Origin of the sequence: Pseudoclavibacter sp. JSM 162008 (assembly GCF_041366455.1) — a bacterium.
GTDB lineage: Bacteria > Actinomycetota > Actinomycetes > Actinomycetales > Microbacteriaceae > Pseudoclavibacter.
In genome coordinates this window covers 55,517-108,879 of the sequence record NZ_JBEWYX010000012.1, presented here as the reverse complement: position 1 = coordinate 108,879, position 53,363 = coordinate 55,517, and the positions used below count along the sequence as shown (strand labels likewise).

The 53,363-nt window shown below is 68.3% G+C and carries 55 protein-coding genes (1 of these 55 cut by a window edge); 21 read left to right on the top strand and 34 right to left on the bottom strand.

The window, feature by feature from the left end:
• Positions 1 to 431: 431 nt before the first annotated feature.
• Positions 432 to 1,331 carry a hypothetical protein gene (locus tag ABVF28_RS11565; protein WP_371030562.1) on the bottom strand — a complete coding sequence of 300 codons (900 nt, stop codon included), beginning with the start codon at positions 1,329 to 1,331 and terminating at the stop codon, positions 432 to 434.
• A 278-nt stretch (positions 1,332 to 1,609) separates the two neighbouring features.
• Positions 1,610 to 1,987: a hypothetical protein gene (locus ABVF28_RS11560; RefSeq protein WP_371030561.1), complete on the bottom strand. Its 378-nt coding sequence runs from the start codon at positions 1,985 to 1,987 to the stop codon at positions 1,610 to 1,612.
• A gap of 658 nt (positions 1,988 to 2,645) precedes the next feature.
• Between ABVF28_RS11560 and ABVF28_RS11555 the strand changes: the two genes are divergently transcribed.
• From ABVF28_RS11555 to ABVF28_RS11510, 10 genes are all read left to right on the top strand, one after another.
• Positions 2,646 to 2,807, top strand: a complete 162-nt coding sequence (locus tag ABVF28_RS11555) for a hypothetical protein (RefSeq protein WP_371030560.1) — start codon at positions 2,646 to 2,648, stop codon at positions 2,805 to 2,807.
• 17 nt (positions 2,808 to 2,824) lie between these two features.
• Positions 2,825 to 4,417 carry a hypothetical protein gene (locus ABVF28_RS11550; protein WP_371030559.1) on the top strand — a complete coding sequence of 531 codons (1,593 nt, stop codon included), beginning with the start codon at positions 2,825 to 2,827 and terminating at the stop codon, positions 4,415 to 4,417.
• A 67-nt stretch (positions 4,418 to 4,484) separates the two neighbouring features.
• A complete protein-coding gene (locus tag ABVF28_RS11545) occupies positions 4,485 to 4,757 on the top strand; it encodes an ATP-binding protein (protein ID WP_371030558.1) in 273 nt (90 codons plus the stop codon).
• Between the two features lie 151 nt (positions 4,758 to 4,908).
• Entirely contained in the window at positions 4,909 to 5,448 is a 540-nt protein-coding gene (locus ABVF28_RS11540; protein ID WP_371030557.1) for a winged helix-turn-helix domain-containing protein, read from the top strand.
• A 184-nt stretch (positions 5,449 to 5,632) separates the two neighbouring features.
• The gene (locus ABVF28_RS11535) at positions 5,633 to 6,682 is read left to right on the top strand and encodes an ABC transporter substrate-binding protein (protein WP_371030556.1); all 1,050 of its coding nucleotides are present in this window, start codon (positions 5,633 to 5,635) and stop codon (positions 6,680 to 6,682) included.
• A 15-nt stretch (positions 6,683 to 6,697) separates the two neighbouring features.
• Positions 6,698 to 8,464, top strand: coding sequence for an ABC transporter permease (locus ABVF28_RS11530; protein ID WP_371030555.1), 1,767 nt, complete (start codon positions 6,698 to 6,700; stop codon positions 8,462 to 8,464).
• On the top strand, positions 8,442 to 9,632 hold the full coding sequence (locus ABVF28_RS11525; protein WP_371030554.1) for an ABC transporter ATP-binding protein: 1,191 nt from the start codon (positions 8,442 to 8,444) through the stop codon (positions 9,630 to 9,632). The genes ABVF28_RS11530 and ABVF28_RS11525 overlap by 23 nt, the downstream gene beginning before the upstream one ends.
• 128 nt (positions 9,633 to 9,760) lie before the next feature.
• On the top strand, positions 9,761 to 10,783 hold the full coding sequence (locus tag ABVF28_RS11520) for a LacI family DNA-binding transcriptional regulator (RefSeq protein ID WP_371030553.1): 1,023 nt from the start codon (positions 9,761 to 9,763) through the stop codon (positions 10,781 to 10,783).
• Positions 10,784 to 10,889: 106 nt separating this feature from the next.
• Entirely contained in the window at positions 10,890 to 12,569 is a 1,680-nt protein-coding gene (locus ABVF28_RS11515) for an alpha,alpha-phosphotrehalase (RefSeq protein WP_371030552.1), read from the top strand.
• An 8-nt stretch (positions 12,570 to 12,577) separates the two neighbouring features.
• On the top strand, positions 12,578 to 14,665 hold the full coding sequence (locus ABVF28_RS11510; protein WP_371030551.1) for a glucose PTS transporter subunit IIA: 2,088 nt from the start codon (positions 12,578 to 12,580) through the stop codon (positions 14,663 to 14,665).
• A 129-nt stretch (positions 14,666 to 14,794) separates the two neighbouring features.
• On the opposite strand, the gene ABVF28_RS11505 is transcribed toward ABVF28_RS11510, so the two are convergent.
• From ABVF28_RS11505 to ABVF28_RS11490, 4 genes are read right to left on the bottom strand one after another with little or no spacing between them, the layout of a single operon-like run.
• Entirely contained in the window at positions 14,795 to 15,964 is a 1,170-nt protein-coding gene (locus ABVF28_RS11505) for an MFS transporter (RefSeq protein ID WP_371030550.1), read from the bottom strand.
• Between the two features lie 23 nt (positions 15,965 to 15,987).
• The gene (locus tag ABVF28_RS11500; RefSeq protein ID WP_371030549.1) at positions 15,988 to 16,662 is read right to left on the bottom strand and encodes a GntR family transcriptional regulator; all 675 of its coding nucleotides are present in this window, start codon (positions 16,660 to 16,662) and stop codon (positions 15,988 to 15,990) included.
• Positions 16,659 to 17,609 carry an ornithine cyclodeaminase family protein gene (locus tag ABVF28_RS11495; RefSeq protein WP_371030548.1) on the bottom strand — a complete coding sequence of 317 codons (951 nt, stop codon included), beginning with the start codon at positions 17,607 to 17,609 and terminating at the stop codon, positions 16,659 to 16,661. The genes ABVF28_RS11500 and ABVF28_RS11495 overlap by 4 nt, the downstream gene beginning before the upstream one ends.
• Positions 17,606 to 18,619 (bottom strand): proline racemase family protein, encoded by a 1,014-nt coding sequence (locus tag ABVF28_RS11490; RefSeq protein WP_371030547.1) that lies wholly within the window; start codon positions 18,617 to 18,619, stop codon positions 17,606 to 17,608. Before ABVF28_RS11490 ends, ABVF28_RS11495 begins: the two co-directional genes overlap by 4 nt.
• Before the next feature lie 124 nt (positions 18,620 to 18,743).
• Between ABVF28_RS11490 and ABVF28_RS11485 the strand changes: the two genes are divergently transcribed.
• Both ABVF28_RS11485 and ABVF28_RS11480 read left to right on the top strand, forming a co-directional pair.
• Positions 18,744 to 19,781 (top strand): DNA polymerase IV, encoded by a 1,038-nt coding sequence (locus ABVF28_RS11485; protein WP_371030546.1) that lies wholly within the window; start codon positions 18,744 to 18,746, stop codon positions 19,779 to 19,781.
• 92 nt (positions 19,782 to 19,873) lie between these two features.
• A complete protein-coding gene (locus tag ABVF28_RS11480; protein WP_371030545.1) occupies positions 19,874 to 21,070 on the top strand; it encodes a benzoate/H(+) symporter BenE family transporter in 1,197 nt (398 codons plus the stop codon).
• A gap of 72 nt (positions 21,071 to 21,142) precedes the next feature.
• Here ABVF28_RS11480 and ABVF28_RS11475 read toward each other — a convergent pair whose 3' ends face one another.
• The 10 genes from ABVF28_RS11475 to ABVF28_RS11430 all read right to left on the bottom strand — a co-directional run bounded on the left by ABVF28_RS11475 (position 21,143) and on the right by ABVF28_RS11430 (position 28,100).
• Positions 21,143 to 21,415: a GlsB/YeaQ/YmgE family stress response membrane protein gene (locus ABVF28_RS11475; protein ID WP_104312511.1), complete on the bottom strand. Its 273-nt coding sequence runs from the start codon at positions 21,413 to 21,415 to the stop codon at positions 21,143 to 21,145.
• Positions 21,412 to 22,395: a cation diffusion facilitator family transporter gene (locus ABVF28_RS11470; protein ID WP_371030544.1), complete on the bottom strand. Its 984-nt coding sequence runs from the start codon at positions 22,393 to 22,395 to the stop codon at positions 21,412 to 21,414. Before ABVF28_RS11470 ends, ABVF28_RS11475 begins: the two co-directional genes overlap by 4 nt.
• A complete protein-coding gene (locus tag ABVF28_RS11465) occupies positions 22,392 to 22,898 on the bottom strand; it encodes a transporter substrate-binding domain-containing protein (RefSeq protein WP_371030543.1) in 507 nt (168 codons plus the stop codon). The genes ABVF28_RS11470 and ABVF28_RS11465 overlap by 4 nt, the downstream gene beginning before the upstream one ends.
• Positions 22,899 to 22,907: 9 nt before the next feature.
• A complete protein-coding gene (locus tag ABVF28_RS11460) occupies positions 22,908 to 23,786 on the bottom strand; it encodes a glycosyltransferase family 2 protein (protein ID WP_371030542.1) in 879 nt (292 codons plus the stop codon).
• The gene (locus ABVF28_RS11455) at positions 23,783 to 24,826 is read right to left on the bottom strand and encodes a glycosyltransferase (protein ID WP_371030541.1); all 1,044 of its coding nucleotides are present in this window, start codon (positions 24,824 to 24,826) and stop codon (positions 23,783 to 23,785) included. Before ABVF28_RS11455 ends, ABVF28_RS11460 begins: the two co-directional genes overlap by 4 nt.
• Entirely contained in the window at positions 24,823 to 25,890 is a 1,068-nt protein-coding gene (locus ABVF28_RS11450; RefSeq protein WP_371030540.1) for a glycosyltransferase, read from the bottom strand. Before ABVF28_RS11450 ends, ABVF28_RS11455 begins: the two co-directional genes overlap by 4 nt.
• On the bottom strand, positions 25,887 to 27,026 hold the full coding sequence (locus tag ABVF28_RS11445; RefSeq protein ID WP_371030539.1) for a glycosyltransferase: 1,140 nt from the start codon (positions 27,024 to 27,026) through the stop codon (positions 25,887 to 25,889). Before ABVF28_RS11445 ends, ABVF28_RS11450 begins: the two co-directional genes overlap by 4 nt.
• A gap of 101 nt (positions 27,027 to 27,127) precedes the next feature.
• Positions 27,128 to 27,349: a hypothetical protein gene (locus ABVF28_RS11440; protein WP_104312507.1), complete on the bottom strand. Its 222-nt coding sequence runs from the start codon at positions 27,347 to 27,349 to the stop codon at positions 27,128 to 27,130.
• On the bottom strand, positions 27,346 to 27,654 hold the full coding sequence (locus ABVF28_RS11435; protein ID WP_104253917.1) for an ATP-dependent DNA ligase: 309 nt from the start codon (positions 27,652 to 27,654) through the stop codon (positions 27,346 to 27,348). Before ABVF28_RS11435 ends, ABVF28_RS11440 begins: the two co-directional genes overlap by 4 nt.
• A gap of 86 nt (positions 27,655 to 27,740) precedes the next feature.
• Positions 27,741 to 28,100 (bottom strand): hypothetical protein, encoded by a 360-nt coding sequence (locus ABVF28_RS11430; protein ID WP_371030538.1) that lies wholly within the window; start codon positions 28,098 to 28,100, stop codon positions 27,741 to 27,743.
• Positions 28,101 to 28,297: 197 nt separating this feature from the next.
• Here ABVF28_RS11430 and ABVF28_RS11425 point away from each other — a divergent pair, with 197 nt between their 5' ends.
• Positions 28,298 to 28,747 carry a DUF805 domain-containing protein gene (locus ABVF28_RS11425; protein WP_371030537.1) on the top strand — a complete coding sequence of 150 codons (450 nt, stop codon included), beginning with the start codon at positions 28,298 to 28,300 and terminating at the stop codon, positions 28,745 to 28,747.
• Positions 28,748 to 28,827: 80 nt separating this feature from the next.
• Here the strand turns inward: ABVF28_RS11425 and ABVF28_RS11420 are convergent, their stop codons facing one another.
• From ABVF28_RS11420 to ABVF28_RS11400, 5 genes are all read right to left on the bottom strand, one after another.
• Complete coding sequence (locus tag ABVF28_RS11420; protein ID WP_371030536.1) at positions 28,828 to 29,301, bottom strand: MarR family winged helix-turn-helix transcriptional regulator; 474 nt, start codon at positions 29,299 to 29,301, stop codon at positions 28,828 to 28,830.
• Positions 29,302 to 29,311: 10 nt separating this feature from the next.
• Positions 29,312 to 30,970: an MDR family MFS transporter gene (locus tag ABVF28_RS11415; RefSeq protein ID WP_104312503.1), complete on the bottom strand. Its 1,659-nt coding sequence runs from the start codon at positions 30,968 to 30,970 to the stop codon at positions 29,312 to 29,314.
• A gap of 189 nt (positions 30,971 to 31,159) precedes the next feature.
• Positions 31,160 to 31,363 carry a CsbD family protein gene (locus ABVF28_RS11410; RefSeq protein ID WP_371030535.1) on the bottom strand — a complete coding sequence of 68 codons (204 nt, stop codon included), beginning with the start codon at positions 31,361 to 31,363 and terminating at the stop codon, positions 31,160 to 31,162.
• A gap of 90 nt (positions 31,364 to 31,453) precedes the next feature.
• Positions 31,454 to 31,855 carry a GntR family transcriptional regulator gene (locus ABVF28_RS11405; RefSeq protein ID WP_371030534.1) on the bottom strand — a complete coding sequence of 134 codons (402 nt, stop codon included), beginning with the start codon at positions 31,853 to 31,855 and terminating at the stop codon, positions 31,454 to 31,456.
• On the bottom strand, positions 31,852 to 32,559 hold the full coding sequence (locus tag ABVF28_RS11400; RefSeq protein WP_371030533.1) for a hypothetical protein: 708 nt from the start codon (positions 32,557 to 32,559) through the stop codon (positions 31,852 to 31,854). The genes ABVF28_RS11405 and ABVF28_RS11400 overlap by 4 nt, the downstream gene beginning before the upstream one ends.
• Before the next feature lie 102 nt (positions 32,560 to 32,661).
• On the opposite strand from ABVF28_RS11400, the gene ABVF28_RS11395 reads away from it, so the two are divergent.
• On the top strand, positions 32,662 to 33,291 hold the full coding sequence (locus tag ABVF28_RS11395) for a DNA-directed RNA polymerase subunit beta (protein ID WP_104312499.1): 630 nt from the start codon (positions 32,662 to 32,664) through the stop codon (positions 33,289 to 33,291).
• 685 nt (positions 33,292 to 33,976) lie between these two features.
• Here ABVF28_RS11395 and pstB read toward each other — a convergent pair.
• The 9 genes from pstB to ABVF28_RS11350 form a co-directional block, all read right to left on the bottom strand.
• Positions 33,977 to 34,756, bottom strand: a complete 780-nt coding sequence (pstB, locus tag ABVF28_RS11390; protein WP_104241957.1) for a phosphate ABC transporter ATP-binding protein PstB — start codon at positions 34,754 to 34,756, stop codon at positions 33,977 to 33,979.
• Positions 34,757 to 34,803: 47 nt separating this feature from the next.
• Positions 34,804 to 35,916: a phosphate ABC transporter permease PstA gene (gene pstA / locus ABVF28_RS11385; RefSeq protein ID WP_104312498.1), complete on the bottom strand. Its 1,113-nt coding sequence runs from the start codon at positions 35,914 to 35,916 to the stop codon at positions 34,804 to 34,806.
• On the bottom strand, positions 35,916 to 36,905 hold the full coding sequence (pstC, locus tag ABVF28_RS11380; protein WP_371030532.1) for a phosphate ABC transporter permease subunit PstC: 990 nt from the start codon (positions 36,903 to 36,905) through the stop codon (positions 35,916 to 35,918). Before pstC ends, pstA begins: the two co-directional genes overlap by 1 nt.
• Positions 36,906 to 37,029: 124 nt before the next feature.
• Positions 37,030 to 38,127: a phosphate ABC transporter substrate-binding protein PstS gene (locus ABVF28_RS11375; RefSeq protein ID WP_371030531.1), complete on the bottom strand. Its 1,098-nt coding sequence runs from the start codon at positions 38,125 to 38,127 to the stop codon at positions 37,030 to 37,032.
• Between the two features lie 148 nt (positions 38,128 to 38,275).
• Entirely contained in the window at positions 38,276 to 39,358 is a 1,083-nt protein-coding gene (locus ABVF28_RS11370; RefSeq protein WP_371030530.1) for a phosphate ABC transporter substrate-binding protein PstS, read from the bottom strand.
• A 147-nt stretch (positions 39,359 to 39,505) separates the two neighbouring features.
• On the bottom strand, positions 39,506 to 40,465 hold the full coding sequence (locus ABVF28_RS11365; protein ID WP_371030529.1) for an NUDIX domain-containing protein: 960 nt from the start codon (positions 40,463 to 40,465) through the stop codon (positions 39,506 to 39,508).
• A 4-nt stretch (positions 40,466 to 40,469) separates the two neighbouring features.
• A complete protein-coding gene (locus tag ABVF28_RS11360) occupies positions 40,470 to 42,599 on the bottom strand; it encodes an RNA degradosome polyphosphate kinase (protein WP_104312493.1) in 2,130 nt (709 codons plus the stop codon).
• A 108-nt stretch (positions 42,600 to 42,707) separates the two neighbouring features.
• Complete coding sequence (gene mshD / locus ABVF28_RS11355) at positions 42,708 to 43,586, bottom strand: mycothiol synthase (protein WP_371030528.1); 879 nt, start codon at positions 43,584 to 43,586, stop codon at positions 42,708 to 42,710.
• A gap of 8 nt (positions 43,587 to 43,594) precedes the next feature.
• The gene (locus ABVF28_RS11350; RefSeq protein ID WP_244295889.1) at positions 43,595 to 44,311 is read right to left on the bottom strand and encodes a winged helix family transcriptional regulator; all 717 of its coding nucleotides are present in this window, start codon (positions 44,309 to 44,311) and stop codon (positions 43,595 to 43,597) included.
• A gap of 81 nt (positions 44,312 to 44,392) precedes the next feature.
• Here ABVF28_RS11350 and ABVF28_RS11345 point away from each other — a divergent pair, with 81 nt between their 5' ends.
• From ABVF28_RS11345 to ABVF28_RS11330, 4 genes are all read left to right on the top strand, one after another.
• Positions 44,393 to 44,683 carry a hypothetical protein gene (locus tag ABVF28_RS11345; RefSeq protein WP_249311991.1) on the top strand — a complete coding sequence of 97 codons (291 nt, stop codon included), beginning with the start codon at positions 44,393 to 44,395 and terminating at the stop codon, positions 44,681 to 44,683.
• A 296-nt stretch (positions 44,684 to 44,979) separates the two neighbouring features.
• The gene (locus ABVF28_RS11340) at positions 44,980 to 45,594 is read left to right on the top strand and encodes an FABP family protein (RefSeq protein ID WP_371030527.1); all 615 of its coding nucleotides are present in this window, start codon (positions 44,980 to 44,982) and stop codon (positions 45,592 to 45,594) included.
• Complete coding sequence (locus tag ABVF28_RS11335; RefSeq protein WP_371030526.1) at positions 45,587 to 46,792, top strand: folate-binding protein YgfZ; 1,206 nt, start codon at positions 45,587 to 45,589, stop codon at positions 46,790 to 46,792. The genes ABVF28_RS11340 and ABVF28_RS11335 overlap by 8 nt, the downstream gene beginning before the upstream one ends.
• 2 nt (positions 46,793 to 46,794) lie before the next feature.
• The gene (locus ABVF28_RS11330; RefSeq protein ID WP_179556318.1) at positions 46,795 to 47,865 is read left to right on the top strand and encodes an FUSC family protein; all 1,071 of its coding nucleotides are present in this window, start codon (positions 46,795 to 46,797) and stop codon (positions 47,863 to 47,865) included.
• A 138-nt stretch (positions 47,866 to 48,003) separates the two neighbouring features.
• On the opposite strand, the gene ABVF28_RS11325 is transcribed toward ABVF28_RS11330, so the two are convergent.
• Positions 48,004 to 48,822 carry a class I SAM-dependent methyltransferase gene (locus ABVF28_RS11325; RefSeq protein ID WP_371030525.1) on the bottom strand — a complete coding sequence of 273 codons (819 nt, stop codon included), beginning with the start codon at positions 48,820 to 48,822 and terminating at the stop codon, positions 48,004 to 48,006.
• A 91-nt stretch (positions 48,823 to 48,913) separates the two neighbouring features.
• On the opposite strand from ABVF28_RS11325, the gene ABVF28_RS11320 reads away from it, so the two are divergent.
• A complete protein-coding gene (locus ABVF28_RS11320) occupies positions 48,914 to 49,663 on the top strand; it encodes a phosphoglyceromutase (RefSeq protein WP_104312486.1) in 750 nt (249 codons plus the stop codon).
• A gap of 103 nt (positions 49,664 to 49,766) precedes the next feature.
• Here the strand turns inward: ABVF28_RS11320 and ABVF28_RS11315 are convergent, their stop codons facing one another.
• The 3 genes from ABVF28_RS11315 to phoU all read right to left on the bottom strand — a co-directional run bounded on the left by ABVF28_RS11315 (position 49,767) and on the right by phoU (position 51,695).
• Positions 49,767 to 50,399 (bottom strand): cation transporter, encoded by a 633-nt coding sequence (locus tag ABVF28_RS11315; protein ID WP_371030564.1) that lies wholly within the window; start codon positions 50,397 to 50,399, stop codon positions 49,767 to 49,769.
• A 92-nt stretch (positions 50,400 to 50,491) separates the two neighbouring features.
• On the bottom strand, positions 50,492 to 50,848 hold the full coding sequence (locus tag ABVF28_RS11310) for a helix-turn-helix transcriptional regulator (RefSeq protein ID WP_151422573.1): 357 nt from the start codon (positions 50,846 to 50,848) through the stop codon (positions 50,492 to 50,494).
• A gap of 145 nt (positions 50,849 to 50,993) precedes the next feature.
• On the bottom strand, positions 50,994 to 51,695 hold the full coding sequence (gene phoU, locus ABVF28_RS11305; protein WP_371030524.1) for a phosphate signaling complex protein PhoU: 702 nt from the start codon (positions 51,693 to 51,695) through the stop codon (positions 50,994 to 50,996).
• A 171-nt stretch (positions 51,696 to 51,866) separates the two neighbouring features.
• Here phoU and ABVF28_RS11300 point away from each other — a divergent pair, with 171 nt between their 5' ends.
• Positions 51,867 to 53,039, top strand: a complete 1,173-nt coding sequence (locus ABVF28_RS11300) for a cell wall metabolism sensor histidine kinase WalK (RefSeq protein ID WP_104253832.1) — start codon at positions 51,867 to 51,869, stop codon at positions 53,037 to 53,039.
• 106 nt (positions 53,040 to 53,145) lie between these two features.
• A protein-coding gene (locus ABVF28_RS11295; RefSeq protein WP_371030563.1) for a response regulator crosses the window boundary here: on the top strand, positions 53,146 to 53,363 show its beginning. 466 nt of this gene lie beyond the right edge of the window; only the first 218 of its 684 coding nucleotides appear in the window; the start codon lies at positions 53,146 to 53,148; the stop codon falls past the right edge of the window.

The following is a 53,363-nucleotide window of genomic DNA, read 5'->3' as shown; positions in this document are numbered from 1 at the left end:
TAACGGGCGCCTCGAGCACCTCCGCGGTATCGCGCTCGGCTTCCGGAACCTGACCCACTACATCGCAAGATCACTCCTCGAGACCGGAGGATTCAGGCCCTCTCTACACTCTCAAACGCGATGAGCCCTAAGGGCTCATCGCAATCGAGAGTGTAGGAGCGGGCGGCGCGTAGGTAGAGGTTGAGGCCTCCCGAAAATGAAGGTTCCTAACAGGAAGCGTCTACAAGAAGCGACACACGACACTAGCTGCGCTCATGCTGCGATGTGCTCGAATCGAGAACACCGGCGCCAAAGCTACGTACACCAGAGGACGTCTACTGGGTGCCGTTGGCTGTGTGACGGCGGGGCGGCTCATCTTGGCTCCTCTAGGAGAAGATGCCGCCGTCTACCCAGGCACTTCCCGCGTCCTCCTGGTGCGCGGGTTGAGTTCGTCAGCGGTCTGGGTCGACAACGCTGCCATCCGGTTTGAGCACTTCAAGTACCTCGACGTGGCGAACGTCGAGACCAACCGGTGGGTGGATGGCGTCGTAGGTTACGCGGATGGTCCAGCTCATTGCACTCATTCGTCCCACTACGAGGCAGGCGCTGGGCCGGGGGTGAGTCCTACGAGGAAGCGAAGGCGAACGTTGCAGCCCTTGTGCCAGAGGGTTGGGAACTGATCGACGTTCGCGCTGACAAGTCTTAGCCGGCGCTTTCCTCACGGCCAGCGGCAGATCGCCGATGGCCGTTCCCCGAGCTGGTTCTACGCAATCGATGTGGAACCAGCGCCCGTGAAGACCGGGAGGATGGTCGCCAACTACGTACGTTGGATGGCGTGCTGGCAAGCCGACGTCATGAGGGCCCACAGCGGCTCCCGCACGCATGTAGAACCCGTCGCTGCCGTTTCGGTCGTCGACGAACCCGTCGAGGTAGCGCCCACCGCTGCAAACGACCAGGCCAGCCGCACCTTCCGAGAGTGACCCTCCGCGCCCGCGGCTGCGCGCGGCATCACGGACCCAGAGTGCCGAGAGCACGTAGTGCGTGCGGGCGATGAGCTGCGCCTGGTCCAATGGGAGATCCAGCAGCCCGAGCGGCGCGTACGACTCAACTGTCGCAGCGCCGGGAACTCCACCCAGCTCCAGGTCCCAAGCGACCAGCGTCTGTGAGGGAACCGGAGCCATGTCTTCCGCACCGTCGAAGATCTTCGACACGATCGCGCCTCCCAACTGACCGTCCGCGTCGACATGCTGTGAGTCGAAACCGACGATCAGCGCACTCGATACCACGCGCACCGCGCGAATCACTTCTGCGTCGTCCTCGACGCGGATCTCCACTAGTCCCGACACACTCATGACTGGCTCGCTTTCATCCCGATAAACGTACCCATGCCTGATTCTCGCTGAGCTTGACCTTGGCTTTCCCCCACCACCTCGAAAACTCGAGCGCACGGTGACTACCATTCCGGGAACATCACCACCTCGAACGCTCAGGCAACCTCCCCTTGGAGGCGTGGGATCGATCGGAGCGCAGCGCAGAGCGATCGCGCGGCAACCCCAGCCGCAGGCTGGCTCTCGGGGACCGAGCCCTGCGCGCTAAGAAACGGGTGGCCTAGATCCAGCCGGAGTGAGTCTCAGGCCAGTCCACCTTGGCGTTGCTCACGAGTGAACTCCGCCCACTTCTGCTCGGGGCGTGCGACCGGCATGCTTCGCCGCCACTGACGGCGGATCCTGGCCCACGCATCCTGTCGACGGACAAGCCAGGCGATCAACAGCACCCAGTTGAGCGCGATGATGCCCGTCCACCACCACAGTGCGTCCGAGAACGTGAACACTCCAGGGTGCTGGAGGTACTCGTTCGCCCAGAACCTCGACAGAACGAAGGTAGCGATGAGGGACTGGCCGAGCCAGAACGTGCACAACCACAGGAACGTGATCAAGATCGCGGGCATCCACGCGAACGGGTTGAACATGACACCGATGATGCTGAACGGGTAGCGGATCCAAGGCATGTCTGCACGCTAGTGGCGACCACGGACATTCGTGAATGGAACTTCCTGAATTCGTGCGCGTTTCGTGCGTAAACGGTCGGTGTCTCGTCAATGGGTGGTGAACATGTTCGCTAATCGAGAGGACGCACATGCCGTCTACACGAGGGCTGGGCGCGGCCGCGGCCGCCGTCTGTGGGGCAGGTTTGCTCATGCTGACCGCCCCAGTGGCTCACGCCACCGCATCAGAATCACCACCCGAATCCAGCGTCACCATTGACGCTCCGAGTCTGGACACTGGAGGCTCGCAACCCATCGAGTCCACCGACCCAGCCGAGTCCGCTGACCCAGAGCCGACCACGGATCCGGTCGAGACCACGGATCCGGTGGAGACTCCTGATCCTGTCGACCCGGTGACGCCCAGCGTGCTGGGAGGGATCGGCACTGGAACGTCGCCCATCCTCGCGGTTCCTGAGCAAGCAGCTCCCGTCGGTCAGTCCGACGACACCGCGTGGAGTGAGACGGATTCATCGTCCAGCTCTGACGTCGCCAGCACATCTGGCTCGACGTCACTCGCCCAGACAGGCAGCGAGGACACCCTCACCGGCGTGGGGCTTGCCGGACTGCTCGCGGTTGCCGCGGGCATCACCACCAAACTTGTTCGTTCAGCTCGGAGGGAAGCATGACAGCCAACATCGGGGCCCGTATGCGTGCCATTCTCGCGGGAACGGGAGCCGTCGCAATCGAGGCCGGTCTCCTCGTCGCATCCGCACCAGCCGCCCAGGCGGCCACCCACGGTCACGGCATCCGTGCCGGGACCGCGGCCTCATCGGCTCCTACCTGACCGAGAGTGGCGAGTACGTGCTCTGCGGCGAGGAAGAGAACGAGGTCTGGCCAGGCCTTGGCGAGAGCGTGCAGGAAGAGACCGTCTCGACCTGGAAGGAGGCATCCGGCGACACGCTCGCTCAGGTGAACTGGGCCATCGAGCAGTTCGCGGACACGGACGACTACTCCGCAGCTGCAGCGCAGCTGTTCATCTGGTCGGCCATCGACCCCGGAACGTTCGCCTCCAAGGGCGGCGTGACTGGATACACCTCCCTCATGGGTGATGCGGGCGTCACGGTCGAGCAGTACTTCAACAACATCACCGACGCATCCGCAGCCGTCACCGCAGCGACCGCACCCGTCGAAGGATCAGTCGAGTTCGTTGAGGGTTCGACGCCAGCGACCGGCACCGTCACCGCCAAGGCGACCGGCGCATCCTCCGGAACGCTCACCCTCACCGGGGCGACGTTCGAGGACGGCAGCTCGAGCAAGACGGTCAACCTGGACGAGTCGTACACCTACACGGCACCTGTCGCCGCTCCAGGCGCATCCACGTCGTTCTCCGGAACCGTCGCGGGCACCGTCAAGGGATACCCGGCAGAGGTTTCCGTCTGGGGCGTCGCTGACCGCGGCGACGCACAGAAGACGCTCCTCGGTGCAGGCCCGAAGGAGTTCCCGTGGGAGTTCTCGGGTCAGGCACGCGTTGACGTGCCTCTGCCGCCCGTCCCGACGATCACGACCAAGGCGATCGCCGCAGTCACGGTCGGTGACGACGCGCACGACGTCGCGATCGTGAAGGGCGAAGTCCAGGCTGGCTCGAAGGTCACGTTCGAAGCGTTCATCCAGAAGAAGGGCGAAAAGCTCGTCTGCGACGACACCAACAAGGTGTTCGACACGAAGAACTCGCCCATCGAGATCTCCAAGGCCGGCGAGTACACGTCCGGCAAGTACACGACCAAGGATGTCGGCAACCTCAACTGGATCGAGACGCTGCGCGACCTGTCCGGCAAGGTCATCGGCAAGGGCGAGTGCGGAGCTCCGAACGAGACCACCGTCGTCAAGCCCCTCCCGACCATCACGACCAAGGCCATCCCGACCGTGACCGTGGGCGACAAGGCGCACGACGTGGCAATCGTGACCGGCGAGGTCAAGAAGGGCTCGACCATCACGTTCGCGGCCTTCATCCAGAAAACCGGCGAAAAGCTCGTCTGCGAGGACGCCAACAAGGTCTTCGACACCAAGGGCTCGCCCATCGAGATCTCCAAGGCTGGCGAGTACACCTCGGAGGAGTACGTGACGGCGACGGTCGGTAACCTCAACTGGATCGAGACGCTGCGCGACCCGTCCGGCAAGGTCATCGGCAAGGGCGACTGTGGAGCTCCGAACGAGACCACGGTCGTGAACCCGCTCCCGCCCGTGCCGACTACGCCGCCAGCAGCGACGACGCCTCCTGCGCCGTCGACTCCTCCGGTAGCAACGCCTCCGCTGGCAACGACGGGTGCTGACGGCATGCTCCCGCTCGGACTCGGCACCGCAGGCGTGCTCCTCGCAGCCGCCGTGGCCCTCCTGATCACGCAGCGCGTCCGCGCAAAGCGTGAGCTCAAGACCGCCGAGCAGATCGCGGAGTAGTCCACACCAGGTAGCAGCAGCTGCCTGACCTGCGCGATGGCCCGTACCCACTTTTGGGTGCGGGCCATTGCGCACTGACACCGCGTCCCACCCGCAGATGAAGGAGCCGCATGCGCACGTCTACTGCATCCCCAGACCCGCTGACCACGCGCCGCTCTTCAGTCGCTTCTCGAGCGGCCGGCCGCTCGGCAACGGAACCGGGATCGGGCTCTTCATCTCGCAGCAGTTCGTGGAGCTGCAGGGCGGGCGCATCCACGTCGACACGATCTCCGGGAAAGGGACGACCATGATGTTCACGCTGCCGCTCGCCGACCCGTCGCTTCGACGGCGGCGCCGATGACCGCGCCGAGCAGCCTCGCCTTCGTCGTCGATGATGAACCCGCGATGCTCGACATCGTCACCTTCGCGCTCGAGACGCAGGGGTTCACCACGGAGTCGTTCCGTTCGGCCGAGGCAGCCTGGTCCGCTCTCGAGCGCTCCCGCCCGACCTCGTGGTGCTCGACATCATGCTGCCGGGCATCTCGGGCATCTCGCTCTGCCAGCGCATCAAGTCGCGCTGGGACGTGCCCGTCATGCTCGTCACGGCGAAGGGCGAGGTCTCCGATCGCATCGCTGGGCTGGAGGCGGAGGCCGACGACTACGTCGCGAAGCCGTTCCACCCCCGCGAGCTCGCCCTTCGAGCGCAGCGGTTGGTGCGGCGCACGGACTCGTCACGCGTCGTCGTCACCGCGGGTGTCCGTCTTGAGCTCGACCCCGCGAGCCACGACGTGATCGTCGGGACCGAGCGGGTGTCGCTCACCAACACCGAGTACAAGCTGCTGGCCGCCCTCATCTCGCATCCGAATTCGCCGCTCGACTTCTCGCAGCTGCTGCTCATGTGCTGGGGCGAGTACGACCGCCACGGAGACCGGGAGATGATCAAGGCGGCGATCTACCGGATGCGCCACAAGCTCGAAGCCGCGGTGCCCGGCAGCGCCGCGGCCATCGAGAGCGTGCGAGGCACCGGCTACCTGCTCCGCGCCGACCGCTGACGGCTGGCGACGCCCGCCAAGCCCAGGTGAGCCCGGGTCCCGCAGCCGCTCGGTGACGAAGCTGTCACCGAGCATCACCAAGCTGTCACGGACGGATGCCCGCCCCGCTCCTAGCTTTGGCATCGTCAGGCACAGCGTCCTGATGCTCGAAAGCACGGAAACAAGAACAAAGGAGTTCTCCAGCATGCAACGCAAAATGCTTCCTCTCGCAGTAGCGGCAACCGCCGCCACTGCTCTCCTCGCCGGTTGCTCGGCTGGTGCAGGCACTGAAGCTGGCGGCTCGAGTGAACCCGTCACGTTCATCTGCAGCCCGCAGGAGGACTGGTGCCAGCTCATCGCCGCCGAGTTCACGGCCGCGTCCGGCATCCCCGCCAACTACGTCCGCCTGAGCGGCGGTGAAGCGGTCGCCCGCCTCAGCGCGACCGGCGAGACTCCTGAGTTCGACGCGTGGTTCGGCGGAGGCGCTGAAGGGCACCTCGCGGCCGACGAGTCGGGCCTCCTCGAGCCGTACACCTCCCCGAACGCGGAGCAGATCCCCGACGAGTACAAGGACGCCGACGGCACCTGGACCGGCGTCTACGTCGGCGCGCTGAGCTTCTGCTCGAACACGGACGTGCTCGAGGAGATCGGCGCCGAGGCTCCCACCTCGTGGGATGACCTGCTCGACCCCAAGTTCAAGGGCAACATCGCGATGGCGCACCCCGGAACCTCAGGCACGGCGTACCAGGCGCTGTGGACCGAGGTCGAGCTGAACGACGGCGACCAGGATGCGGCGATCGACTTCTTCGGGAAGCTCCACTCGAACATCCTCCAGTACTCGAAGAGCGGCAGCGCACCCGGCCAGATGTCGGGCCGCGGCGAGGTCGCCACGGGCGTGATCTTCGCCCAGGACTGCCAGAAGTTCGTGAACGAGGGCTTCACGAACCTCGAGACGACGTTCCCGTCAGAGGGAACCGGCTACGAGGTCGGGGCCGTCTCCCTCATCAAGAACGCCAAGAACCCGGAAGGCGCCAAGGCGTTCATCGACTGGAGCCTGACGGCCGAGGCGCAGGACCTCGCCGCGACGGTCGGCAGCTACAGCGTGCCGACGAACCCCGACGCGACGATCACCGAGGACATGGTCGACTTCGACACGCTCCAGCTCGTGCACGCCGACATCGACGCCGCAGGCAAGGCACGCAACGAGCTCACGGGACGGTTCGACGCGGAGGTGGCGCCTGCTCCGAAGGAGTAGAAGCGCAGACGAACAATGACCTCCACACTCGAAGCAGTCGCGGGCGGCGTCACGCCGCCCGCGACCCCGGCCGCCCCCAGGCGCGGCAAGCGCCCGGCTCCACGAACGCGAGCACGCGCCGATCGCAGCGTCGTGATCCTCGGCCTCGCCGTCGCCCTCGTCCTCCTGCTGCTCATCGGCTACCCGGTGGTGAGCCTCCTGTCCGCGGCCTTCGCCCCGGACGGCCTCGCCGTGCTCGGCAGCATCGTCACCGACCCTGTCAACCACCGCATCATCCTCAACACCCTCACCCTCGGACTGATCGTCGGCGTGATCGGGACGATCATCGGCTTCCTGTTCGCCTTCGCCCAGGTGCGGGTCGCGTTCCGTGGGAAGCGCGCACTGCACCTGCTCGCGATGGTCCCGATCGTCGCACCGCCTTTCGCGGTCGCGACCGCCGTGATCACGCTCTTCGGGCGCAACGGCGCGATCAGCAACGGCATCTTCGGCATCAAGGGTGACATCTACGGCCTCACCGGCCTCGTGATCGTCCTCTCCCACTCCTTCTTCCCCGTCGCCTACATGAACTTTCGGGGCATGCTCGAGTCGCTCGACCCGAGCCTCGACGAGGCCGCCGCCGGTCTCGGCGCGAGCAAGCTCAAGGTGTTCTTCTCCGTCACCATCCCCATGCTGGTCCCCGGCTTCGCGGGCTCCTTCCTGCTGCTGTTCGTGGAGTCGATCGCCGACCTCGCCAACCCGCTCGTCCTCGGCGGCGACTACACGGTGCTCGCCAGCAGGGCGTACCTCGCCGTCACGGGCGACTACAACACGAGTGCCGGTGCCGCCTACTCGCTCACGATCCTCGTCCCGGCCCTCCTCGTGTTCCTCGTGCAGCGCTACTGGGTGTCGAAGAGGAGCGTCGTGACCGTGACCGGGAAGCCGACCGGGCGATCCGAGCAGATCACCGCCGCGAGCATCCGCGTGCCCATCCTCCTGCTCGTCGGCTCGATCAGCGCGCTCATCGTCACCATCTACCTGACCGTGCTGTCCGGCGGCTTCATGAAGGTGCCAGGCGTCAACAACGAGTTCACCCTCGAGCACTTCCAATTCGTGCTCACGGGCATCGGCTCGAAGGCGATGACCGACACCGCCACCCTGGCCCTCATCGCAGCACCCATCGCGGGTGTGCTCGGGATGCTCATCGCCTGGCTCGTGGTGCGCAAGCTTCGGCGCACGGCCGGCATCCTCGACTTCGTCGGGATGCTCGGGCTCGCCGTGCCTGGCACGGTGCTCGGCATCGGCTACGCGCTCAGCTACATCACGCCCACGACCATCTTCGGCGTGCAGATCCTGCCCGCGCTCGCGGGAGGCAGCGCCGCCTTCGCCGGTGGCATCGCGATCGTCATGGTCTACATCACGAGGTCGCTGCCGTCCGGTCAGCGCTCGGGCATCGCAGCGCTGAACCAGATCCACCCCGCCATCGAGGAGGCCTCAACCTCGCTCGGCGCGGGCTCTGGCACGACCTTCCGCAAGGTCACGCTGCCGCTCATCCAGTCGGCGCTCCTCACCGGCCTCACGTTCGCGTTCGCGCGGTCGATGACAACCCTGTCGCCCATCGTGTTCCTGACCACGCCCGGCATCAAGATCATGACCTCGCAGATCCTCGCCGAGGTCGACTCCGGCCGATTCGGGAACGCGTTTGCGTACTGCACGGTGCTGATCCTCATCGTGCTGACGCTCATCCTCATCATCAACTTCCTCGTCCGAAAGGTGATCTTCCGTGGTCGCACACACCGTCGTTGACTCCGTCGAAGGCCTCGCCGAGGCCGTCGGCCTCGACCCAGAGGCCGCGCTCGGCCGCATCACACTCCGCAAGCTGACGAAGCGGTACGGCGCGAAAGCGGACGACCCGCTCGCGGTCGACTCCATCGACCTGGAGATCGAGCCTGGCGAGTTCATCACCCTCCTGGGCCCGTCCGGCTGCGGCAAGACCTCGACGCTGCGCATGATCGCCGGCTTCGAGGAGCCGACCTCCGGCGAGCTGGAACTCGACGGTGCGGACATGATCCGCGTCGCCCCCAACCAGCGACCCATGTCGATGGTGTTCCAGTCGTACGCGCTGTTCCCGCACCTGTCGGTGCGCGAGAACGTGTCCTACGGCCTCAAGCTCAAGAAGATGCCGGCGGCGCGGATGCGCGAGGAGGTCGACACCGTCCTTACGATCATGAACCTCATGAACTTCGCCGACCGTGCCCCGCACCAGCTCTCGGGCGGCCAGCAGCAGCGTGTCGCCCTCGCCAGGGCCCTCGTCATGCGCCCGAAGGTGCTGCTTTTCGACGAGCCCCTGTCGAACCTCGACGCGAAGCTGCGTGTGCTCATGCGCAACGAGATCCGGCGCCTCCAGCGTCGCCTCGGCATCACGAGCATCTTCGTCACCCACGATCAGGACGAGGCGATGACCCTCTCCGACCGGATCGTCGTGATGAACCGGGGTCGGATCGAGCAGGTGGATGTGCCGGACACCGTCTACCGTCGCCCAGAGTCGGTCTTCGTCGCCGACTTCATCGGCCGGGCAACCTTCCTCGACGCGACCCTGCTCGCCGAGCCCACCAACGGCCGAGCGCGCGTCGTCGCGCTCGGGCGCGAATTCGAGACCGACTGCCAGGACGGGGTCACGATCGACACGGAGGTGCTGCTCATGATCAGGCCGGAGTCGGTTCGCCTCTCGGAGCGGGTGGATGCGGCAGACGTGCACGGGGACATCGGTCGCGTGCTCAACGCGATCTTCCACGGCGACAGCGTCGAGTACGAGATCGAGACGGACACCGGCACCATCGTCGCGCAGGTGTCCGACCCGTCCGTCGAGGACATCCTCCGGCCCATGGACTGCGTCCGCGTCAGCATCGCGCCTGACCGCGGGTGGCTACTGCCGAAGACCGACTACGAGGAGGACGCCGCGGCGGCGCACTAGTCACGTCGGCACCGTGAACTCGGGCCGTCTGCTCCTCCCGGAGCCGGCGGCCCGATTTCCGTCGTGGCGCTCACACGGGCCTCCCGGGCGAGGTCCTTGCCCGTATCCGAACGGCTATAGTCGCGATCATGGAGCCAGAAGACACCTCGCCCGTTGGCATGGCCGGCATCGCCGCCGCCGCGGGCGTCTCCGTCTCCACCGTCTCGCGGGCGCTCAGCGGCGTGCCCGGCGTCTCCACGGCGAAGCGCGCGGAGATCCGCAGGATCGCGCGGGCCCAGGGGTACCTGGCCGACGACATCGGCCGAGAGCAGAACCGGGACGCCCGAACCGCCGGGCGGATCACGGCCGTCATCCCGGAGCCTGACCGCTGGGTCTTCGGCTCCATCCTCGCCGGACTCCACGACGTGCTCACCCCGACGGGCGCGACGCTCACCGTCTACCAGGGGCTCTCCGGGCGTGAACGGACCAAGCTCTTCGAAGCCACCGCGCTCTCCCGCAGCAGCGACGTCGTGGTGCTCGTGCCGATGCCGCATCGCATGCCGGTCCCTGACGTGCGGCGCCTCGGCGTTCCCGTCGTCGTAGCCGGATCCGTTGTCGAGGGCGTCGCGAGCGTCGGCATCGACGACGTCGTCGTCGGCCAGCAGGCCACGAACTCCCTCATCAACGGCGGATGCACGAGCATCGTCTACGCGTCGAGCACCGACCACGAGGGCACGCCAGGCAACGCCTCCCGCCGCCGAGCCGAGGGCTTCGAGTCCCGCATGCAGCGCGCCGGACTCGACCCGAGCTGGCAGGTGCAGGTGCCGTTCGGCCCCACGGCGGGCCAGGTCGCCGCGGAGCAGCTGCTGGCCGGGGAGCGCCTGCCCGATGCGGTCTTCGCGTCGTCCGACGACCTCGCCTCCGGCATGATGTCCGCGTTCCGCAAGGCCGGGGTGCGCATCCCCGAGGACCTCTCGATCATCGGGGTCGACGACAGCCCCATCGCGAGCCTCATGCACCTCACCACGATTGCGCAGCCTGCACGCCAGCAAGGACACCTCGCGGCGTCGATGGCGTTGCGTGCCCTGCAGGGTGACCCGCCGAGCGAGGCGGTCACGCTCGAGACGCGCCTCGTCATCCGCGAATCGACGGGGCACCCGACCGCGAGATAGCGCGCGCTTCGCGGTCTTGCGGGTTGTTCCGGCCAGTTGCGCAAAGGCACGCAACAGTCACGCAAGCGCCCCGAATCGCGTCGGCCCCGGTCCTAGGCTTCTGCCGATGCGTACCGAATCCAACGGCGGCTTCCAGCAGAGCACCGTCTACCAGATCTACCCGAAGTCCTTCCTCGACTCCACGGGCAGCGGCGTCGGCGACCTCCGCGGTGTGATCCGGAAGATCCCGTACATCGCGTCGCTTGGCGTGGACATGGTCTGGTTCAACCCGTTCTTCGCGTCGCCGCAGGCTGACAACGGCTACGACATCTCCGACTACTACCGCATCGACCCCGAGATGGGCACGATGGCGGACTTCGAGGAGCTCGTCGCCGGCCTCAGGGCAGCGGGCATCGACGTCATGCTCGACATGGTGCTCAACCACACGTCCACGGAGCACGAGTGGTTCCAGCGGGCGCTCGCGGGCGAGGACGAGTACCGCGACTTCTACTTCGTGCGGCCGGCGGGTGCCGACGGCGGCCCCCCGAACAACTGGGTGTCCAAGTTCGGGGGAGCGGCGTGGGACCGCTTCGGGGACACCGACGAGTACTACCTGCACCTCTTCGACCGCACGCAGGCGGACCTCAACTGGCACAACCCTCGAGTGCGCAGCGAGATGGCCAAGATCGTCGAGTTCTGGCGACTCAAGGGCGTGCGCGGGTTCCGCTTCGACGTCATCAACCTCATCTCGAAGCCCGTCGACCTGCCCTCGGCGCCCGAGGGTGCCGACGACCGGTACATGTACACCGACGGCGAGCTCGTCACGACGTTCCTGCGCGAGCTGGCGGAGGCCTCCTACGGCAAAGACACCGGGTGCGTCACGGTCGGCGAGATGTCCTCGACCTCGATCGAGCGGTGCGTCGAGTACTCGCATCCCGAATCCGGGGCCCTCTCCATGGTGTTCAACTTCCACCACCTCAAGGTCGACTACATCGACGGCAAGAAGTGGTCGGTCGGGCGCTTCGAGCTCGACGAGCTGCGCCGTGTGCTCATGGAGTGGGCCGACGGGATGCAGGCTGGCGGCGGCTGGAACGCGCTGTTCTGGAACAACCACGACCAGCCCCGCGCGCTCAACCGCTTCGGCGACGCGAGCCGGTTCCGGGTCGAGTCGGCGATGATGCACGCCACGCTCCTGCACCTGTTCCGCGGCACGCCGTACGTGTACATGGGGGAGGAGATCGGCATGACCGACCCCGAGTACACGTCGATCGACGACTACGTCGACGTCGAGGCGATCAACGCGCACACGGCGCTTGTCGGCACCGGCCTGTCCGACGAGGACGCATTGCAGATCGTCCGCGCGAAGGCCAGAGACAACGCCCGCACCCCCATGCAGTGGGAGCCCGGCCCAACCGCCGGCTTCACCTCGGGCACGCCGTGGCTCCGGCCCACGAACGCCGCGCTCATCAACGTGGCTGCCGAGGAGCGGAACGGGCGCATCCTGCCCTACTACCGCCGGCTCATCGAGCTGCGGAAGGCGCACCCCGTCATCAGCCACGGCGAGATAGCCGGGTATGCGCCAGAGCACCCGCACGTCTTCGCCTACGAGCGCACGCTCGGCGAGACGCGCCTGCTCGTCCTCGCGAACTTCCTCGGCAGCCCCACGCGCATCGACGTGCCGGCCGAGTTCACTTCGGGTCGCGTGCTCATCTCCACCATCGACCGCGCCGCCGCGCCGAGCTCGCCCGACGTCGAGCTCGCGCCGTACGAGGCCCTCGCGATCATCCTCGAACCTTCCGAAAGCTAGGAGCAGCAATGTCCCAGACCGAACTCAGCGGAGGCATCGTCGCGCCGCTCGCCGGCACGATGGTCGCCATCACCGATGTCCCAGACCCCATGTTCGCCTCGAAGGCCATGGGCGACGGGTTCGCCGTCGCGCCGAACGCAGACGATGTCGTCGCGCCGTGCAGCGGAACCGTCATCATGGTCGCCAAGACCGCGCACGCCTTCGGCATCCGCACCGACGACGGCCTCGAGGTGCTTGTGCACATGGGCATCGACACGGTCGAGCTCGAGGGCGCGCCCTTCTCGATGCACGTCGACGTCGACGACCGCGTCGAGGCCGGGCAGCCGCTCGGGCGCATGGATCTCGCTGCCGTCGAAGCCGCGGGCAAGAGCACCATGACCATGGTGATCTTCCTCAACCTGGCCCAGAAGAAGGGCTCCGTCGAAGCCGCGACCGGCCCCATCGGGCTCGGCGAGCAAGCTGCGACCCTCGACATCCCCGAGCAGGATGCGGATGCGACAGCGGCGGCGCCAGCGGCAACGGCAACAACGGAGGCGTCAGCGCAGAGCGCGGCTTCGCCCACGACTGCGAAGATCGCCGTGGCCGCCGGGCACCCCTCCGGCGCGACCGGATTCGACGCCCTCGCCTACGACATCGTCGAGGGCATCGGCGGCAAGGACAACATCCGCAACGTCGTCCACTGCATCACCCGCGTTCGCTTCACGCTGAAGGACACGGAAGCGGCCAACGACGACCTCGTCAAGAACCTCGATGGCGTCATCGACGTCATCAAGGCAGGCGGCCAGTACCAGGTCGTCATCGGCCCGGCCGTGGAAGACGTCTACGACGCCGTGGTCCGTGTCATCGGCGGCACGGGGGAGGCGTCGCCTGACGACGAGCCAGTCGAGCGGCCGACGACCATCGTCGGGTGGTTCCAGTTCGGCTTCAGCTCGCTCATCGGCGTCATCACCGGCTCGATGATCCCCGTGATCGGGCTGCTCGCCGCATCCGGAATCCTGAAGGGCATCCTGGCACTGCTGACGCAGTTCGGGGTCGTCGCGAGCGACAGCTCGACCTATGCGCTCATCGACGCGATGTCGTCGTCGATGTTCTACTTCCTGCCCATCATCATCGGGTTCACGGCGGCACGCAGGTTCGGCTCCGACCCCATCATCGTCGCCATCATCGGCGGCGTGCTCGTGTTCCCCTCGGTCGTGTCGATGTCGGACCCCGAGGCCGATGGCTACACGGTCGTCAGCCAGCTCGGCAACACGATCTTCAACGCCGACTTCTTCGGCATTCCCGTGGCGCTGCCGCAGGGCAACGCCTACGCGTACTCGATCTTCCCGATCATCGTCGCCGCCTACCTCGCGTCGCTGCTCGAGCCGCAGCTCAAGAAGTACATTCCGGCGGTCGTGCGGATGATCTTCGCGCCGCTGCTCGAGGTCTTCATCATCTCGACCGTCATGCTCGTGGTCTTCGGCCCCATCATCATGACCATCTCGGGCGGCGTCGCCAACGGCATCAACGGCGTGCTCGAGGTCAACTACGCGATCGCTGGCCTCATCATCGGCGCCCTCTACCAGTGCCTCGTCATCTTCGGCCTGCACTGGGCGGTCATCCCGCTCGTCGCCTCGCAGATCGCGATCGACGGCTCGTCGCCGCTCAACGCGATCATCTCGGCGACCATGGTGGCGCAGGGTGGCGGCGCGCTGGCGATCTGGATCCGCACGCGCAGCCAGAAGATCAAGACCCTCGCGGGCCCCGCGACCATCTCGGCGTTCTGCGGCATCACGGAACCGGCGATGTACGGCTTGAACCTCAAGTACGGTCGGGTCTTCATCACCGCGTCCGCCGGTGGCGCGATCGGCGGCTTCCTCACGGGGCTCATGGATGTGAACATGTACGGCTTCACGGGAGCGTTCGTCGGCTTCCCGTCGTTCGTGAACCCTGCAGGGCTCGACCACAGCTTCTTCGGATTCCTCATCGCCTCCACGGCTGCACTCGTGGTCTCGTTCACGCTCACCTACTTCTTCGGGTACAGCGACAACGACCTCGAGACGGAACGCGCCGTCAAGAAGGTTCGCCTCGGGAAGCGCGAGCCCGCGGGCGTCTAGAGTTCCCGCGCCGCCACGTCGTCGGCGGCGCGGGGCGACAGAGCGGAGACCCCGGTGGTCACCTCGAGGATGCGCCCTCGAGGTGGACACCGGGGTTCTTCGGTTGAACGAGGCGGCACTTGCCGCCGGCTACTCCCGCTTCTTCTGCGTGTAGGCGACCGTGGCGGCGGCCGCGAGCGAGGCGCCGATGGCGACGAGCACCCCGCCGCCCCCGGTGAGCGGGGTGAGGAGCCCAGCCCCCGCCGGGATGAGCGACTGGGCGAGCCTGTTGCCGACGAGTCGGAGCGAGAGAGCGAGGCCGCGCTGATCCTCCGGCGCAACGTCGGTGAGCCAAGCCATCGTGATGGGCTGCGTGACACCGATCGCGAACCCGTAGAGCACGGCCGCGACGACGAGCCAGATCGGGCCGATCGGGAGGCCCGTGAGGGCGAGAGTCACGGCAGCCGCTCCCAGCGAGGTCAGCAGCAGCATGCGCCGGGAGAGCCGTCGACTGAGCGCGGGGAGGGCCGCCCGGGAGGCGAGCGTCGCGAGGGCGCGGCTCGTCAGCATGAGGCTCACGAGCGCCGCGGAGATACCGGGCTGCGTGCTGAGCGCGGGCCAGAACGCGAGCGTCACGTCGACGGAGGCGATGGCGATTCCGCCCGCGACGACCGCCCGGAACGCGCCTGGCTCGCGCAGGATCTTCCGGCTCGACGCGAACGACCCCGGCCGCTTCGCGGTGCTGGCGCCTCGCGACCCGCTCCCCAGGAAGAGGCTGGCGACGCCGAGCAGGACGGCGGCTCCCACGGCGCACCAGAACACGAGCGAGAGGTTCGGGCCAGGGCCGGCGGGGTTCGGGATGGCCAGCAGCAGCGGGCCGAGCGTCTGGCCGATGGATGCGGCGAGCGTGTAGAGCCCGAACGCCGACTCCCGAGACCCCACCTTCGAGCGATTGGCGACTGCGGTCTGCTCGCTGATGATGCTGAGCAGATGTCCGACGCCGAGGACGAGGGCCGCGACCATGAGGCCTGCGACGCTCTGCAGTGACACCAGCGCGATGCCGATCGCGGCGATGAGCAGGACACTGCCGAGCACCGCGATGGTGCGCTCACCGCGCCCATCCGTGAGCCGGCCGGCGGGCAGTGCGAGGAGGAGAGCCGGGAGCGCGAACGACGTCGCGAGCAGGCCGATGACGGCCTCCTGGCCGCCCGCTTCGAGCACGGCGAACGAGAGCCCGGGGCGAACCGCATACGTGAGCACCTGGATGAGCACGGCATGCACGATGATCCACGGCCACCGCGAGCCGGGTGTGCCCGGCATTCAGCGCACCTCCGTCGCGCGCGTCACGCCTTTGCCCACTCGCCCCGCACGTGCCCGATGTGCCGCGCGACGATCTCCTGCATCCGCTCGCGGTCGCCGTCGAGGGCCGCCTCGATCATCTGCTCGTGCTCGAGGGTGGATGCGGTGAGCTGGCCAGCCTCGGCGAGCGGCACCAGGTTGTGGAGGCGGCTGCGCTCGCGGGCGCGGCGCACGATCTGCACGAGCTCGGGGTTGCCGTGCATGGCGAGGAACGCGGTGTGGAACGCGGTGTCGGCCGTGAGGTACGCCACCATGTCGCTGGCCTCCTCCGCCCGCTTCATCGCCTCCACGAGAGGGCGAAGCGATCGGATGCGCGTGGCGTCGTCGTCGCTGCGGAACTCGGCGATGTCGCCCATGACAGGCGCCTCGAGCAGCAGGCGCACCTCCGCGAGGTTGTCGAGCTCCGCGCGTGTGACCTCCGTCACCCGGAAGCCGGTGTTCGGAACGACCTCGACCATCCCGTCGCGCGCCAGGTCGAGCATCGCCTCGCGCACGGGGGTCGCCGACGAGTCAAAGCGCGCGGCGAGGGCGGGCGCCGAGTAGACCTGGCCTGGTGCGAGCTCCCCGCCGACAAGCGCCGCCCGCAGCTCCGCCGCCACCCGCTGTCGGACGGAATCTCGGCGGCCCCCGCCGGAATCGCTGGAGCCGGCCGGGCTCATCCTCGGCGCCCATCGGCGTCGGCGATCGCCTGCGCGAGCACGAGGTCCTCCCACGACATGCCAGCGCTCTTGAACACGACGGGCCGCCCGCCGCGAAGGCCGCGGCTGCCTCGCACGAGGTCGCCCATCGGGATGAGGTCGTCGGCAGCGAGGTGCCCCTCGTCGATCGCCAGCACCACGTCGCCGCATTCGCGGAGCGCCGCGCCGATGTCCTCGACGATCACGTCCGACCGGCCGAGCAGGGCCCCCGGCAGCTCGCGCGCATCCGGCGAGTGCGAGCCCACGGCGACGACGACCGCGTCGTCGCGCACGACATCGTCCTCGAACAGCGGAGTCGAGGCGGTCGTCGTGCAGAGGATGAGCCCCGCGGCACGGGTCGCGGCCACGGCCTCCTCGCTGCCCGCCGCCACGACCGCATCGAAGTCGGCACCCGTCGTCACGCGGGCGGGGGAGCGGACCACCGAGGTGACGCTGCCCACGAGTCGAGTGCCCTCGAGCACCGCGCGGACCGTCCGCACGTGCGCTCGGGCCTGTGGGCCCGCTCCGAACACGACGATGTCCAGCGTTCCGGCGTCGCGCTCGAGCGCATCCCTGATCGCCGCGACCGAGACGGCCGAAGTGCGGATGTCGGTGAGCGCGGGACCGTCGATGAGCGCGCGCGGGCTGAGCGTCGCCGAGTCGAACAGCACGTAGAGGCCCTGGATGCGCGCGAGGCCCCTCGCGGGATTGTCCGGCGCGATCGTGAGCACCTTGATGCCGGTGCTTGTCGCCGTCTCCGCGGGCATGAGCAGGAACTCGCCGCCATCGAGCTGCTCGAAGATGCGCGCGTGGTCGGTCTCGGGACGGAAGCCGCCCGCGAGGGCACAGCGCAGCGCATCCACGGCCGCCGTGGGCGTGAGCAGGGCCTCGACATCGCTCGCGTCGAGGAAGGGGATGCCGGCGCTCATCGCAGCACGAACCCGGGGGTCATCTCGTCGCTCGGGTCGACCTCGAACACATGCTCCCCGGTCTTGTGGGCGATGCCGGAGACCTGCGTCGTCGTCGCCCGGTGCCCAGCTTCGACGCCTTCCGCCACGACCCGCGCCAGGAATCTCGAGCCGACGATCGAGTCGTGCACCAGTTCTCCGCCGACGGGCAGGATGCCTTCCTCGGTCAGCGTGGCGACCCGCGCGCATGTGCCGGACCCGCAGGGAGAGCGGTCGAGCTCTCCGTCTGCGAAGACCGTCGCGTTGCGCTGGTGCACGACGCCGTCCGCGCTGTGGTCCGAGTACAGGATCGTGCCGTAGATGCCGTTCAGGCGTCGGTCGCTCGGATGCTCGGCGTGCGCCGAGTCGTTCAGGAGCCACTTCACCTCGCGGCCGAACGCGATGACCTCGCTCACGTCCTCCGGCTCGATGGACAGCCCGACCGCGGTCGCGTCGACCTGGGCGTAGATGGCCCCGGCGAAGGTGATGTCGGCGAGCACTTCACCGCGGGACGTCTGCACGGGCACCCGTCGAGCGAGCACGTACCCGGGCACGTTGATGAAGTCGGCCCCGGTGACCGTTCCAGCCTGGTCCGTGCGGACCCGGGCCGTCACTCTCCCCGAGGGGACGTCGATGACGACGACCGTCGTCCCGCTCTCATCGGCGGCCACGAGCCCGCTCTCGATCGCCCACACGCCGAGCGCGATCGTGCCGTGCCCGCAGGCCGTCGAGAAGCCGTCCTTGTGCCAGAAGAGCACCCCGAGGTGAGCGCCGGCGTCGTCCGGCTCGACGATGAAGCCCCCGTACATATCGGCGTGCCCTCGCGGCTCGAAGCAGAGGAGGCGACGAGCGCGGTCGACTTCGGGGGAGGCTGCGGCGAAGACGCGCTTGCTGGCGACGTCAGCGCCGTCGATGGGGATGCCGAGGTCCGGCACGATCCGGAACGGCTCGCCGGCCGTGTGGTAGTCGATCGTCGCGAACCGTTCGTGCATGATGCCTCCCCGTCGATTGCAATTGCAATAACACTACGCCGGGCCGAGCGCGCGAACGAGGGTCAGACACGCGACGCGCCGATCCCTCGAAAGTGACCTAGAACATAGGTACGATGGCGGGGTCATGAACTCGTACCTGCTCCATGCCGACGCCGATTCGTTCTTCGCGTCGGTCGCCCTGCGGGATCGGCCGGAGCTCGCGGCCAAGCCCGTCGCCGCAGTGGCGCACCTCTTCATCGCGAGCGCCAACCACCCGGCCCGCGAGTACGGCATCCACGCGGGCATGCTCGTGACCGAAGCCCGAGAGCTGTGCCCGCGCATCCTCCTCGTCGAGTCCTACCGGCAGGAGGTCGAGGCGGTGGGGGATGCGCTCTTCGCGCTCTTCGACTCGGTCGCCAGGGGTATCGAGCCCGGCTCGATCGAGGAGGCGTTCCTCGACGTCGGAGCGACCACGCCGGAGGCCGCGCTGGAGGTCGCGCACGAGCTGCGACGCCGAGCCGCGCTCGAGCTGCGCATCCCGGTCAGCGTCGGCATCGGCCGCACGAAGCTCATGGCGAAGCTCGCGTCCCGCAACGCGAAGCCCGACGGTGTGCACGTCATCGACCCGGCGCGCGAACTCGAACTGCGCACGGAGCTGCCCATCGGCGACGTCTGGGGCATCGGGGCCCGCACCGAGGCGAGGCTCATCAAGCTGGGCGTCGCGCGCATCGGCGACGTCGACGTCATCCCGCGCGACGAGCTGCTCCGTGTGTGCGGCACGGCGATGGCGAGGCGGCTGTGGCGCATCCGCGCCGGCACGGACGAGGCCATGATCTCGCCCATCAGGCACCGCACCACGCTCACCTCCGAGTCGTCGACGTCCGGCTACGCCCGCGCGGATCGCACGCCCGTCGAGGTCGTCGAGGGGTGCGTCGAACGCGTCTGCCACCGAGCCACCCGCGCCGGCCTCAGCGCGACCGGCATCAAGCTGGAGCTGCGCCCGACCGGTCTCGGCCCCATCCGTGAGAAGTATCAGGGCATCGACTCGAGCGCATCGTTCGACGTGTGGATGCCCGTGGCCGAACGGCTGCTCGTCGCCTCGACAGCGACGGAGATCGAGTCGGCCAGCGTGACGCTCACAGGGCTGCTGCCCGTCGAGCTGGTGCAGCCGACGCTCTTCTGAACCGACCCCGCGGTTTCGTCCGCCCGCCACCCTGCCTCTACGCTGAACTGCAGATCGCGGGATGCGCGAGCGGACGAGACGAGGACCCCACGATGAGCAGCACCGTCGAGCCGCGCGAGGGCATCCTGCGCCCCATCTCGGCCGGCGTCGTGTCGGCGCTCGTTGCGTTCACGAGCTCGTTCATCGTCGTGCTCACCGGGCTGACTGCGGTCGGCGCCAGCGCAGACCAGGCGTCGAGCGGGCTCCTCGCGGTGAGCGTCACCATGGGCCTCGGCTGTATCCTGCTCGCGACCTGGACCCGTCTGCCCATCACGGTCGCCTGGTCCACGCCGGGAGCGGCGCTGCTCGCGGCGACGGGCACGCTCGAGGGCGGCTGGCCCGTGGCCGTCGGCGCGTTCCTCGTCACGGGCATCCTGATCATCGTCACGGGCCTCATCCCACAGCTCGGTGCACTCGTGGCGCGGATCCCCGTCTCCGTCGCACAGGCGATGCTCGCGGGGGTGCTGTTCCAGCTCTGCCTCGGTCCGATCACCGGCATGGCCGAGAACCCGCTTGCCGTGGCACCTGTCGTCGTCGCGTGGCTGCTCGCGCTGCGCTTCCTGCCGCGCTGGGCCGCGCCCATCGCGTTCCTCGTCGCCGCGATCGTCATCGGCGTCCACATCGTGGCCTCCGGGGCTTCTCTCGACGCCGCCGACCTGGCGCCGCGCATCCAGTTCACGGCGCCAGAGTTCTCCGTCACCGGGATGGTCGGCATCGCGCTGCCCCTCTACCTCGTGACGATGGCCTCCCAGAACGTGCCGGGCGTCGCCGTCATGAAGGGGCTCGGCTACGACGTCCCATGGCGTCGCTCCCTCATCGTGACGGGCATCGGCACGGTCGCGGGAGCCCCGGCAGGTGGGCACGCCGTCAACCTGGCCGCCATCAGCGCCGCCCTCGCGGCCGGTCCGGAGGCCGGGGAGGACCGTTCGAGGCGGTGGATCGCGAGCGTCACCAACGGGGTCGTCGTCATCGTGCTCGGCGTCGCGTCCGCCGCGTTCGGGGCGCTCGTGCTGCTCGCCCCTGCGGGTGTCATCGCCGCTGTCGCCGGGCTCGCGCTCATCGGGACCCTCGCGAGCTCGCTCAAGGCAGCCCTGGCGGAGACCGGGGAGCTCGTCCCCGCCGTCGTGACGTTCGCGACCGCCGCATCCGGAATCGCCATCGGCGGGGTCAGCGCCGCCTTCTGGGCGCTGGTCGCTGGCCTCATCGTGCGCCTCGTCGTGCGCCCGCCCCGCGCGCCCGCCCAGGGCTGAGTTGTGGTCGCCAAGACCGCGGAATGACGACCAGAAGTCCGCCGCGGACTGGGACCAACCGAGGCGACGCGCTCAGTCGTTGCGTGGCGCCGTGAGTCTCACGACCACGAGGAAGACGGCGAGCGCGGCGATCGCACCCACGATCGCGGACGTCCAGTTCGGCAGCGAGAAGGGGTCGCTCGTGCTGCTCCAGAAGAGCACGCTGCCGAGCCAGCCCCCGAAGAGCGCGCCGAGCGCGCCCACGAAGAGCGGCGCGATCCAGTCGTCCCGACGGCGAGTCGGGAGGAAGCGCTTCGCGACCACCCCCGCGAGTAGGCCGATGGCGAGGAAGGCAAAGTAGCTCACGCGTGCTCCTGAGGTTCTGGGGACGAATCGACGGGCTTCAGCTCCCGGTACGCGAACGGCGGGATCTCTGCGACCGGAACGAGGACAACATCCCGCAGCTTCCAGTCGAGCCCACGACAATCCTCCGTGAGTCGCTGCAGTTCCGCCAACTCGAGCGCATCGCCGTCGCGCGGCACGATGAAGACCTCCGCCTGCAGCTCATGCCCCTGGTCGCGCACCCGGCACCCGACCTGCGCCACCCAGTCTCGTGCCTCCACGAACGTGTTGAGCTGTCCCGCCAGCGGGTGCGGGCGTTCGCCGTCGTAGGTGCGAGCCTGCTCGTCCATGAGGTCGAGCACCGCGATGCGCAGGTTCCGAACACCGTCGTACAGGATGCTCGCCGAGATGAAGAGCGCCGCGACGGAGTCGAGCCACCAGAGGCCGATGCCGATCCCCGCGACCCCGACTGCAGAGCCGACCGCGGTCTGCCAGTCGGCCTTGTTCATGTCGGCGTCGGCGTACAGCACCTTGTCGTGCAGCTTCGACGCCAGCTTCATCTTGCGGTGGCCGATGATGACCGGAGGCCATGCGATGAACAGCATCACGCCGATCATCAGCCAGCCGAGCCAGATCTGCTGCCCGAACAGCTCGACGGAGCCGATCGTCGGGTGTTCCTGCGCGAGCAGCCCGGAGCTCGAGTCGACGATCAGGAACACGGCCATCGACGTCAACGCGATCCCCGAGACGAGATGGCCGATTGCCACGGCCCGGTGGTAGCCGTACGGGTGCTCCACCGTCGCGGTCTTGCGACTGACGCGAGCGGCGATGAGGAACGCGAACGGCGGGATGAACGACAGCAGATCCTCGAGCCAGGCCGCCTTCATCGCCTGCGAGTTGCCGAGCACCAGGTAGACGAGTGTGACGGTGACGGCGAGGAAGCCGATGGTGATCCACTCGAGCCGGATCGCCTTCCTGCGGACCTCGTCGTGGGATTCGCTCATGAGGTCGCCTCGGCGAGGTACGTCTCGAGCTCGACGAGGAACGCGTTCTCGCCCATGGGCGTGAGCATCACGTGGGACACCTTGCCGGCCGCGGCGTCCTCGGTCTCCAGGAACGGCTGCGTCGAACCGGCCTCGTCGACGTAGGGCGAATCGTCGCGGAAGCCGGCGATGGCGAGGTCGAGCGTGCCGTCCTCCAGTCCTTGGACGAGGGCGGCCTCGGAGCCGTCCACCCAGGTGATCGAGGCGTCGAGCTCATCGGCGAACCCCTCGACGAGCTCGACCTCGACGCCCGTCGGGTCCGCTCCCTCGGTGATCCCGGTGAGGGGCGGGTTGTGGGAGACGCCGACGCGCAGCTCGCCGCCACGCACCCGGTCGAGGGTCCCGTCCGGGTCGCTCGGGACGCCCATCCCGCACCCGCACAGCACGAAGACGGCGGTCGCGACCGCCACCGCCGCGGCGATCGCCCGCCTCGCCCGTGTCAACTCCCAGAGGTGAAGAGCCATGTCAGCAGGCTAGGAGTTGTCGCTGTGCTCGAGCTCAGCACTCAGCGGCTGACCGGGCTCGTGGACCACGACGCACGGGTCGTCGCCGAGTCCGCCCTCGAGGAGGCCAAGCTCCCGGAACGCCTGCAGCCAGCCGACCATCGGCCATACCCGCCACCGCTCGCGGAACAGGTTCGCGTTGCGCGCGATGTCGTGGAGGTGCTGCACCGGCGGATTCGAGGTGGGGTGCCACTGGTGGTAGGCGCGGGCACCGCCGACCCAGGCAAGACCGACACCCAGGTTCCCCGCGACGCGCGCGAAGTCGGTGTCCTCGGCGCCGTACCCGCGGTAGCCCTCGTGGAAGCCTCCGATGCGGAGCCAGTTGTCGGCGGTCACGGCGAAGGAGAGCGACCAGAAGAGGTTGCGGTCCTCGCCGAGCTGCACCTCGCCAGCCGCCGGGGCGGGGCGAGCGGGATGCGGGGCGTCCTTCAGCTCCACGCGTTCCGCGTCGTAGCCGTTCGGCCCAGGGGGCTCGAGGTAGGTGACCGGGCCGCTGAGGAGGCTCGACGCCCAGCGTGGATCCTGCGCTGCGTCCTGGTAGGCCTCGACGAGCCCACCGCCGGGGATGCAGTCGACGTCGAGGAACACGAGCAGCTCGGCACCACGCTCCAGTGCGATCCGCGCCCCTTCGTTGCGGGCGGCGGCGAGGGGGAGCCCGCTCGCGTCCGCGGGCATCTCGACGGTTGTTCCCGGCAGCAGTCCGTCGGAGATGAGCTCCGCGATCTGCGGATCGCCCATCGCGACGACGATGGCGTCGTCCGCGGGTACTGACTGCCGGAGGAGCCCCCGTCGCTGCTCGAGCAGATGACGATGGCGCCCGTGCGCCAGCGTGATCGTCGCGGTCTTCATCGGCTCGCCATCCGGTCGAGCAGCGCGGCAGCTCGCAACGCGCCGCCGCCGTCGTTCCACGTCGCCCACTGCCGGCCGTCGAGCTCGGACGCGGCATCGAGGAGCCCCGCCCAGTCGTCGCGGTCGAACGTCTCGGCCACGATGACCGGCAGGTTCGGCGTCGCCGCGAGCACGCGCGCGGAGGTGATCTGCTCGTCGTGGGGCCGGGGCTGGGGCACGACGATCGCGGGGACCTGCGCCGCGGCGACGTCCGCGATCGCGCCCTGGCCCGCGTGCGTGATGACGAGCGACGCCTCGCGGATGCGGGGGCCGGGGTCGGCGACGCGGTTGCCGGGAGTCGTCCCGATCTCGTCCCACTCGACCCCAGGCGTCTGCCGTTTCGCTTCGCGGATCTGCGCCGATGTCATGCCGCCGCCGCCAGAACCGGCGAGCACGAGCACTCGTCTGATGGGGCCAGGGCCGGCGCTGTGGCCTCGCTCCGCAGCCGAGATCGCACCGACCTGATGGATGCGCGCTTCGATGTGGGAGGGAACGCCTGGCAGCATTCCGGTGATGCCGACGGGCCAGGCCGCGAGGATCGCGTCGGACAGGCCGAAGCCCAGCGTGTGCGGCGCGTCGGTGCGCACTCCGGGGAGTGCCACCGAGACGACGGGAACCCCGTGGAGTCTGGCCAGCGCGGCAACTTCGACGGAGACGTCGGAGACGAAGACGGTGGGTGCGGTCTCAGCGATCCAGGTGGAGATGCGTGCCATGCGGCGCCGCATGCCCTCGTCGTCGACGGGCGCCCAGTGCAGCGCGCCGTTCGCCGTCGGCTCGAGGGGCGAGAGCGCCATGTCGTCGCGCTCGAGGCGAATCCAGGGTCCGAGCCAGGCGTCGGGCTTGGTGAGCGTCGAGAGTCCGGTGACGGGCATCGAGCATTCGCGGGCGATGGCAAGCGCACGGCGCGCGTGCCCGCCGCCCTGATGGTGGACGTAGTAGCCGATGGTGCCCGTGACCGCCGAATTAGCGGCGTTCGGACCGTTCGCTCCCGAGATGGTCATGCGGCTACCCGCCCTTCTGTCACCGAGCGCAGCAGCGCTTCGTACTCGTCCACCATCCGCTCGAGCGAGCAGAAGGTCTCCGCGCGTTCCCGCGCGCCTGCTCGGGGCAGGTTCGCCGCCTGCAGCAGTGCAGCTGCGAGCGCGTGGATGTCGTCGCCGGGGGCGAGCCGTCCGCTGCGGTCGTCGAGGATCTCGCGCAGCGCGCCGCGATCGAACGCGGCGACGGGGGTGCCGGCCGCCAGCGACTCCGCGGCCACGAGCCCGTAGGGTTCGTCCCAGCGCGGGGTCACGAGCGTGACGCTCGCCCGACGGAGATGCTCGAAGAGAACATCGTGGTCGAGGTGCCCGAGGTAGCGGACGCTCTCGCCGAGACGTGGGCGGATCGCAGACTCGAAGTAGTCGCTGTCGTAGGCGGGCCCCGCGATGTCCAGCGGGACGCCCGCGAGGTTCGCGGCGTCGATCGCGAACTCGAGCCCCTTCTCCGGCACGATGCGCCCCGACCAGAACGCGGGCCCGCCTCCGTCGCCCGGACGAAGGCGCTCGGTGTCCACGCCATTGAGGATCACCGAGCAGTCGATGCTGTCCGACCACGCCTCCCGCATGTGGGAGCTGACCGCGACGAACGTGCCGGCGGACCCGTCGACCCGAACCGCCGATTCGATCCACCCGACGGGGGGAGTGTGCAGCGTGGTGACGACGGGAACATCGAGCAGTCCCGACATGGCAACCGGCAGGTGATGGATGCTCACGTTGAGGACCGCGTCGAATCGGTCGCTCGAGTTCCGTGCGAGACCGACCATGAGCGAGAGGTACGCGTGATGCTCGCTCATCCACTCGGCCGGCATCGCTCCGACGTCGCGCCTCGCAGTCTCGCTCATGGAGAAGTCCGCGACGTCGAGGAACTCCACGCCGAGACTGGGGTCCGAACCGGGTGCCGCGAACAGCGTCACCTGGTGCCCGCGGCGCTTGAGCGCCGTGATCAACGCGTGCGTATGTGCCTCGAGCCCGCCGGCGAAGGGCTCGCTGATGGGGAAGCGCGAGGGACCGATGACGCAGATCCTCACTGGGTCACCCGCACTCGGGTCAGCGCTGCCGCGTAGATGTCCGCGTGCGCTGCGGCGATCTCATCTCGCTGCGACGCCCGGAACTCGGGGGCGTGGCGGGGCGCGACGGCGCGTGATGCGGCGAGCACCGCATCACGCAGCGAACGGGCGTCGAGTGCGTCAGCCGCGCGCCGGTAGGTGAAGACGGGCCCCTGATCGGCGTAGAAGCCCACATCGGGGGCGACGACGGCCGTGCCGAGGTCCAGGCACGCCTCCAGCCAGCCCGAGTGCGTCCCGAAGCGATAGGGGAGCACCGACGCGTCGAGCGAGGCCAGGTAGCGCCACAGCTCTTCGTCGCTCAGGTAATCGTGGATGCGCAGCTCGATGTGGCCCGCGTCCGCGAGCTCCCGCAGGCGCGAGGCGAGCGCCTCTTCGTACTTGGCCCCACCCGGCTCGAGGATCTCACGGTGCCCGTTGACGTGGACGACGATCGACGGCTCGACACGCGCCAGCTCGACGAGCGCCTCGATCACGGGCAGCGGCTCCATGCTCGCGCGCAGGCTCTTCGCGTGCACGCCCACATGGAACTCGCCACGTGTGTCCACTCGTTCAGCCAGAGCGGTCTCGACTTCGGCAGGCTCGACGATGTGCGGGTGCGGGATCACGACCGGTCGTCTGCCCCACCGGCGTTCGACCTCGTCCGCTGCCCCCTCCGTGAGGGTGATGAGCTCATCCGCCGCGGGGATCAGGATGTCGAGATGAGCGAGGTGGGCCTCAGGCGTCGCGTGGTGTGGGTTCGTGAGGTCGTGCACGGTGTACACGAGCGGCTTGCCCTCGCGGCGGAGCGCAACCACGAGCTCCGTGAGGACGTTCGGCGAGAGTGCGTCGAATCCGAAGTGCACATGGAAGACGTCGAACTCGTCGGCGTGCTGTTCGACCCACGACGGCTCGAGCATGACGGGGGGCCACCAGCGCTCGGTTGCAACCCGGGCGGAGCCGTCGGGGTGAGGGTCCGGGAGTCGGAGGATCGCTGCGCGCGATGGGTCTGGCGTGACGGCCGAGAGGTGCCTCACGTAGACGTGCCCCGCGGGAACGCTCGCAATCCGAATGGTTCGACTGAGGTCGTCGACGACGTCTGAGCTGCTGGGGGATGACACCCCTCCACCTAAACAGCTTCAACAGCGGAGCGTCGCGCTCTTGACAGTCCTCGACCATCGTGCATGCGTCCGCCCGGCCCTGGAACCAGGCGCGAGGCGGGTCAGTCGCCCGGGTTCGGCTCCACGACGACGAGGCCGATGCCAGGGCCGACCAGCAGGTTCGCCGGCTCGAGGCGTCCCTCACCGCGGTCCCCGCGCACCCAGAACCACTCTCCGCTCGCGACGCGAGCAAGGATCTCGGCCTGGAACGTCCCGATGTCGTCCACGAGCTTCGAGAACGTCTCCCCCTGGTAGAGGAGCTCGATCCTGGTCTGTCCGTTCATGACGCCCTCTCTGCGGGTTCAGCGATCACGGCCAGGCCGGCCTGCGAATTGGCGCCCTGCACCAGCGCCTCAACCCACGATCGGTTGATGTGCACCTGCCGACTGCCGAGGAATTTGAAGCGGATGGGGACGGCCGGGTGCATCCAGACGGTACTGCGACCGTCGCCACCTGCGTTGTTGTCCTTCCAGCTGAAGAAGAATGACTCGCCGCGGCGCAGCTTCGTGCCGATTGCGAGCTGGAGGTGCGCAAGCAGGCGATCCTCGAAGTCGACTGTGACCTCGGAGTTGTAGATGAACTTCCCCACGCTGAACCCTGCTTTCTGGTCTGTCGCGCATTGTGTGCGCCGTCCATTATCACTGTCTCGGAGCTGACGTTTCGCCAGCTCGGCGTCTAGAGCTCGTCGAGCCAGTCGGGATGCGGCACGCGCGGGTCGTTCGACGACCCCTCTTCGACGAGCGCCTCCGGCGCCCCGTGCTCCTCCGCGAGCTCGGCACGGAGTCTCTGGAAGGTCGCGAGCACCTCGCTGTCGTCGAACTCCGGGACCTCGGAAGTGACCGTCTCGGTCGCGATCTGGCTCGACGGCCCGACCAGCACGGAGAGCATGTTGTCCGAGCCGTCGGCGTGGCGTACCGGGATCTCGACGATTCCGGCCTGATGGACAGCGGCAAGCGCCGCCGCATACGCGACCAGCTCTTTCGCGATCCTCGTGCTCGTGAAGTAGACGCCACCTGCGTAGTGAAGTTGGTCCATCGTTTCCCCAGACGGTCGCGTGCGTGCAGAATTCCCCGAGTCTCGCAGGCCCAGTTGGGTGCGTTTGGAGTATTGCCTTCTGAACCGTTGTATGAAGCGGCGGCATCTGTTTCCCGAATGGAAACGCAGAATGAGGCCCCGTAACGCTACGCTCAGTGCAAATCCCACGCCTTGGCAGTGCCTGATTGGAGTCCCTGATGTCTACCCCTCAGCTCGACGCCCCGCTCTACCCACCGCTCTACGGAGCCAGCTTCGGTCAGGCGGTGAAGCGGTTCTTCAAGAAGTACGCCGTCTTCTCCGGCCGGGCCAGCCGTAGCGAGTACTGGTGGTGGATTCTCTTCGGCGTCATCGTCAACGCCGTGTTCTTCCTCATCGGCTCTCTCGCCGGCGGGCCGGGCACTATGGACTCCTCCGGCCAGTTCACCGGCGCCAGCGGGGGCTACACGGCCGTGTCGGTCGTGCAGTCGCTCTGGGGCCTCGCGACGCTCATCCCGGGGCTCGCGCTGCTCTTCCGCCGACTGCACGACACGAACCGCTCCGGCTGGTGGTGGCTGCTCCTCTTCATCCCGCTCGTCGGCGCGATCGTCATCCTCGTGTTCGTGATCAGCGACTCGCGCCCCGAGGGCGCCCGCTTCGACCGCCAGTAGCACTGGCCGCCGAACGACCGAACCGCCACCCTCGATCGAGGGTGGCGGTTGCGTCGGTCAGCGGGCTCGGTTCGTGAGCGTCACGACTCCGGGGTGACGGCCTCGGCGACCGCACCGAAGCGGCCGAGGAGACCCGAGAAGACACGCAGCTCCTCTGGCGTCCAGTCCCGCAGCACCGCGTGCAGGCGGTGGCGGTTGCGGGCACGCACCTCGGTGACCCGTTCGACGGCGAACGACGTCGGCGTCAGGATGCGCGCCCGCCCGTCGTTCGGGTCCGACCCGACCGTCAGCAGCGCGAACTCCTCGAGCATCCGCACCTGTCGGCTCATGACGCTCTTGTCGACGGCGAGCTGCTCGCCGAGCATGCCGGCGTGCGCCGTGCCGTGCTGCACCAGCGCGGAGAGAATCTTGTAGCCGATCGGCTGCAGCGACGGGTGCACTGCGACGGCCGACTCGCTCCACGTGGTGCGGACACGGCGGTAGAAGGTGCCGAGCTCCGTCTCCACCGAGGCGATCGCCTCCGCGAAGTCGGCGTCGTCTGGGGACTCTGGCATGGTCGCCATCTTAGGTGCGGTCCGCCCGCCGCCCCGAGTCGCCGAGGATCGGGATGGCACCGGTGCGGGGGATGCCGACCACGGCCTCGGCGACCTCCACGAGGTCCTCCGATGCCGACTCTGCACCAGCGTGTCCGCTGGGGTTCTCCTCACCCTTCGCGCGCTGCACCGCGTTCTGCGTGCCGAGCTGCGCGTTCGGGAGGAACGAGACCGCGACGAGGGTCACGATCGCGAGCGGCAGTGCTGCGAGGAAGATCGCGCCGACCGAGGTGCCGTAGGCGTCCTCGACGAGGATCCGCAGCCACTCGGGGAGCGTCGCGAGCTGCGGGATGCTGCCGCCCGCGAGCGACTGCGCCGCAACCGCCTGCTGCTCAGGTGGCAGCGCCCGCACGCTCGTGGAGATCGTGTCCGCCACGACCGTTCCGAGGATCGACCCCATGACGGAGACGCCGATCGTGCCGCCGAGGCTGCGGAAGAACGTGACCGCGCTCGTCGCGACGCCCATGTTCTTGACCTCGGCCTTGTTCTGCACGACAAGCACGAGGTTCTGCATGACCATGCCGACGCCGGCGCCGAGCGCGAACATCGAGAGGCCAACGTAGAGGTATGGCGTGTCGTAGTGAAGGCGGCTCAGCAGGAAGAGGCCGACGACCATGAGCGCGCTGCCCGTGACGACGAACGCCTTCCACTTCCCGCGACGGCTGATGAGGTTTCCCACGATGGTCGAGGCGACGAGGAGGCCCGCCATCATCGGGATCGTGAGGATGCCCGACTCGGTCGGGGTCGCCCCTCGCGCGAGCTGCATGTACTGGCTGAGGAAGACGCTGGTGCCGAACATGGCGACGCCGACCGAGACGCTCGCGATCACCGCGAGGGTGAAGGTGCGGTCGCGGAAGAGCGTGAGCGGGATGAGCGGCTCCTTGACGCGCAGCTCGACGAGGACCGCGATGACGAGCAGCAGCACGCCACCGCCGGCCATGAGCCAGGACGGGAGCGAGTTCCACTCGAACTGCGAACCCGCGAGGGTCACCCAGATGAGCAGCAGCGAGACGCCGCTCGAGATGAGCACGATGCCGAAGTAGTCGATGCTGACCTTGCGCTTCTTGGGCTTCGGCAGGTGCAGTGTGACCTGCAGCAGGATGAGCGCCACGACCGCGAAGGGGAGCCCCACGAAGAAGTTCCAGCGCCAGCCGAACGCGTCGGTGATAACGCCGCCGAGCAGGGGGCCGCCGACCGTGGCGAGCGCCATGACGGCACCGAAGAAGCCGGCGTAGCGGCCGCGCTCGCGGGGGCTGAGGATGTCGGCCATGACGATCTGGCTGAGCGCGCCGAGGCCACCGGCGCCGAGGCCCTGGAACACGCGCATCGTGATGAGCATGGACGTGTCCTGCGCGAAGCCGGCGATCGCCGAGCTGACGACGAAGATGACCAGCGAGATCTGCAGGAGCAGCTTGCGGTTCGTGAGGTCGGCGAGCTTGCCCCAGATGGGGGTTGAGACGGTCGTCGCGAGAAGGGTCGCGGTCACCACCCAGGTGAACGCGCTCTGGTCGCCCTTGAGGTCGCTGATGATGAGCGGCAGGGACGTGCTCACGACGGTCGACGCGAGCATCGACACGAACATGCCGAGCATCAGGCCGGAGAGGGCCTGGAGCACCTGGCGGCGGCTCATGCCGGATTCGGTGAGCGCTGCTGCTGGCTTGGTGCTGGGTCTGGGGTTCTTGCTAGACGACATCGACGCGGGGCCTCCTGATAGTTGACGACGGTCAACCATACATAGATGGTTGACCGCAGTCAACTATCGGAAAGGGCCCCGCGAACGGGGCCCTGATCCTGCGTGCTGCTGACTGCGGCGCTGCGCCTAGTCGATCTTGCGCTTGAGGTTGTCGAGGCCCTCCTTGGCGCCGTCCTTGACGTCCTCGACCTTGTCCTTGAACCCGGCCTTCGCCTGGTCGGACCGGCCTTCGGCCTTCAACTCCTCATTGCCGGAGACCGCTCCAGCGGCTTCCTTCGCGCGTCCGCCGAGGTCTTCTGACTTGTTCTCAAATCGATCGTCGATTCCCATGAGGGGATGCTCTCAGGCCAACTTGAGCGCCGCCTGTGGCGACGCATGACCCCGACGCTCCACGGATCGGGGTGCGGTCCCGCGGGCGCCTCAAGCCCCCTGGTGGCGTTCGGTCTGCCCGGACAGCGCTTCGAAGACGGCAGCAACAGCCTCGTCGTCGCCCACCCCCAGCTCGCGTGCCTCGACGGCAAACGCCCGCGCCGCTGCCGTGAGCCGCACATCCCCGTTCCGGCTGTTCGCCCTCACGAAGGTGCCGGCGCGCCCACGGCCCTCGACGACGCCCTGTTCCTCGAGGGCCGTGTAGCACTTCGCGACGGTGCCCGGTGCAACACCGAGGGTCTCGGCGAGGGAGCGCACAGGGGGCAGCCGCTCGCCGGGTTGGAGGTCACCGCGCTCGACGGCGAGGATGATCGCATCACGAAGCTGCCTGCCCGGCGCCTTCGACGAGTCACCCCCGATCGCGAGGTGCTCGAAGAAGTCACCTGTGCTCATGCGCGAGGTCGCTTGCCTGGGCTCGTGTTCTCGTCGATCGCAGTCTCCGAGCCGAGCGAGATCTCCTCGTCGTCATCCGGCTCGACGAGGTCATCGAACATCGCGGCACTCACGGCCTCGTCGTGCTTCTTAGCACGCTGCGGGCCGAAACCGAGCCACTTGCGAGTCGGGTAGTGGAGCTTCTCACGCCGCCACCACAGCGTCGCGAGCACCAGCGTCGCGATACTCGGCACCAGCGCCAGCCACGCTCCGTAGGCGATCGGGTACTGGCCGTTCGCCGCATCCACGCGCAGCGTCGCGAAGACGAACAGGAACAGGATGCCGAGCGTCGCGAGGGCGGCGTAGACCTGGAGGATCTTGGCCGAGATCACCGCGACACCGGAGATCCGCAGGATCAGCACCACGACGAGGCCGAGCAGGGGAATGGTCGGGACGAGACCGAACAGGAAGGTGCCGAACCAGTTGTAACCGAGCGCCTCGTCCATCTGGCTGAGGCCGGTGCCCGCCACGAACAGCTGCCAGCCATTCAGGGTCGGGGCGATGCGGTTGAGGGGGATCTCGGAGTTCCACCAGGGGAAGAACATCACCACGAGCAGCAGGGTCGCCAGGACGCCGAACGCGATCTGCTTGGGGCGGTAGGCCGGGTACGACGACATCGCCGCCGTGTCCTCGACCAGCGAATCGTCGTCCTGCGCAGTAGCCATGCCCCCAGCCTACGAGGCAGGTTCGCAATCGTGGCTCCGAACGCGCAGACTGGATGCGGCCCCTCACGAGGCCGAACGGTCTCAGGCGGCGAGAGGGGCAGCATGACGGAACGACACCACAGGCCCGTGCGCGTGCCATCGCAGGCGTTCGAAGCGCTCATCGGCGCCGATGACCCCGCGGCGGTGAGCCGCGTCGCCCACGATACGGCGAGGGCACTGCTGCAGCGGGCGCGCGGAGAGGGCGACCAGGCCGTCGTCGCGCGTCTCGTCGCCTACGCCGACGAGCACGGCATCGATGAGATCGCCGAGCTCTGGGCCGGCGCCAGCTCGCGGTCGCTGCCTGGCGCACTGTGGCGTCTCTACCTGCTGCGGCAGGCCGTGCGCGCGAACCCCGCGGAGACGAGCTACCTCTTCCGCCGCGGCTACGAGGTCGACCGCTCGATCAGCTCCGTCGTCGCAGGAGCCGCCACGCCGACCGGCCCAGAAGAGGTCGTCGCCCTCGCGGACGTCATCCTGCACGGTGCCTTCTCCGGAGACTTCGCACTCGCGCTCGAGCGAGCCGCCGCGTTCTGCCGCGTCATGTCACAGGGCGCGACGAGTCTCGCGAAAGACGAGGAAGGGCCAGCGCCCGCTCGAGCCAGGCAATCGACGCGTCGTGCCGTCCGCTACCTGGAGATGGGCGACGACCTGCACGCCTCCGCCGGCATGTGGCGCCTCGACACCCTCGACTGAGCCGCGGCACGCCGCATCCCGCCCGCGCACCCGCTGCCGGCCGCTTCGCCCGCGACTTCGCCCAGAGGGCTGCCAAAGCAGCTCCGTGACCCCCCTTTGGGGCAAGTCGCGTGCGGAGCGGGCGTTCGAGCGAGCCTCTGCGACGAGCCGAGTGCAGCACGACGTCGGATGTGTTCGCGGAGAGCCGATCCGGCTTCCGGAGCGCCCGAGGTTCGGTAAACTCGACGTCGCCGGGCCGCAGTAACCCCGGGCTCCAATATTCGCCGCTGCGAGCGGCCTTCCGCCGAGAGGCGTTCCTGCGGCCTGGCTTTTCTCTTCCCTGCGGCCGCGCCCCGCATCCGTCGTCTCGGGATGGAAACCTCGCATCGTTGCGTGAAGTTCTCCAGCACGAAGTGAGAATCCCATCCCGAGTCGGTGCGTCGCCGCGTCGCCGCGTCGCCGCGTCGCCGCGTCGCCGCCTCGCCGCCTCGCCTCGACGGCCGCGTCGCCGCCGCGCGGTCCATCCGTCGTTTCGAGATGGGTTTCGCGCTTCGGGATGCGTTGCAACCCATCTGCATGCGTGGAACCCATCTCGAGTCGGGGAGATCGAGGAGTGGCCCCGCGCGCGACGACGGGGCCGACGCAGCGCGCGACGAAGGCCCCGGCGAGATCGCCGGGGCCTTCGTCGTGATGCGGGGAGTGCGGTCTAGCCGAAGCGGCCCGACACGTAGTCCTCCGTCGCCTGGACGGACGGGTTCTCGAAGATCGTCTTCGTCGTGTCGTACTCGATGAGCTTGCCCGGCATCCCGGTTCCGGCGATGTTGAAGAACGCCGTCTTGTCAGAGACGCGCGACGCCTGCTGCATGTTGTGGGTCACGATGACGATCGTGTACTCGGTCTTGAGGTCCTCGATGAGGTCCTCGATCGCGAGCGTCGAAATGGGGTCGAGGGCAGAGCAGGGCTCGTCCATGAGCAGCACGTCGGGGGAGACGGCGATGGCGCGGGCGATGCAGAGACGCTGCTGCTGTCCGCCGGAGAGGCCGGAGCCGGGGAGGTCGAGGCGGTCCTTGACCTCCTTCCACAGGTTGGCACCCTGCAGCGACTTCTCGACGAGGGCGTCGGCGTCGCTCTTGGAGATCTTCGTGTTGTTGAGCTTCACACCGGCGAGCACGTTCTCACGGATCGACATCGTCGGGAACGGGTTCGGGCGCTGGAAGACCATGCCGACCTGACGGCGCACGAGGACGGGGTCGACGCCGGGGCCGTAGAGGTTGTTGCCGTCGATGAGGACCTCGCCGTCGACCCATGCCTTCGGGATGACCTCGTGCATGCGGTTGAGCGTGCGGAGGAACGTCGACTTGCCGCAGCCGGATGGGCCGATGAAGGCGGTGACGCTGCGGGGCTCGATCACCATGGAGACGTCTTCGACGGCCTTGAACTTGTCGTAGTAGACGTTGAGGTCGTTGACTTCGATGCGCTTGGACACTGTGTTTCCCTAACTTCCTGGCTGGTCGGCCTGGTCAGTCTGACCGGTTAGCCCTTGGGGGCGAAGAGCTTGGTGATCATGCGTGCGACGAGGTTGAGCAGCATGACGATGATGAGGAGGACAAGTGCGCCTGTCCAGGCGAGGTTGAGCATGTTCTCGGCCCCGGCTCCGACCTGCTGCGTGTAGGAGCGGTAGACGAAGACGGGGAGGCTCATCATGGCTCCCTGCGTCATGTTGTAGTTCATGTAGATGTTGAAGCCGGCGGCGATGAGCAGCGGCGCGCTCTCGCCGATGACGCGGGAGATGGCGAGCATGACGCCAGTCGTGATGCCGGCGAGCGCGGTGGGGAGCACGACCTTGGAGATCGTGAGCCACTTCGGCACGCCGAGCGCGTAGGAGGCTTCGCGGAGCTCGTTCGGGACGAGGCGGATCATCTCCTCCGAGGAGCGCACGACGGTCGGGATCATGAGCACGGTGAGGGCGATGGAGCCCGCGAGTCCCGTTCGCACGTTGGTGAGCGGGATGCCGAGCGTCTGCAGGATGAGCATGATCATCGTGTAGGCGAACAGACCCGCGACGATCGAGGGGACACCCGTCATGACATCCACGAAGAAGTTGATGGCCTTGGAGAGGCGGCCCTTGCCGTACTCGACGAGGTAGATCGAGGTGAAGAGTCCGATCGGCACCGAGATGAGGGTCGCGACGAGGGTGATGAGGAGGGTTCCGACGATGGCGTGGATGCCGCCGCCGCCTTCCGTCACGACGCCGACCATCGAGGAGGTGAAGAACGTCATGTCGAAGCGGGCGAGGCCGTTCGCGACGAGGGTGAAGAGCAGGGAGAGCAGCGGCACGAGGGCGAGCACGAACGCGGCGGTGACGAGCGAGGTGACGAAGCGGTTCGTGGCCTGGCGGGGGCCCTCGATGATACGGGCGATGATCCACTGGCCGGCGATGTAGAAGATCGCGCCGAGGACGGCGAAGCCGGTCCAGTTGAACTCGCCGCCGCCTGCCGCGAGGAGCAGGGTGATCACTGCGGAGAGCGCGAAGCCGCCGACGAGGATCGCGTACGGACCCCACTTGGGCAGGCGACCGTGCGTGAGCGGGTTGATCATCTCAGGAGCCGACTGGTTCTGGGTTGGTTTCTGCAGTGTTGAGGTCATCAGTTGGCTCCTGAGAATTCCTTGCGGCGGCTCACGATCCATCGTGCGAGGGAGTTCACGAGGAGGGTGATGGCGAAGAGCACGAGACCGGATGCGATGAGCACGTTGATGTCGAGGTTCGACGCTTCCGGGAAGGAGAGGGCGATGTTGGCGGCGATCGTCGACGGGTTGGTGTTCGACGTCAGCTGGAACGTGATCACGCCGGTCGCGGAGAGGACCATGGCGACGGCCATCGTCTCGCCGAGGGCGCGGCCGAGGCCGAGCATGACGGAGGAGACCATCCCGCCGCGTGCGAAGGGCAGGACGGCCATCTTGACCATCTCCCAGCGCGTCGCGCCGAGGGCGAGCGATGCCTCTTCGTGGAGCCGCGGCGTCTGGAGGAAGACTTCGCGGGTGAGGGCGGTGACGATGGGGAGCACCATGACGGCGAGCACGATGGCGGCGGTCAGGATGGTGCGGCCCGTTGCCGAGACCTGGCCCTGGAAGAACGGGAGCCAGGAGAGGTTCTCGTTGAGCCAGACGTAGAAGGGCTGCACGAACGGGCCGAGCACGGTTGCACCCCAGAGGCCGAAGACGACCGAGGGAACTGCGGCGAGCAGGTCGATGACGTAGCCGAGGGGGGCGGCGAGCTTGCGCGACGCGTAGTGCGTGATGAAGAGGGCGACGCCGATGGCGACTGGGACTGCCATGAGCAGCGCGAGCAGTGAGGCCCAGAGCGTTCCGAAGATGAGCGGCAGCACGTACCAGAAGAAGTTGCCTTCGGCATCCGGCTCGGCGAGGTTGCTCGCGCCGGCGACGAAGTGGCTGTTCTCGGCCGCGTCGGGGAAGAAGGCCGGGAGTCCCTGGAAGAGCAGGAAGAAGAACACGGCGGCGAGGATCGCGAGGATGAGCGATCCGGAGAACGTCGAGAGGAAGCTGAAGACGCGGTCGCCAGGACGCGACTTGGCCTTCACCGATGTGCCCGCATCTGGGGCGAGTTCTGCAGTCATCTGCTGAGGGTTTCCCTACGTCATTTGGGTGGAGCGGGGCGAGGAGCTGAAGAGAGCCGAATCGCCCGGTGCCATGCTTTCACAGCACGGCACCGGGCTGAAACGGAACTTCAGTCCGCGCGGACTACTTGATGGCGTCGACTGCTGCCTGTGCCTGGCTGCGCAGGTCGTCCGAGATGGGCGCGGAGCCCGCGTTCTCGGCTGCTGCATCCTGTGCCTCAGGGCTGATGACGTAGTCGAAGTACGCCTTGACGTTGGCTCCGACGGTCGGGTCCGTGTACTCGGCGCAGCCGATGAGGTACGAGACCAGGACGATCGGGTAGACGCCTTCAGCGGAGCGGTCGAGCTCGAACGAGAGGTCGGTCGCTGCGCGGCCTTCCTCGAGCGTGGAGTTGTCGACGACGGCGGCTGCCGCCTCGGGGGAGAGCTCGACGAACTCGGAGCCGGTCTGGATGGCGGCCGTGCTGAGGTCGCCGGCCGCGGATGCGTCGAGGTAGCCGATGGTGCCGTTGCCGGAGGTCAGCGCCTGCTGGACGCCGGGGGTCTCCTGGGCGCCTTCGCCGCCTTCGATGGGCCAGTCGTCGCTGTCCTCGAAGGTCCACACGTCGGGGGCTGCCTCGACGAGGTAGGACGTGAAGTTGCCTGTGGTGCCCGAGGTGTCGGAGCGGTGGACCGGCGTGATGGCGAGGTCGGGGAACGTGACGCCCGCGTTGAGCGCGGCGATCTCGGGGGCGTTCCAGTTGGTGATCTCGCCCTTGAAGATCTTGGCGAGGGTCGCGGGGTCGAGGTTGAGGGTGTCGACGCCCTCAACGTTGAACGCGACGGCGATGGGGGAGATGTAGGCGGGGATCTCGACGAGGTCGGTGCCGTCGACGCAGTTGCCGAAGCCGCCTGCCTCGATCTCTTCCATCTTGAACGCGCGGTCGGAGCCGATGAAGGCGGACGTGCCGTTCGTGAAGTCGGTGCGACCGGCGCCGGAGCCGCCACCCGCGTAGTTGATCTGGATGCCTGGCTCGACCGCGGCGAAGCCGGCGATCCAGGAGGTCTGGGCGGTGCCCTGCGACGAGGCGCCGGATGCGGCCAGCGTGCCTGTGAGCGATCCTGCGCCCTCGACTGCGGTTCCCGGCTCTGCTGCGGTTGGCTCGTTGCTGGCGCAAGCCGCAAGCGTGAGTGCGGCGATTGCGGCCATGGCGACCGATGCGCCTACTCGCGTGAACTTCATGGAGTTTCCCTTCGGGGACAGGTGACATTCCGTTGGATCAGTTGCGATCCGTCGGTGACGCTATGCGCGAAGGGTGACGAGGAGGGGCGGGGAAAGTGAACGGGGGGTGAACGGGCTGGGAATGCGCGCAGATTTCACCCGCCTCCGCCTACTTCATCTGCTCCAGGACGGGCTCGATCTGCGCCCGGAGGGTGGCGGAGATGGGCGCCGATCCGGCAGCCGCTGCCGATGCCGCCTGCCCCTCTTCGCTCACGACGTAGCTGAAGTAGGCCTTCGCGTTGGTGCCCTCGTCAGCGTCGGCGTACTCGGCGCAGCCGATGAGGTAGGAGACGAGCACGATCGGGTAGACGCCCGGCGTCGTGCGGTTGAGCTCGAAGGCGAGGTCGGTCGCGGCACGCCCGTCTTCGATCGTCGAGTTGTCGACGACGGCTGCGGCGGCTTCTGGGGAGAAGGGCACGTACTCGCCGCCGGTCTCGACTGCCGCCGTCGTGAGGCCGTCGGCCGCGGATGCATCCATGTACCCGATCGTGCCGTTGGCGCGGAGTGCCTGCTGCATGCCGGCGCTCTCCTGCGCGGCTTCGCCGCTCTCGACGGGCCACTCGTCGACTTCGCCGTAGCTCCAGGCATCACCGGCTGCCTCGTCGAGGTAGGCGGTGAAGTTGCCCGTCGTCCCGGACTTGTCCGAGCGGTGCACGGGGGTGATGGCGAGGGACGGCAAGGCGGCGTCCGGGTTCAGGGCCGCGATCTCCGGCGCATCCCACGAGTCGATGTCTCCGGCGAAGATGCCGGCGATCGTCGCGGCGTCGAGGCGCAGCTCGTCGACGCCGTCGAGCGCGAATGCCACGGCGATGGGGGAGATGTAGGCGGGGATCTCCACGAGGTCGCTGCCGTCTGCGCAGGTTCGGAACGGGCCCTCCTCGATCTCCTCGAGGTCGAAGGCGCGGTCGGAGCCGATGAACGCGGAGGTGCCGTTCTGGAAGTCCGAACGACCGGCCCCCGAGCCGCCACCCGCGTAGTTCACTCGCACGTCGGGCTCGATGGGGTAGAAGCCCGCGATCCAGGCGGTCTGTGCGACACCCTGCGAGGAGGCGCCAGAGGCGCTCAGCACGCCGGAGAGGTGCTGCGAGCGCGGGTCCTTGCTGACCGAGATCTCGTTGAGCGCGCATCCGCTCGTCGCGAGAACGGTGGTTGCGAGGAGCGCCAGGGCGGCGAGTGCTCGGGAGTGGTGCATCGAGTTCCTTCTGCCATCAGGTGTCAGGCGATCCCAGGACCCACGGGGACCGACTACGGGCCTGAATCAGTATGGACGAGAAGTGGACGGGACGTGACGCGCGGGTGAACGGATCGGCACCCGCACGGGCGGATCCGACGGCAGGGGTCAGGTGATCGGACCGTGCGTCTCGGCGGCGACGACGCCCGCCCTCGGATGGTTGACGGGCACGTGGATGACGGAGCACTCGCCGGTCGAGAGCATGGCGTGCCGCGCGAGCGAGCTCGGGCGCGTCGCCGTGTACAGGGCGATGGAGCGGACGATGGCGGGCATGACCGGGGAATGACTGCAGATCACGGTGCTGCGGCGCTTGGCGATGAGCTTCCGGACGACCTCGTCGATCTCCTCCTCGTCTCGCGTGTACGAGCCCTGAGCGATGCTGCGCTCGACCTGCGGCGTCAGCCCGAGGAGCGAGCTGATGGGAGCGACCGTCGAGCGGCAGCGGACGGCGTTCGAGGTGATGACGGCCTCCGGCCCGAAGGCCCGGAGGATGGGCACGACCGTCTCCGCCTGCTCGAGACCGCGGGCGGTTATCGGCCGGGAGTCGTCGTCGCCAGGCCACGACTGCGGGGGCACGGCCGTCGCGTGGCGCAGCACGAGGATGGCGAAGGTCCGGTGCAGGCCACGGCGGTACCGGTCGGCGAAGACCTCGAGCAGCTCGCGGTCCCTGTCGTAGCTGAGGAGCTTCTTGGCCTTCTTCAGGGAGACCCACTCGATGGCGTCGACCTCGTCGTTCGGCTCGAAGACGTGCGCCTCGAAGGATGCCTCATCGACCTCGGCCGTCCAGTAGTGCACCTCTTTCGGTCGGCCGTTCGGCATGACGTACTCGATGTACCCGAGCGGCGCGCCGAGCTTCGCCTCGTATCCGGTCTCCTCCTCGACCTCGCGCGCGGCGGTCTCCGGCAGCGTCTCGCCGGGGTCCACCTTGCCCTTGGGCAGCGAGTAGTCGCCGTGGCGCCCACGATGGATGACCAGCACCTTGAGCTTGTCGTCCGCGATGTCTTCATGCCACAGCACAGCGCCTGCCGCGTAGACGGTGCGCGAGGCGGCAGGGGAGTCGATCGTCATCCGGTCAGGCCAGCGTGGTGGGCCTGCGACGCTTGCTGATGCGACGCATCATCTCGTCGTGGAGGTCGGTGAGTCGCTGCCCGTTCTCGTCCCTGGCGTGGCGGACCCACTCGGCGTCCGAGCCGAGGTGCCAGGTCGCGGTCGTGTCGTCCATCGCGAGGTCGAACATCGCCGCGATGTCGGCGGCGTGGTGCTCGTCGATGATGCGCACGAGTGCTTCGATGCGGCGGTCGAGGTTTCGGTGCATCATGTCGGCCGATCCGATGAAGACGCGTTCGTCGCCGTCGTTCGCGAAGCAGAAGATGCGGGAGTGCTCGAGGTAGCGTCCGACGACCGAGCGCACGCGGATGGTCTCGCTGAGGCCGGGGACTCCCGGGCGGAGGCCGCAGATGCCGCGGACCCAGATGTCGACGGGCACGCCCGCCTGGCTCGCGCGGTAGAGGGCGTCGATGATTTCCTCGTCGACCATGGAGTTGACCTTGATGCGGATGCGGCTCGGCTTGCCGTCGAGCGCGTTCTTGCGCTCCTTGTCGATGAGGTTGAGCAGTCCGGGGCGCAGGTGCATGGGGGCGACGAGGAGTCGCGTGAACTTGCGCTCGATGGCGTAGCCGGAGAGCTGGTTGAAGAGGCGCGTGATGTCGCGGGAGATCTTCTCGTTGCAGGTGAAGAGGCCGAGGTCCTCGTAGATGCGGCTCGTCTTGGGGTTGTAGTTGCCCGTGCCGATGTGGTTGTACATCTTGAGCTCGTTGTCTTCCTTGCGGATGACCTGGAGGAGCTTGCAGTGGGTCTTGAGCCCAACGGTTCCGTAGACGACGTGCACGCCGGCCTTCTCGAGCTTGCGCGCCCAGACGATGTTGTTCTGCTCGTCGAAGCGCGCCTTGATCTCGACGAGGACCAGCACCTGCTTGCCGGATTCTGCCGCCTTGATGAGGGCGTTCACGATGGGGCTATCGCCTGAGGTGCGGTAGAGCGTCTGCTTGATGGCGAGCACGTTCGGGTCGGCGGCGGCCACCTCGAGGAAGGCCTGCACGCTCGTCGAGAACGCCTCGTACGGGTGCTGGACGAGCACGTCGCGGCGGGCGATCGCACCGAACATGTCGGGCTTCTCGTCGCTCTCGGACGTGCGGAACGCTGCCGCTGTCACGGGCACGTGCGTCGGGTACTTGAGGTCGGGCCGGTTGATGGCGCCGAGCGCGAAGAGGCCGCCGAGGTCGAGTGGCCCCGGGAGCACGTAGACCTCGTTGTGGGTGATGTCGAGCTCGGTCATGAGCAGTTCGAGCGTCACGTCGTCCATGTCGTTGGACACCTCGAGGCGGATGGGCGGGCCGAAGCGTCGCCGCAGGAGCTCCTTCTCGAGGGCCTGCAGGAGGTTCTCGGTCTCGTCCTCCTCGATCGTCATGTCCTCGTTGCGCGTGAGGCGGAACGCGTGGTGATCGAGGATCTTCATGCCGGGGAAGACGTGGCCCAGGTGCTGGGCGATGAGGTCTTCGAGCAGGATGAAGCGAGCCTTGCCGTGGTCGGACTGCAGCGGGTAGAACCGCGGAAGCACGGGCGGCACCTTGAGGCGGGCGAACTCCTCCTTCTCACTGCGCGGGTTGTAGACGCGCACGGAGATGTTGAGGGAGAGGCCCGAGATGTAGGGGAACGGGTGCACCGGGTCGACGGCGAGCGGCATCAGCACGGGGAAGATCTGCTCGTCGAAGAGGTCGCCGAGCTCGACGCGCTCGGCATCGGAGAGCTCGTCCCAGCTGACGATGTGGATGCCCTGGTCGGCGAGCTCTGGGCGCACGCTGTCGTTGAAGATCGCCGCGTGCCGCTTCTGCAGCTCGTAGGCCTTGGAGCGGATGGTGTCGAGGGCCACCTGCGGCGGGACGCCAGCGGGGGTCGGGACGGCGAGGCCGGTCGCGATACGGCGCTTGAGGCCGGCGACGCGCACCATGAAGAACTCGTCGAGGTTCGAGGAGAAGATCGCGAGGAAGTTCGCCCGCTCGAGGAGCGGCGTCGAGGGGTCCTCGCCGAGCTCGAGCACACGCTGGTTGAAGGCGAGCCAGCTGAGCTCGCGGTCGACGAAGCGGCTTCGCGGCATGTCCGGCGAGTCTGCACCGGCCTCGGGGGCGCGGAGTTCGATTGTCATGCGGTCATCCTTGCAGGTGTGCGGAGAAGAACGGTGCCTCGATGCGCCTGTCCCGCAGGATCGAGATGATCCTGTGGGGGTGAAGCTCAGCAGACCCATTCAAACGGATCATGAACGGGTGTGTCGGTACTGCACGTCGATCGAGAGCTGCTCGTAGCCGAGGGACCGGTAGAGCGCGAGTGCTGCCGTGTTGTCGCCCTCCACGTACAGCGAGGTCTCCCTGGCGCCGGTCGCGTGCATCCGCTGCAGGCCGGCCTGCATGAGGGCGCGGCCGAGCCCGCGGCCCGCTGCCTCCGGTGCGATGCCGACGACGTAGATCTCGACCTCATCGCCTTCTCGCTTGAGCCAGTTGTAGCCGAGGAGAGCGCCGTCTTCGTCGCGCAGGAGCAGGAAGTCGTCGGCGTCGAACCAGTCGGTCGACCGTCGCGCGTCGAGGCCTGCCGCGTCGAGCGCCCCCTGCTCCGGGTGGCTGCGGAACACGACGGCGTTCAGCGCCAGGAAGTCGTCGGCGTCCGCTTCCGTGAAGGGTGCGATCGTGAGGCCGTCGGGGGGAGGGGACCCGCCGGCATCGGCCTCCGTGATCGGCCGCCCGAGCTTGAGGAGCGTTCGCACGGCCTCGAGGCTCCGGCTCGAGGCGAGTGCCGATGCGCCCGCCAGGTTCCCGTGAGCCCACAGAACCGGGGCAGCATCAGCGGCTGAGGAGACAGCGTCGTAGAGCCGTGCGCCGAGGCCCGCTCGGCGATGCTTCGGATGCACGACCAGCTCGCCCTCGATCGTTCCGTCGCCGAGGTCTCTCGTGAGCGCCACGGCGACGAGCTGACCCGAGTCGTCGATGGCGGCGAGCCTCCGAGCGTCGAGCGACAGCATCGTGTCCTCGTTGAAGGGCGAGACGCCGTCCGCCGAGAGCGCGGCGTCGGTGATGGCGCGGATCTCCTCGCCGCGAACGTCGGCAGATGCCGCGGTGGAGATCTCGGACGTTTCGGGCATCTCGGCTCCTAGGCCTTGGCGGTCGCGTCGTCTGCGTGGCCCGTGGCCGAAGGCTCGTCGCGGGAAGCCTCGCCCCCGCGCAGCAGGCGGTAGCCGACATTGCGGACCGTGCCGATGACGCTCTCCTGGTCGCCGAGCTTCGCGCGGAGACGCCGCACGTGCACGTCGACCGTGCGTGTGCCGCCGAAGTAGTCGTACCCCCACACCTCGCTTAGCAGCCGTTCGCGCGTGAACACGTGGTCGGGATGCGAGGCCAGGTAGCGCAGCAGCTCGAACTCCTTGAAGGTGAGGTCGAGGGTGCGTCCGCGGTACCTGGCGGTGTAGCTGTGCTCGTCGATCGTCAGGGGGCCGATGGCGATCGTGCCGCTCGGCTCCTCCACAGCGGCCTGTGGGCGCAGCAGACGGATGCGCGCATCCACCTCCGCCGGTCCTGCAGTGCGCAGGATGACGTCGCCGATGCCCCAGTCGGAGGAGATGGCCGGGAGGCCTCCCTCCGTGATGGCGAGGAGCACCGGAACCGACGACTCGATCGTGTTGAGCACCCCGCACAGTCGCTTCGCGCTGGGGAGGTCGCTGGTGCCGTCGATGATGTTGGCATCGGCTTGGGGGGCCGACGCGAGGGCGGATGCGGTCGGAGGGAGCACCCGGACGCGGTGCGCCAGCAGAGTGAGGGAAGGGAGAGCGTGCTCGACGCCGCCGGCGCTGAACAAGAGGACGTCTGCCAAATGTGGCCTCCTCGATGTTTGGTCGGACTCGCTGGCTAGTCTACGCACCCTCGGGACAGCTCCAGCGTGCACAATGGGGCAATGACCCGCGAACGAGTGAGCATCGGCATCGTCTGGCTGGCGGCCATCGTCGGAGTGTTCGGCGTCGCGATCCTCGCCGACCCCTCGCGGCACCTGGTCTGGGTGAGCATCCTGATGCTGACGCTCATCTGTCTCACCTGCCTCCTCCAGCTCCGCCTGCAGGAGAGCGACGGGTTCATCATGAGGATGAGCCTCAGCCTCGTCGGCGCCCTCGTCGTGCTCGGCGTCGCCTCGCTCGGCTTCGCGCTGCTCGGTGGAGACGCCGTCGTGGGCACGCCGAGCCACAGCTAGCCGCGCCGCGTCTCGCATGCATCCGCACTGACTCTCGCGTGCATCCGCACTGACTCTCGCGTGCATCCGCACTGACTCTCGCATGCATCCGCACTGACTCTCGCGTGCATCCGCACGGCTAAGATGGACGGCATGGACACCGTGCTTGTTATCGAAATCATCTTCACCGGGCTGCTGGTGCTCGCGCTCGTCGCCATCAGCTTCGTCTCCGTGGTCGTGCTCAAGAACCTCTTCAAGGGCCAGAACTAAGCAGCCAAGCGGAGCGACACTGCAGCCGGATCGAGAGGAAACCACCGATGGTCTACGACATCCCCACTGACCTCCCGCCCGAGATCGTGCCGCTCTCCTGGCTCCTCGGCGTGTGGGAGGGAACCGGCCACGTCGAGTACAAGGTGGGCGAAGAGGTGCGCGAGCAGGCGTTCCGCCAGCGCGTGAGCTTCAGCCATGACGGTCTTCCCTACCTCAACTACTCTGCCCAGCTGTGGCTCGAGGAAGGCACCGGCGACGAGCCAGTGCAGGTCCCGCTCACGGGCGAGACCGGGTTCTGGCGGCTGGCTCGCACCCGGGACGACGGCGATGTCGGCCCCGGCTATCTGCCCCCGATCGCGCCGGCCACGATCACGGACGCCGATGGCGTCGAGGGGCTGCGCGACGACGACCAGGCGTTCCCACTCGAGGTGTCGATCGTGCATCCGACCGGACTGCTCGAACGGTACAGCGGCAGCGCGAGAGGCCCGCGCATCGACCTGAAGACCGAGGAAGTCCTGCTCGCGCCCGGCGCGAAGGAGTTCACCGCGTCGACCCGCATGTACGGCTACGTCGCGGGCGAGCTGCTGTGGGCGTGGGACATCGCGGCCCTCGGCCAGGAGCTGGCGACCCACGCGTCGGCGAAGCTGGCCAAGCTTGACTGAGCAGGCCGTTCCGAGCGGCTCGGCGGCGGCCGCCGACGAGCCCCAGCCGTATCGCTCGCCGTTCCTCGCGCTACCCGGAGCGGTGGAGGGCGTCGGCATCGACGCGGGCGTCGCCTGGCACTACGGGCAGGTGACGGCCGATCAGCGCGACCTCGCTGCGGGCCGCTCCGTGGTGGACACATCGCATCTCGGGATCCTCCGCCTCACCGGCGGCGACAGGCTCAGCTGGCTCGACTCGCTCACCTCGCAGCGTCTCACAACGCTCCAGCCCGGTGAGAGCGCGGAGACCCTGCTCCTCGACATCCAGGGTCACATCGAGCACGCTGCGGCCGTCGTCGACGACGGCGCCGCCACCTGGCTGATCACGGAGCGAGATTTCGCCCCCGCTTTCGCGGCGTGGCTGAACCGGATGCGGTTCATGCTCGACGTGCAGGTCGCCGAGGTGACCGACGAGTTCGCCGTGATGGCGACGCTCGGCGAGCTGGACCTCGGTGCAGCAGCCCCGAACGGCACCCCACTCGTGTGGAGCGACCCGTGGGCCGCGCCGCCGGAGCACGGCTGGAGCTACTCGGCATACCCGGTCGTGTCTGCTGAAGGCAACACCGACGCGCACCCGGGGGCCGACTTCCCCCTCAAGCTGCACGTGGTCGAACGTGCACGGCTGCAGACCATCGTCGACCGCGCTGCGTCCGGCGAGCTGCCCATCGCAGGCATGCACGCGCTCGAGGCGCTGCGCATCGCCGCCTGGCGGCCTCGCCTCGGCGCCGAGGTCGACTCCCGCGCCATCCCGCACGAATTCGATTGGCTCCGTAGCGCCGTACACCTGGAGAAGGGCTGCTACCGCGGGCAGGAGACCGTCGCGAAGGTGCACTTCCTGGGCCGCCCGCCGCGCAGGATCGTCCTGCTCGACCTCGACGGCTCGCTCGGCGAGCTTCCCGAGGTCGGGAGCACCCTGTCGGTCGAGGGCGACGCCGGGGCGCAGACGGTCGGACGAATCAGCTCCGTGGCCATCCATCACGAGGACGGCCCCATCGCACTCGCGCTCGTGAAGCGCTCCCTCCCGGAGGACGCCACCCTCGTCGCGCATCTCGCTGACGAGCAGCAGGTCACGGCGAGTGCCACGACGATCGTCTCGCCGGGTGCGGGACGAGCGGCCGAGGTGCCACGGCTGCCGCGCCTCGAGCGCCGCGGGCAGTAGACGTGGCGGCTCCGGCGGTCGGCGTCGGGGCCGCGTTCGCTCGCGTGCGCGCATCCCTGCCGGCGGTCGTGCAGATCACGGCGGCCGCGTTCGTGGCCTACGCGATTGCACACTGGGGGCTCGGGCATCCCATACCGTTCCTCGCGGTGACGGTGGCGATCACGAGTCTCGGGCTGCAGCGGGATGCGCGGCCCCGTCGCGTGTTCGACACCGCGCTCGGCATCACCTTCGGGGTGCTGCTCTCCAATCTCTCGCTGGTGCTCTTCGGGCGCGGCGTCTGGCAGGTCGCGGTCGTCCTGGCCGTCGTGCTCCTGCTCGGGCGGCTCGTGCACCCGAGCCCGGGCTTCGCGATCGGCGCCGCGGTCCAGGCTTCGCTGGTGCAGCTCATCCCGGTGCAGGGCGTGGCCGAGTACTCGCGGCTCCTGGACGCCGTCATCGGCGGGGCCGTCGCGATCGCGGCCACAGCGCTCGTGCCGCGCAACGCGGCGGCGCTCGCCAAGAACGAGGCCAAGGGTCTCATCGGGGCATTGGCGCAGGCGCTCGGCGACATCTCTCAGGCGCTGCGTCGCGGCGACAGCGACGCCGGGCTCGCCGCGCTCGAGGAGCTGCGCCGGACGCAGGACACGCTCGACGCCTGGTCGACGGAGCTCGAGAGCGCCGCATCCATCGCCCGCCTGTCGCCGTTCATGCGCCATCACCGCGGGCGAGTTGATCGCCTGGTGGAGCTCCGCACGAGTATCGACCTCGCCACTCGGAACCTGCGCGTGCTCGCCCGTCGCGCCTGGTCGCTGTCCTGGGACGGACGCCACCGCGAAGAGCTCGCTGACCTTCTCGGCGACATCCAGTCGGGCATGCTCGAGCTGCGGCTGGGCCTCGACGACGACGCCATGCTGCACCAGTCCCGGCAGACGCTGCTCATCGCGGCGGCGCGACTGGAGCCCGACCATCTGCACGGGGCGCAGCTCGCCGATTCCGTGCTGCTCATGCAGTGCAGGCCCCTCGTCGTCGACCTGCTCATCGCGAGCGGCATGGACCCGGAAGCTGCCCGCACGGCGCTCCCCGAGGTCAAGTAACCCTCCTCGCGCCGATCGCTGCCAGTGAAGTGGCCGTTCTGGCCGGTTCGGAAGGGCCCTTCGGCTGGCAGCGATCGGCGGATGAGTGCGGGGCGCCGCGACAGGGCTTGGGGCGGGGGCTAGGGCTGGGGGCGGGGGCTAGGGGCGGGGCAGTGCGAGGGCCCCGGAGGAAGGGGCCACCGCGTCCCAGGCGACCGTGACCTCGCCGAGCCGCCAGCGCTTCTGCGTGTCGACGAGCGGCCAACCGGCCGCGCGCATCCGCTCGCACACGGCGAGGAAGCGCTGCCTGGCGCCGAACGTCTGCCGCGGGGCCTCGCGCTGCCAGGCGTCGTCGAGCGCCTTCAGGTAGTCGTGCACCCCCTCGCCGGGCACGTTGCGGTGGATGAGGGCCTTCGGCAGGCGCTCGGCGACGATCAGCGGTGAGTCGAGGCTCGCCGTGTGCAGCGAGACCGTGAACGTGCGGGGTCCGCCGGCGTCGATGCCGACCCAGGACGACACGCGCCCGACCTCGTTGCACGTTCCCTCGACCAGCAGTCCGGGCGGCGCGAGTCGCGCCGTCATGCGCGACCAGGCATCTGCGACCTCCGCCTCGTCGTACTGGCGCAGCACGTTCATGGCGCGGATCACGGCGGGCGGCTCGGACGTCGGCGTCGGCACCTCGAACCCGCCGACGGCGAACGAGACCCGGCCGGCCAGCTCGGGCCGCTCGGCGAGCTGCTGTCTGGCGAGCGCCACGCGCCCTGGGTCGATCTCCAGTCCGTGCACGCGCACGTCGGGGACCGCGCGACCGAGGCGCTCCGCCAGCTCGAAGGCCGTCGCTCCGCTCGCCCCGTAGCCGAGGTCGACCACCAGTGGGCGTTCGGCGGACGTGAGCGCCGGATGCTGCGCGATCCAGCGGTCGACGCGACGCAGACGGTTCGTTCCCGTCGTCCCGCGCGTGAGTCGACCCAATGGCATACGACAAGACTATTGAGCCACCGAGACTATTTCAGCGCGCGACGACTCCGCGTCGCACACGGGCCAGCCCCCACTCGGTACGCTTGGACGCATGACTGAAGCGCTGACCCTCATCCTGGTCCGTCACGGACAGAGCGAGTGGAACGAGAAGAACCTCTTTACCGGCTGGGTGGACGTTGAGCTCACCGAACAGGGCCGGGAGGAGGGCGCCCGTGCGGGCCGCCTCATCCGCGAGTCCGGCCTCAAGCCGAACGTGCTCTACACATCGCTGCTCACGCGCGCCATCGACACCGCCAACCTCGCGCTCAAGGAAGCGGGCCGCGGCTGGATCGACGTCAAGCGCACCTGGCGCCTCAACGAGCGCCACTACGGCGACCTGCAGGGCAAGGACAAGGCCCAGGTCCGCGACCAGTACGGCGAAGAGCAGTTCATGGAGTGGCGCCGTTCGTACGACACGCCGCCGCCCGCGCTCGACGACAGCAGCGAGTTCTCGCAGGCCCACGACGAGCGCTACGCCGACCTCGGCGACGAGCTGCCCCGCACCGAATGCCTCAAGGACGTCCTCGTGCGGTTCCTGCCCTACTGGGAAGATGAAGTCCTGCCGACGCTCGTGCAGCGTGGCACCGTCATGGTCGCCGCGCACGGCAACAGCCTCCGCGCGCTCGTGAAGCACCTCGAAGGCATCAGCGACGACGACATCGCCGCCGTCAACATCCCTACCGGCATGCCCCTCGTGTACCGCTTCGACCCCGAGACGCACGAAGTGCTCGGCAAGGGCGAGTACCTGGATCCGGAGGCAGCAGCAGCGGGAGCCGCCGCCGTCGCCTCGCAGGGCAAGTAGCACCGAGCGACCCCCAGGCCCTCGCCGGGCCACACGAACGAGGAGCTCCCCGTCATCGGACGGGGAGCTCCTCGTTCGCGATCACCAGTGACGAGGAAGATTGTCAGTGGTCGTCGTGCTCGTGCTCGTGCTCATCTTCCAGGAGCATCCCGACCGAGGTCGCGCAGGCATCGCCCTTCCAGGCCTCGATGCCCTCGCGCACCGCGAAGGCGGCGATGACGAGCCCGGCCACCGCGTCGGCCCACGCCAGGCCGAAGAGCGAGTTCAGCACGAGGCCGAGGAGGACGGCGGCTGACAGGTACGTGCAGATCAGGGTCTGCTTCGAGTCGGCCACGGCCGTCGCCGAGCCCAGCTCGCGTCCAGTGCGTCGCTCGATGAGCGACAGGAACGGCATCAGGACGACGCTCACGGCGGCGAGCACGATGCCGACGGTGCTGTGCTCGACGTCGGAGCCCGAGGTGAGCGCGAGCACCGAACTGATCGTGACGTAGGCGGCGAGCGCGAAGAAGGCGATCGCGATGACGCGCAGCGTCGGCTTCTCCCAGCGCTCCGGATCCTTTCGCGTGAACTGCCAGGCGACCGCTGCGGCTGAGAGCACCTCGATGATCGAGTCGAGGCCGAACCCGATGAGGGCCGCCGAGGACGAGGCTGCGCCCGCACTCAGCGCGACGGCCGCCTCGATCACGTTGTAGGCGATCGTGAACGTCACGACCAGGCGGATGCGGCGCTGCAGCAGCGCGCGGCGCGCCTCCCCGTCGGCGCTCGCGGCACCGACGCCGCCGGGACTGGTGTCTGCCGTGGCCTTCGCCGTCGAGTCGAATCGCTCGGTCACGAGACAGGCTCGCAGCAGCCTGGCACGGGGCAGGACGTGTCCTGGCACGGGGCGGCCTCGTCGACGGCGAGGACGACGCCGACGAGCGTCGTGAGCGACTGGGTCAGGTGCGGGTCGGCGATCTCGTACCGCGTCTGCCTTCCCTCCGGCGTCCCGACGACGATGCCGCAGTCACGAAGGCAGGTCAGGTGGTTCGACACGTTCTGTCGGGTCAGTCCCAGGTCCGAGGCGAGGCGCGCGGGGTAGTCCGGGCCGTCCAGCAGGCGCATGAGGATGCGTGACCGCGAGGGATCGGCCATGGCGCGCCCGAGGCGGTTCATGACCTCGAGGCGTGAGGTGGTCGCGGTTGTCATGCCCCCATTAATACAGTGCGGGCTGTATTAAGCAACCCGCGGGCGGCGACATGCGTTCCGAGAACAGACGACGGCACCCCTGGTCACCGGTGTTCCCGGAGGAACAGCGGCGGCAGGGGTGCAGTCGGTGGTGAGGTGCGGGGCGCTACGCGCCCGGGGTGACCGGTGTGACGGGCGTGGACGGCTCCTTCTCCTGCATCCACTCGCCACTCGTCAGGTACTGCACCTTCTGCGCGATCGAGACCGCGTGGTCGGCGAAGCGCTCGAAGTAGCGGCTCGCGAGCGTCGCGTCGACGACCTCGACGCTCTGCGCCTGGATGTCGTCGGACAGGAGCGCGTCGAACGTGCTGCGGTGCAGGTCGTCGATCTGCGTATCGCTCGCCTTGATCTCGTCGGCGATGCGGTTCGTCTCCTCGTCGTTGCCCGCGTCGAGCAGGGCGACGAGCTGACGCGCAACCGCGACGTCGAGTCGGCTCATCTCGGCGAACACCGGACGGAGCGTGTTCGGGCCGACGCCGCCCGGGAAGCGGTAGCGGGCGAGCGCCGCGATGTGCGCCGCGAGGTCTCCCATGCGCTCGAGCGACGAGCTGATGCGCAGCGCGCTCACGACGAGTCGGAGGTCGCGTGCCACGGGGGACTGGCGGGCGATGATCTCGATGGTGTGCTCATCGAGGGCGATCGCGAGCTCGTCGATGCGGGCATCGTCGGAGATGACCTGCTCTGCGAGGGCGACGTCGGACGTGGTGAACGCAACGGCGGCGCGCTGCATGGCGGACTCGACGTGGCGGGCGATCTCCACGAGGCCGTTGCTGACCTCAGCGAGTTCCTGCTGGAAAACTTCGCGCATGTTTATCCTCTGTTTCGTGGCAACGAGCGATGTGCCGCTGCCCGTAGTTCTGGGAAGACCGGTCGTCCGGTGCCTTGGGAGTGACGCTGCCTTCGCGGGCGAGTCTACGGAGCCAAGGTAACGGACTCGTGTACGACGGGTGACACATCCGATGGCCCATATGCTGGGCACATGGACTCGTCCGTCGCAGTGGTCCTTGCGATCGTACTCGGCTTCCTCTTGGGCGCAGGTTTCGTCTGGCTGCTCCACGTCGCCTCAGTACGGCAGGCAAAGGCGCGAGCTGCCTTCTCACCCCGCCTCCCAGAGGGCATCGAGCATCTGCTCGGCGCCCTCGACTCCATCGTGATCGTCACTGACCCCTCGAGGAACGTCTACCAGTCGTCCCCTGGAGCCACCTCGAAAGGGCTCGTCCGCCCCGGCGGGCGCCTCGACGAGCGAGTCGGTGCCGTCGTCGACGAGGCCAGAAGGCAGGGCGAGGCCGTCACACGGGACCTGGAGATCGCGCGCGGCCCGTTCGGCCGCTCGGAGATCCACGTCCGCGTGCGAGCCGCGCCCCTCTCCACGAGGTTCTTCCTGGTGCTGGCCGAGGACCGAACCGAGGCGCTGCGCGTCGAGAGTGTGCGGCGGGACTTCGTCGCCAACGTCAGCCACGAGCTCAAGACGCCGATCGGGGCGGTCACACTCCTCGCCGAGGCGATCGCGGAGTCCGCGGGCGACGAAGAGCAGGTCAAGTACTTCACGGGGCGCCTCAGCAAGGAGAGCCTGCGCCTCGCATCCATCACCAACGAGCTCATCGAGCTGTCGAGGCTGCAGTCGAGCGACTCCCTCGCGCATCCGGAGCTGATCTCCATCCACGAGATCCTCTCGCTCGCCGTCGACCAGTCACGCGTCCCGGCCGACGTCGCGGGGGTCGAGATCGTGCTCGGCGACGACGTTGATGCGTTCGTGTACGGCGAGCGGACCCACCTGCTCATGTGCTTCACGAACCTCGTCTCCAACGCCGTCCAGTACTCGTCGACGAACTCGCGCATCGGCATCGGCACGCGGCTCGTCGACGACACGGTCGAGGTCGCGATCTCCGACCAGGGCATCGGCATCGCCCCGGAGGACCAGGGGCGGATCTTCGAGCGGTTCTTCCGCGTCGATCAGGCGCGCTCCCGACGGACCGGCGGGACCGGCCTCGGGCTCAGCATCGTTCGACACGTCGCGGAGAACCACGGTGGTGATGTCCGGGTCTGGTCGCAGCTGGGCAAGGGATCGACCTTCACCGTGCGTCTGCCCTCCGCGGACTCCGTCGTCGAGGAGATCGACCTGCAGCGGTTCACCGAGCGGCGCTCCGCCTGACCAGATCCAAGGTCCCGTCGCTCACCGCGCGCATCACGCGAGCCGTGACGCGCCGGTCCGCGTCCACGTCACTCAATGTTCACGAAAGATATGCACAATGACCACCGTGACCCGCATCCTCCTCGTCGAAGACGAATCAGCACTGCACGAGCCGCTCTCCTTCCTCCTCGGACGGGAGGGGTATGACGTCGCGGTCGCCGAGACCGGCCTTGACGCGCTCGATCTGTTCGACCGCGACGGCGCCGACCTGGTGCTCCTCGACCTCATGCTCCCCGGCGTTCCAGGCACCGAGGTGTGCAAGCAGATCCGCCTCACCTCGAAGGT

Coding starts and splice junctions, on each gene's coding strand:
- ABVF28_RS11565 (WP_371030562.1), bottom strand. CDS start 1,331: ATGAGTGTGTCGGGACTAGTGGAGATCCGCGTCGAGGACGACGCAGAA.
- ABVF28_RS11560 (WP_371030561.1), bottom strand. CDS start 1,987: ATGCCTTGGATCCGCTACCCGTTCAGCATCATCGGTGTCATGTTCAAC.
- ABVF28_RS11555 (WP_371030560.1), top strand. CDS start 2,646: ATGACAGCCAACATCGGGGCCCGTATGCGTGCCATTCTCGCGGGAACG.
- ABVF28_RS11535 (WP_371030556.1), top strand. CDS start 5,633: ATGCAACGCAAAATGCTTCCTCTCGCAGTAGCGGCAACCGCCGCCACT.
- ABVF28_RS11530 (WP_371030555.1), top strand. CDS start 6,698: ATGACCTCCACACTCGAAGCAGTCGCGGGCGGCGTCACGCCGCCCGCG.
- ABVF28_RS11520 (WP_371030553.1), top strand. CDS start 9,761: ATGGAGCCAGAAGACACCTCGCCCGTTGGCATGGCCGGCATCGCCGCC.
- ABVF28_RS11515 (WP_371030552.1), top strand. CDS start 10,890: ATGCGTACCGAATCCAACGGCGGCTTCCAGCAGAGCACCGTCTACCAG.
- ABVF28_RS11510 (WP_371030551.1), top strand. CDS start 12,578: ATGTCCCAGACCGAACTCAGCGGAGGCATCGTCGCGCCGCTCGCCGGC.
- ABVF28_RS11505 (WP_371030550.1), bottom strand. CDS start 15,964: ATGCCGGGCACACCCGGCTCGCGGTGGCCGTGGATCATCGTGCATGCC.
- ABVF28_RS11500 (WP_371030549.1), bottom strand. CDS start 16,662: ATGAGCCCGGCCGGCTCCAGCGATTCCGGCGGGGGCCGCCGAGATTCC.
- ABVF28_RS11495 (WP_371030548.1), bottom strand. CDS start 17,609: ATGAGCGCCGGCATCCCCTTCCTCGACGCGAGCGATGTCGAGGCCCTG.
- ABVF28_RS11490 (WP_371030547.1), bottom strand. CDS start 18,619: ATGCACGAACGGTTCGCGACGATCGACTACCACACGGCCGGCGAGCCG.
- ABVF28_RS11485 (WP_371030546.1), top strand. CDS start 18,744: ATGAACTCGTACCTGCTCCATGCCGACGCCGATTCGTTCTTCGCGTCG.
- ABVF28_RS11480 (WP_371030545.1), top strand. CDS start 19,874: ATGAGCAGCACCGTCGAGCCGCGCGAGGGCATCCTGCGCCCCATCTCG.
- ABVF28_RS11470 (WP_371030544.1), bottom strand. CDS start 22,395: ATGAGCGAATCCCACGACGAGGTCCGCAGGAAGGCGATCCGGCTCGAG.
- ABVF28_RS11465 (WP_371030543.1), bottom strand. CDS start 22,898: ATGGCTCTTCACCTCTGGGAGTTGACACGGGCGAGGCGGGCGATCGCC.
- ABVF28_RS11460 (WP_371030542.1), bottom strand. CDS start 23,786: ATGAAGACCGCGACGATCACGCTGGCGCACGGGCGCCATCGTCATCTG.
- ABVF28_RS11455 (WP_371030541.1), bottom strand. CDS start 24,826: ATGACCATCTCGGGAGCGAACGGTCCGAACGCCGCTAATTCGGCGGTC.
- ABVF28_RS11440 (WP_104312507.1), bottom strand. CDS start 27,349: ATGAACGGACAGACCAGGATCGAGCTCCTCTACCAGGGGGAGACGTTC.
- ABVF28_RS11430 (WP_371030538.1), bottom strand. CDS start 28,100: ATGGACCAACTTCACTACGCAGGTGGCGTCTACTTCACGAGCACGAGG.
- ABVF28_RS11425 (WP_371030537.1), top strand. CDS start 28,298: ATGTCTACCCCTCAGCTCGACGCCCCGCTCTACCCACCGCTCTACGGA.
- ABVF28_RS11420 (WP_371030536.1), bottom strand. CDS start 29,301: ATGCCAGAGTCCCCAGACGACGCCGACTTCGCGGAGGCGATCGCCTCG.
- ABVF28_RS11415 (WP_104312503.1), bottom strand. CDS start 30,970: ATGAGCCGCCGCCAGGTGCTCCAGGCCCTCTCCGGCCTGATGCTCGGC.
- ABVF28_RS11410 (WP_371030535.1), bottom strand. CDS start 31,363: ATGGGAATCGACGATCGATTTGAGAACAAGTCAGAAGACCTCGGCGGA.
- ABVF28_RS11405 (WP_371030534.1), bottom strand. CDS start 31,855: ATGAGCACAGGTGACTTCTTCGAGCACCTCGCGATCGGGGGTGACTCG.
- ABVF28_RS11400 (WP_371030533.1), bottom strand. CDS start 32,559: ATGGCTACTGCGCAGGACGACGATTCGCTGGTCGAGGACACGGCGGCG.
- ABVF28_RS11395 (WP_104312499.1), top strand. CDS start 32,662: ATGACGGAACGACACCACAGGCCCGTGCGCGTGCCATCGCAGGCGTTC.
- pstA (WP_104312498.1), bottom strand. CDS start 35,916: ATGACCTCAACACTGCAGAAACCAACCCAGAACCAGTCGGCTCCTGAG.
- pstC (WP_371030532.1), bottom strand. CDS start 36,905: ATGACTGCAGAACTCGCCCCAGATGCGGGCACATCGGTGAAGGCCAAG.
- ABVF28_RS11375 (WP_371030531.1), bottom strand. CDS start 38,127: ATGAAGTTCACGCGAGTAGGCGCATCGGTCGCCATGGCCGCAATCGCC.
- ABVF28_RS11370 (WP_371030530.1), bottom strand. CDS start 39,358: ATGCACCACTCCCGAGCACTCGCCGCCCTGGCGCTCCTCGCAACCACC.
- ABVF28_RS11365 (WP_371030529.1), bottom strand. CDS start 40,465: ATGACGATCGACTCCCCTGCCGCCTCGCGCACCGTCTACGCGGCAGGC.
- ABVF28_RS11360 (WP_104312493.1), bottom strand. CDS start 42,599: ATGACAATCGAACTCCGCGCCCCCGAGGCCGGTGCAGACTCGCCGGAC.
- mshD (WP_371030528.1), bottom strand. CDS start 43,586: ATGCCCGAAACGTCCGAGATCTCCACCGCGGCATCTGCCGACGTTCGC.
- ABVF28_RS11345 (WP_249311991.1), top strand. CDS start 44,393: ATGACCCGCGAACGAGTGAGCATCGGCATCGTCTGGCTGGCGGCCATC.
- ABVF28_RS11340 (WP_371030527.1), top strand. CDS start 44,980: ATGGTCTACGACATCCCCACTGACCTCCCGCCCGAGATCGTGCCGCTC.
- ABVF28_RS11325 (WP_371030525.1), bottom strand. CDS start 48,822: ATGCCATTGGGTCGACTCACGCGCGGGACGACGGGAACGAACCGTCTG.
- ABVF28_RS11320 (WP_104312486.1), top strand. CDS start 48,914: ATGACTGAAGCGCTGACCCTCATCCTGGTCCGTCACGGACAGAGCGAG.
- ABVF28_RS11310 (WP_151422573.1), bottom strand. CDS start 50,848: ATGACAACCGCGACCACCTCACGCCTCGAGGTCATGAACCGCCTCGGG.
- phoU (WP_371030524.1), bottom strand. CDS start 51,695: ATGCGCGAAGTTTTCCAGCAGGAACTCGCTGAGGTCAGCAACGGCCTC.
- ABVF28_RS11300 (WP_104253832.1), top strand. CDS start 51,867: ATGGACTCGTCCGTCGCAGTGGTCCTTGCGATCGTACTCGGCTTCCTC.